The organism is Janthinobacterium sp. GW822-FHT07A03, from assembly GCF_058798815.1.
In genome coordinates this window covers 1256483-1314153 of the sequence record NZ_JBXAKW010000001.1, presented here as the reverse complement: position 1 = coordinate 1314153, position 57671 = coordinate 1256483, and the positions used below count along the sequence as shown (strand labels likewise).

Here is a 57671-nt window from a genome sequence, read left to right as displayed (position 1 = left end):
GTGGTGGCGTCGTACGCCAGCACATTTGCCGACGCGCTCTGTCCCACATGGATAAAACCGATGTCCGACGGTTTCACGCGCACGGAGATCAGCATTTCCGAATCTGCCGGCACGATTTCCAGGATAGGTTTACCCGGCTGCGCCACGCCGCCGACGGTTGCCACCAGCACGCGGTTGACGACGCCGTCGACGGGCGCCGTCACGTCGCGCCGGCTCACCTGGTCCTGCTGGCCTTTCACGGTGCTGGCCAGGGCGCCGGCCTTGGTTTCATATTCGCTGCGCTGCGCGCCCCACTGGCCGCGCATGCGCGCTTCCACTTCGCCCGCCTGCGCCTGGGCCTCGGCCAGGGTGGCCGTCAGGCGCGGCACGGAGGTGCGCAGGCTGTCGAGTTCCGTGCGCTGCTGCTGCACGCGCTGCTGTGCATTCAGGTAGTCGCCGCGCGAACCGGCGCCCTCTTTGAAGAGCCTCTCCTCGATGGACAGGCTTTCCAGGGCGATCTTCAAGCCCGTGTCCAGCTGGGCGATGCGGCTGTGCGCTTCGGCCAGCTCGCCGCGGCGGCGCGTCACGCCTTCGCGCGCGGCCGCCGTGGCCGACGCGAATTCGCGCTGTCCGTCGCGCCACAGCTGCATTTCCTTGGCGATCAGCTCGGGCGCCTCTTTCTGCCATTCCGGCGCAAACTGGGGCGTGCCGCCGGACAGCAGCGCGTCCAGGCGCGCCCTGCCCGCCAGCGCGGCCAGGCGATTCTGCACGCTGGCGCCCAGGTTGGCTTCGTACTGGGCCGTGTCCAGGCGCAGCAGCAAGTCGCCGCGGCGCACGCGCTGGCCCGGTTTCACCAGCATTTCACGCACGATGCCCCCTTCCAGGCTTTGCACTTCCTGCAGGTGCGATGGCGGCGTGATGGCGCCCCGGCCATTCACGGACACGTCGAGCTGGGCGAACATGGCCCAGGCCAGCACCAGCACCAGCAGCACGGACGTCAAGGCCAGCATGCGGATGACGATGCGCTGCGGTTCGCGTTCCGGGTCCGGGTGGGCCGCCGGCAGCGGGCGGGCATTCAGGGCGCTCATGCCGCCACTCCCTGTTCCGCCACGGGCTTGGCCGCCTGGCTGTTCAAGACGCGCATGACGTCGTCGCGCGGGCCGTCGGCCACGATGCGCCCCTTGTCGAAGACGATCAGGCGGTCCACCAGCGCCAGCATGGCCATGCGGTGCGTCACCAGCACGATGGTCGTCTCTTTTAATGTACGCAGCCGGCCGATCAGCCGCTGCTCGGTGGCCGGGTCGAACATGCTGCTCGGCTCATCGAGCAGCAGCATCGGCGGTTTCGCCAGCAAGGCGCGGGCCATGGCCACGGCTTGCCGCTGGCCGCCGGACAGGCGTTCGCCCCGCTCGCCCACTTCCGTCGCCACGCCGTTGGGCAGCTGGGTGATGATGTCGTCGAGGCAGGCCAGGCGGATGGCGTCGAGCAGGCTCTCGTCGCCGGGCTGGCTGCGTCCCAGTTCGATGTTTTCGCGCAGGGTGCCGTGGAACAGGGTCACGTCCTGCGGCACGTAGCCGATCTGGCGGCGCAGGCTCAAGGGGGCCAGCTGGGTGCTGGCCAGGTCGTCGAACAGCACGCTGCCGCTTTGCGGGCCATACTGGTTCAGCAGCAATCGCAGCAAGGTGCTCTTGCCGGAACCGAGCTTGCCGATCACGCCGACCCGTTCGCCGGGGCGGATGTGCAGGTTGAGCTTATCGAGCAGGGGCGGCGAATTCGGGTAGGCAAAGCCCACGTCGCGAAATTCGATGCGCCCGGACAGGGGCGGCGCCTGCAGGCTGGCCGCGTCGTCGTCGGTGGGCGCTTCCATGATTTTATTCAGTGCATGGTAGGACAATTTGGTCTGTTCCCAGCGTATGATCAGGCCCGCGATCTGGCTCACGGGCGCTAGGGCGCGGCCCGTCAGCATGCTCACGGCGATGATCTGGCCCAGGGTCAGCAGATGCTCGCCCATCAGCAAGGCGCCCGTGGCCACCACGGCCACGCCGGACAGCGCCAGCACGGCCGTGTTGATGTAGTTGACCCGGCTGACGATTTCGCGCGTCTCGACGCTGTTGGCGGCGATGGCCACCGTCAGGCTTTCCCATTTGCGCCGGCTCCACGCCTCCGCGCCCAGCGCCTTGATGGTGTCGAGGCCATTCATGGTTTCAAACAGGTGCGCCGTGCGCTGCGCGCTTTCCTGCATCGAGGCGGCCACGTGGCGCGCCAGGGCCGCGCGCGAGGCAAAGGCCACCAGCAGCAGGATCGGGATGACGGCCAGGGGCACGAGCACGAGCCAGCCGCCGACCAGGGCGATCACCAGCAGGAACAGCAGCAGGAACGGCAAGTCGCCCAGGGTCGTCAGGGTCGTGGAGGCAAAGAATTCGCGCACGGATTCGAAATCGCGCACGGTATTGGCCAGGGTGCCCCCGGAAGCGGGCCGGCTGGCCGCGCGCAGGCGCAAGCACTGGGCAAAGATGTTCGACGACAGCGCCACGTCCATGCGGCGCGACGCCGTTTCCACCAGCTCGCCGCGCAGCAGGCGCAGGGCCAGCTCGAAGCCCGTCAGCACCACGACGGCAATCGTCAGCACCCACAGGCTGGACGTGGCATTGTTCGGGATCACGCGGTCATACACGGCCATCGCATAGAACGGCACCAGCGCGCCGATGATATTGAGCACCAGGGTGCCCAGCAAGGCCCAGCGGAAGATCCAGCGGTTACGGTTGAAGACATCCCAGAACCAGCGTCCCGCCGCCGGCATGCTGTAGAGCAAGCTGCGCTGGTCGAAAAACAGTACGGGCCGCACGGCCACCCAGCGGCCATCGGGCACTTCCCGCGCCAGCGCGGCCGCATCAAGCCAGGCGCTGCCGGCGATGCCAGGCACGTGGCATTCATATTTACCATCGGCAATGGCCAGCACCACCAGCGCCTGCCCTTCCCCGTTGAGCAGCAAGGCCGGCATTTCCGTGGCGCGGCGCGGCTTGTCTATCGGCAACGCGGTGCCGGCCAGGGTGGCCTGCGCCAGCGCCTGTTCGAGAAAGCCGGCGGCGGCCGGGCCGGCCTGGGCAGCCACGCTGGCGCGCAGGCGCTCGGCCTGTACGGTCACGCCAAAAAAACGTGCGAGGAAGACGATGGCGTCGGCGATCGCATCGCGGGACATGCCGGCAGAAGCGGTGGAAGTGTCGGAAGGTGGCGTCATGATGGATTCACAATAAAGCGCTGCGCTGCACCGGTCGGGCGCGCCGCAGCGGGAACGCTATCGCTTGCGCGATGAGCGATGATCAATGAGTAATAATTAAGTCAGCGCGGAAGCGCCCGTGCATGAAGCCCGGCATGATGCTGGCCTGGCTGACGACGGCATTGCTGAGGTTTTTGAAGCGCAGGTCGCCCGCCAGCAGGTTCGTGTTGTCGTTATTCCATTCCCACAGGGCCAGCGGGAAGGCGGCGGCGCTGTTGGCGCCGGCCGACACAGCGTTGTAGTTGGCAGCCCGGTCGCCGGGACGCACGTACACGGTGTCCATATCGAGCATGCCGAACAACGGCGTGTTGACGGCGGACTTCGTATCATCGGGCAACAGCACGGTGAAATTCTTGATGTTCAGTTCGCCTTGCACCGAGTAGCCGGCCTGGATCAGCAGGCCGCGGATATCGACATTCCTGCTGGTGTCGTCGCAGACGTGGAGCGTGGGCGACAGGTTGCAGGTAGTCATGTGGCCTCCTGGCGGACGGCAGCAGCGATGGCGGGAACGGCAACGCGTGTGACCTGGCCGCGATCAGCCTGGCCACGCAGAGTGGCAAATGTATACATGGTATGGGCTTCCAAGAAAGAGAACTTGTTTATAAAAACTTGAAGCCGGCAGCATCTTGTATACAGTTTCGAGGGACACAAAAGCCAAACGACACAACCATACGGAAGGGTGTGGTTGTTTTTACAGCATCTTGATTATATTTCAAGCGTTTCTAAAAGAGAATTTATTTTTCGTGAATATATAACATTTATTGCAACTTTGTTGTATTTTTATATATTCAGGCATGCGCTGGATACATCGCATCCGCGCCAGCACGCTTCGGCGGCATGGACAAGCCTGCGCTGCGGCGGCGGCTTTCATCCGGCAAGCACCTGTTCAGCTTTCTCCCCCCTTTCAGCTGCGCGCAACGAAGTGCCTGCGCTTGACTGGCGGGGCGTGGCACAGGTTCCCGAAACATGGCCATTCCGTCAATCACCAGTTCAATTGCCAGCAGATTTTGTCGGCGGCAAGAGGAAGATGGCCGCACTGTTTGCGCCGGGGCGTGGGGCGCTGGCTGCCCCCGGGAATGCACGCGGCAGTGACCGGCAGCGGCGAGCGGGAACCGCGCCGGGAGTGAGCATGCAATCCACCGCGGCACGGCAGGAAAAAACACGGGTTGTAACGCAATATTTCCTGTTTTTACATAAGCTTGCAATGACAGCAAAAAAATATGCGCCGTAACAACAACTTCAACTAGTTACATGCGCTACGGAAATTACGTCCATATAATTGTTTATCAACGGCACTAGTTCCAATGCCAGATCCACCAGCGTTTGCCGTGTCTACCCAGCGACAGCGATCGCTGCACCCGCCATGCACACGCTCTTTCAATACAACACTTGACTACTCGATAGGATACCTATGACATTCGCGCGCTCAGGCGTCTTGGCGACGCTCATCGCGGCCGCCTCCGCCATGCCGGCCCTTGCACACGCTGCCGACGGCACCATCACCTTCACGGGCCAGGTCACGGCCCAGACCTGCACCATCAATGGCGGCGCCGGCAAGGATTTCACCGTCGCGCTGCCCCCGGTCTCGGCCTCGTCGCTCTCGATTGACGGCGCGACGGCGGGCCGCACGCCGTTCAAGATCGTGCTGACGGCCTGCACGTCGGCCACGGGCAATGTGTCAGCCTATTTCGAAGCGGGCACGACCATCGATACGGCGACGGGCCGGCTGAAAAATGCGGCGGGTACGGCGACCAAGGTACAAATCGGCCTGCTCAACTCCGACGCCACCACCGCGATCACGCTGGGCGCGGCACAGGCGGCGCAGAACTCGCAGAGCGTGGCGATCGCCAGCAACACGGCCACCCTCAATTACTTCGCCCAGTACGTGGCGACCGGCGGCGCGGCCGGTGTCGGCACGGTCAGTACCTCCGTCATGTACACGATGTCCTACCAATAAGTATCAGGCATTGACGCGGCGTTAGGCGGTGCCCCGAAAATGCACCGGTTGGCGAAGAGACAAACAAAACACGAATTCAGCATGTAATCACCATAGCAAGATAGCAAAATGACAGTGCGTAACAAATTATCAAAAATAATCGCGGCTTTCGCCTTGTCATGCATGGTGGCGGGCGCGCATGCGTCTGTCGTGATCGGCGGGACGCGCGTGATCTATCGCGCCAGCGACCGCGAAGTCACCATCAAGCTTTCCAACGAGGGCAATGCGCCGGGACTGGTGCAGGCATGGCTCGATACGGGCAATCCGAACGCCCTGCCGGATGAATCGAAAGTGCCGTTCACCCTGCTGCCGCCCCTGTTCCGCCTGGATCCGAAGAAAGGCCAAAGCCTGCGCCTGATCTACACGCAGGAACCGTTGCCGCAAGACAAGGAATCCTTGTTCTGGCTCAATGTGCTCGAAGTGCCGCCGCGCGCCGGCGCCGCCGCGAGCGCGGACAGTCCGAATTTCCTGCAGCTGGCGTTCCGCACGCGCATCAAGCTGTTCTTCCGTCCCACGGGACTGCCGGGCAAGGCGGACGATGCCGCCGCCCTCGTGCACTGGCGCTTCAAGCGCCTGGAGAATGGCCGTTACGTGCTGGAGGGCAATAATCCCACGCCGTACCACGTGACGTTCAGCAAGCTCACCGCGGCGGACGGCGTGGCGAACTGGAGCAACGATACGGGCGGCATGCTGGCCCCCGGCGCCAGCGCGGACTTCGACCTCGGCAACGCCGCGCCGCGCGCCGCCGTGCCCACGCAGGTCGACTACACCTACATCAACGATTATGGCGCCGGCGTGAGCGGCAAGACCCTGCGCAAGGGCACGAACGAGTAAGCCATGCGTACCCGGGAACAGTCTGCGCGGCCGCGTGCCGGAGCGTGGCTTGCGCTCAGGCGCGGCCACGCCGTGCTGCTGGGCGCGCTCGCCGCATGGGGTGCCCAGCCCGCCTGCGCCGCGTCGCCCGAGGCGGCCGATGTGGCAGAGGTGCAATTCAACAGCGATTTCCTGATGAAGCCGCAGGGCCAGAGCGTCGACGTGGCGCGTTTCGCGCGCGGCAATCCGGTGCCGCCCGGCGCCTACACGGTCGACCTGTATGTGAACGGCCGTTGGGTGGGCCACGATGCGCTGCGCTTCGTCGCGCATGCGGGCGCCGCCAGCGCCACGCCGTGCCTGGACAGGAGCATGACCGCGCGCCTGGGCCTCGACCCGGAGAAGCTGTCCGCCCCGGCGCGCGCCGCACTGGCGGCCCCCCGGGCGGACGCTTGCCCGAATCTCGCCGACCTGGTCGACGACGCCACGCAAGCGTTCGACCTGTCCGAGCTGCGGCTCGACCTGACCATTCCGCAAGCCTCGCTGCTGCGCCAGCCGCAAGGCTACGTGAGCCCGGAATTCTGGGACGAAGGCGTCGCGTCGGCCACGCTCGGCTACAGCCTGAATACCTTTCGCGTGGCCGGCGCCGGCGCGGCGGGCACGCAGACCTACCTGGGCCTGAACGGCGGCGTCAATCTCGGCAGCTGGCACCTGCGGCAAAATACCGCGCTGACGTGGCAGGCGGGCGGGCAGCGCACCCATCAGAACATCGCCACCTACCTGCAGCACGAACTGCCCTCCCTGCGCAGCCAGTTGACGCTCGGCGATGCCTTCACCGACGGCGCCGTGTTCGACAGCATCGGCATACGCGGCGTGGCGCTCGCCAGCGACGACCGCATGCTGCCCGGCTCGCTGCGCGGCTATGCGCCGCTGATACGCGGCGTGGCCTTGAGCAATGCCCGCGTCAGCGTGACGCAGAACGGCAACAAGCTGTACGAGGCCACCGTCGCGCCCGGCCCCTTTGAAATCAACGACCTGTACGCCACCGGCTACGGCGGCGACCTGCTCGTCACGGTGACGGAAGCCGACGGCAGCGTGCACAGTTTTCCCGTGCCGTATGCGTCGGTGGCGCAATTGTTGCGCCCAGGAACCACGCGCTTCCACGTCGCCGCCGGCCAGTTGCGCGATACGCAGTCGAACGGGCGCCCCCATCTGCTGCAGGGCACGGTGCAGCACGGCTTCAACAATTTTCTCACCGCGTATGCGGGCATGATCGTTGCCGATGGCTACCTGGCCGGCTTGCTGGGCACGGCGTTCAACACGCCCGCAGGCGCCGTCGCCATCGACGTGACGGGCGCGCGCGCGCAGATTCGCGGCCTGGACGACACCACGGGCCAGAGCGTGCGGCTCGGCTACAGCAAACTGCTGCCCGCCACCGGCACCAACTTTGCGCTGGCCGCCTACCGCTATTCGTCGAGCGGCTTCTGGGCCTTGCGCGATGCCATGCTGGCGCGCAGCGAAGCGGCCGCGGGACGCGACCCGGGCGCCGTCGGCCGCCGGCGCAACCAGCTGCAACTGACCATGAACCAGAGCCTGGCGGACGGCTGGGGCAATGCCTATGTGCTGGCATCGACGCAGGATTACTGGAACCGGGACGGCGCCACCGTGCAATTCCAGCTGGGCTACAACAATACGCGGCGCGCGCTCGGCACCAGCCTCAGCTACAACGTGTCGCTGTCGCGCCAGCGCAACGGCCTGACGGGACAAATGCAGAGCCAGGCCTTCGCCAGCGTGTCGCTGCCGCTCGGCACGGACGAGCATGCGCCGACCTTGTCGATGTTTCTCACGCACAACAATACGAACGGCTCGTCCGCGCAGGCGATGCTGAACGGCTCGGCCGGCGCGGACAACGCCTACACGTACGGCGTCATGGCGAATCGGGCGCCGGGTTCCAGCACGGTTGGCGCGAATGGCCAGTATCGCAGCCCGTACGCGACCTTCTCCGCCAGCGCCAGCGGCGGCGCGGCGTATTCGCAGCTGTCGGCGGGGGTGACGGGCGCCATCGTCGCGCACCCGGGCGGCGTGACCCTGGCCAACAACCTGGGCGACACGATAGCCGTGGTCGAGGCGAAAGGCGCGACTGGCGCCCGCGTCGGCAATGCGGCCGGCGTGCGCATCGACCGCTTCGGCTACGCGGTGATTCCGTATTTATCGCCGTACAGCCTGAACACGGTCGACATCGATCCGAACGGGATGCCGCTCGACGTCGAATTCAAGTCCACCAGCCAGCAGGTGGCGCCGCGCGCGAACGCGGTGGTGATGCTGCGCTTCGACACGCTGACGGGCCGGGCGGCGGTGATCGCGGCCCGCTTGCCGGACGGCGCGGCGCTGCCCTTCGGCGCGGCGGTGTACGACGCGCAGGGGCAAGGCGTGGGCGCGATCGGCCAGAACAGCCGCATCTTCGTGCGCGGCGTGGCCGACGAGGGCACGCTGACGGCGAAATGGGGCGACGCCGCGGACGAGCAATGCGCCTTCGCGTATCGCCTGCCGCCCAAGGGCGAAGACCGGGGCGCGTATGCGCATATCGACGCCGTGTGCGCTGCGAAGGGCGTCATGGCAAGCCCGGCAATGGCGCGGCTGTCCAGCGGAGGAAAAATACGATGAACAGCTTGCTTTCATGGCACTTTATCAAGAAATTATCCGGTGTGCCGCTCGTGTGGGCCGCCAGCTGTGCCGGCCTGATCTTGAGCGCGCCGGCGCAGGCGAAGAATTGCACGATCACCCCCGCTGCCACGACGATCACCTTCGGCACGGTGACGGTGCCGCGCAATGCGCCGGTGGGCACGCAGATCGGTGCGACGCAGACTTCGTCGGGAACGTGGACGTGCCCGGCGAATCCTTCGACAAACCCCGACTTCCCCAACATACATGGCTACAACGTGGGCATTACCCCGTCGCGGGCCGCCATCAGCTTGCCCGCCACGTGGGTATGGGATACCGGCATCGCGGGGATCGGCATCGAAGTGATGGACACGACCTACCTTGGTCCCGACAACTATAACGGCCTTATCTCCAGGCTGGGCTACACGGGCGGAATTAACTATTATGTGCCCTTCGTCGAGCCCGCCCTGACGTACACCAGCACATTGGCGAGCGGCTCCTTCGGGTTCAGGTATCGGCTGGTCACCACCGCCGCGCCGGTGACCGTGGGCGGCCCGATTCCCACGATTGAGCTGGCTTCCCTGGGCAGCAACGACCGCACCGGTGGCGGTTCGACGACTATGACGACCGACGTCAAGATTTATCTGGGCAGCACGACGATCGTCGCGAACGGCGCCACTTGCACGGTGAGCGCGCCAGCGAGCGTGGTCTTGCCGACCGTCATGGCAAGCGCATTGAATCCGGCCGGCACGGCGGCGGGCGACACCGCCTTCAGCATCGCACTCTCGTCCTGCCCGGCCGGCGTGAACGTCTACATCACCTTGACCGACACGAATGGCGCCGACACCACCACCAGCAACCTGAACCTCACGGCCGATTCCAGCGCGCAAGGCGTGAAGCTGCGCGTGTCGAACAGCGGCGGCCCGGTGAAATATGGACCGGCCTTGCCGGACGCGGGCAATACGAACCAGTGGCTGGTCGGCGCGTCGGCCAGCACCATGGCGGTCCCGTTGAAGGTGCAATACATTTCAACGGGACCGGTGACGGCCGGCACGGTGAAGGGGCAAATGCAGTTCACGATGAGCTACCAGTGAACGGGCCCCGCCCCGCCGGGAGCATGGGCAAGCCGGCGTTACGACGGCTGGTTCAGCTCTGGCCAGCCTTGCGGCGGCGCGCCATGAAGCCCAGCAGGCCCAGGCCCGCGACCAGCATGGCCCACGTCTGCGCTTCCGGCACCGGCGATACGCTGAGCAAGGTTTGCGAAGCGGGGTTGACGCTCGTCAAGCTCGTGTAGTTGTACAGGTTCTGGATGGCGCCATTGCCCGTCGCCACGCCCAGCATGGTGTTGGCCTGGCTGACGACGGCATTGCTGAGGTTTTTGAAGCGCAGGTCGCCCGTCAGCAGGTTCGTGTTGTCGTTATTCAACTCCCACAGGGCCAGCTGGAAGGCGGCGGCGCTGTTGGCGCTGGTCGATACAGTCGCGATGGACGAAGCGTAATACCCCTCGTACAGGCGCTTGACGGCATCGCTGGCGGCGAAGGCGCCGCTGCTGTAGCTGTTCGAGCTGTTGCTCAGTGCGACATGGGGATCGAGGCAAAACGCCAGGAACGTGTTGCTGTCGTACTTGACTTCCCACAAGGTCGGCGAGATGGCGCTGCCCGAGCCGAAGGCGCCGCCAGGAACCGTGAACAGGCTGACGCTGTGCGAATCGACGACTTGCAGGTTGGAGGCGGCCAGGGCGCTGCCGCTGGCGAGGGCGAACGTGGCTGCGGCGATGGCGCCGCGAACGATCAGGTGCATGGATTGTTTCATCGTGGTTTCCCTATTTCTATTATCAAGTGTGCAAAAAAGCGTGGAAAGCGCCGGCGCCCCGTGACGGGCGCGCCGGTGCGGCATTGCCGGGCAGGCTCATGGCCCGGCAAGGGACATCAGGCAGCCATTTCCTGGGGCTGGGTATTCACGTGGGCCATGGCGCGGCGCAAGAGATCGGCCATTTCGCACTGGGCCTGGGCTTCCGCGGCAGGCGCTGCTGCGGCGGCGGCCGGCGCGGCGGCCACGGTGGTCACCGTGCCATCCTGGCCCAGCACCACGTCGAGCGTGCTGTCGTCGCGCAGCAGGTCGGCCATGCTGGGCAGATTTACGCCGGCGTGGGCCGCGTCCTTGGCGTCGACGTTGAAATACACGTCCGTCATGTCGACCGTCTTGCCGTCGGCCAGGGTGGCGCTGCTGCGTTCCAGGTGCAGATTGCTGTTGGCGTCAAGGAACGGCAGTTCCGTGTAGCTCACGGCCAGGCTGGCCACGCCGGCGTCGTGCAGGGACATCAGCTCGCCATCGTCCGTGACGCCATTGCTGTTGGCGTCGCGCCAGATGCGCAGCTCGGCAAATTTATCGTCGTGCGCATCGACCACGCCGTCGTGGTTCGAGTCATAGCTGGACAGCTTGGCGAAGCCCGTGCCCTTCTCATTGCCACCGAACAACTCGGAGATGTTGTCGATCTTGCCATTGCCATTGCTGTCGATGGCCAGCAAGCCGTCATGGGCCGAGACCCAGCCCGTCTGGATGGCGCTGCCCGTGCCCAGCAGGTCGAAGCTGCCGTGGAAGTCGGCGCGGGCGATGGTGTGCACGCCGTCGCCGTTGAGGTCGATGACGATGGGCGTGATGGCCGCATCCCAGCTCATGTCGTTCTGGCCCGACGCCAGTTTCAATATGTCCGTGTAGACCACGTTGGCCGTCGTGCCATTGCTGTTGACATCCGAATCGATGTTGTCGTTCGTGCCAATGTTCTTCGCGCCCCAGCGCCACGTATCCATGGCGTAGCCGGCGTGATACACGCCCGACTTGTCGAACTTGAGCGAATAGCTGCCCGGATCGAGGTTGCTGAACAGATAGTTGCCGTTGGCATTCGTGTAGGTGGTGGCCAGCAGCACGCCGCTGCCCGAGTACAGCTGCACCTTGATGTTGGCGATGCCCGCCTCGTTGTAGTCCTGCACGCCGTCATGGTCGGCGTCGCGCCACACCTTGTCGCCCAGGCTGGCCTTGCGGTAGATGCCCGCATCCCAGCTCATGTCGTTCTGGCCGGCGGCCAGGTTGATCAGGGACGAGCGCCCCGTGCTGACATCGACGTCGGAATCGGCCGTATCGCTGCCCAGATTGGCCTTGGTGTAATAAAAGCCTGATGGACGGATGACTTCGACCTTGTAGCTGCCGGCCGCCAGTTCGCTGAACAGGTAGTTGCCGCTGGCATTCGTCGTCGTCGAGGCGATGACCACGTTGCTGGCGTTGAGCAGGTTGACTTTCACGCCTGCAACGCCCAGTTCGCCCGCATCCTGCACGCCGTTGTAGTTGTTGTCTTCCCACACGCGGTCGCCGATGGAGGCCGTGTTGAGTTTGACCAGGCCCGCATCCCAGTCCAGCTGCACGTCGCCCGATTTCAGCACCGCCATGGCGGTAGTGAGACCGGTGGCAGGATTGACGTCCGAATCGGTGGCATAGCCGCCGATATCGGCCTTGGTGAAGCCATAGCCGGCCGGTGGCACGAAGCCCAGGTAGTAGCTGCCTGGCACCAGGTTGCTGAACAGATAATTGCCGTTCGCATCCGTGGTGGCGCTGGCCACGACGGCGCCATTAGCGTTGTACAGGTTGACTTTCACGCCGCCCATGCCCGCCTCGCCCGCATCCTGCGTGCCGTTGCCATTCGCATCGAACCACACGCGGTCGCCGATGGACGCGGTCTTGTACAGGCCGGCATCGAGGTCCTTGTAGTTCTGGTCGGCAACCACCGTTACCTGGCCGCTGTTGCCCAGCGTATTGATGTCGCTGTCGAGCGCGTCGTTCCCGCCTGCATCCTTGACGGTGGTCAAATAACCGGCTGGCGCGACGACGGCGATCGAATACGTGCCCGGATCGACATTGAAATTGTAGTAACCGGTGGCATCCGTGACGGTCGAGCCGATCACGCTGCCAGCCACGTTCTTCAGCTGCACGGTGACGCCGCCGATGCCCGCTTCGCCCGCATCCTGGATGCCGTTGGCGTTGCTGTCATGCCACACGCGGTCGCCCAGGGTGGCCGGCAAGGCCACGATGCCGGCATCCACGCTGTGGTTGCTGTCGCCCGAGGCCAGCAGCACTTGCGCCGTGCGGCCATCGGCATTCGCGTCCGAGTCGCGCTGGTCGTCGCCGCCCTGGTCCTGGCCCGTGAAGGCGTAGCCGGCTGGCAAGGTGGTCTTATCGAATTGCACGCTGTAGGCGCCCGGTTTCAAATTCGTGAACAGGTAGTTGCCGTTCGCATCCGTCACCAAAGGACTGCCGACGGCGTTGCCCGATGCATCGAGCAAGGTCACTTTCACGCCAGCAGCACCCGCTTCGCCCGCATCCTGCACGCCATTCTTGTTCGTATCGAACCAGACCCGGTCGCCCAGCTCGGCCGTGCGGTACAGGCCAGCGTCCAGGGTCAGGTTGGTTTCGCCCGGCGCCAGGGTCACGGGCGCCATCTTGCCGGCCGCATCGATATTGCTGTCCTTGCCCGCGTCGCCGCCCTGGTTCGCTGCCGTCGGCACATAGCCGGCTGGCGCCACCACGGTCACGGAATAGGTGCCCGGATTGACGTCGAAGTGGTAGCCGCCGCTGGCGTCCGTCGTGGTGGAGGCGACCACATTGCCGGCCGTATCCTTCAATTGCACGACCACATTGGCGATGCCCGCCTCGCCCGCGTCCTGCACGCCGTTGGCATTCTTGTCTTCCCAGACGAAGTCGCCCAGGTGGGCCATCGGCACCTTGAAGGTCAGGTAATGAGGCGCCAGGCTCAGGTCTTGCGCATTGCAGCCGGCCGTGCCGCCGTCATCGCGCACCTTGAAACCGAGGTCGAAGTCGCCGGCCACGGTCTGGCTCGGCACGAAGACCAGGTGGCCCGCGCGGATGTCGTCGATCGACACTTCCGTGCCCACCGCCACGGCTACGCCATTCAACAGGACCTGGCCCGCCGTGGTGGTATTCGTGATGACGATGGACTTGAAGCCGTTATGTTCAACGTCGTCGTGGAAACCGAAATCGCCTTCGCTGAGCACCACGCTGTTGCCATTGAGCAATGTAAACGTCTTATCGGCCGCGTCGGGCGCGTCATTGACGGGGTCGATGATGACTTGCAGGCTCAGCTGGACGATATCGCCATTGCCCTTGTCGATCGTCACCTCGATGGTCGAGAAGCTGCCGTTGTAGTTGGCGGCCCAGTCGCCGGGACGCACGTACACGGTGTCCGTGTCGAGCATGCCGAACAGCGGCGTGTTAACGGTGGACTCCGTATCATCGGGCAAGAGCACGGTGAAATTCTTGATGTTCAGTTCGCCTTGCACCGAGTAACCGGCCTGGATCAGCAGGTCGCGGATATCGAAATTCTTGTTGATGTCTTCGCAGACGTGGACCGTGGTCGACAGGTTGTAGGTAGTCATGCGGCCTCCTGACGGCATGCCACGGCGGCAGCAGGAGCGGAAGTACGGGGGGCCAGGGCGCGATCAGCCTGGCCGCGCAAAGCGGCGAATGTATACATAGGTGGGCTTCCAAGAAGAGACTTGTTTAAAAAATGAAGCCGGCAGATCTTGTATACAAATTCGAGGGACACAGGAGCCAGACGACGCAACCACGCAGCAGGGGGTGATTGTCTTTCTGATATTTAAGTTAGCGCAATTATATCCACTATCTTTTCAAAAGAGAATCATTTTCCGTCGATAAAAATAAAATTTCAATAATTAAAATGCTTTAATGACACTTCCCATCTGGAAATCGACTCTCTTGCCCGTGCCAATCTGTGGCAACGATCGGGGCGAAAACGCATGCGCCCTTCTCGCGCGCCGCCGCTATCGCCTACAATCTCGGGATGAATCAACTTACCCTCGTCCTGCCCTTCGCCTTGCCCATTGCAGAACTGGCTGCCGACCTGCTCAAGGTCTTGCAGGCGCCCGCGCTGGCAGCGCTGCTGTCGCGCACCTCCACTTGCGATTTAGAAACTTTTGACAACGCCAACCGCCTGCTGCCGCATGAAGCGTGGCTGGCGCACGCCCTGGAACTGTCGCCCGCGCCCAACGGCGAGGCGGCGCAGGCGGCCTTTGCGGCCCGGGCCATGCGCGGCTACGGCCTCGTGCCGGAACCGGGCGGGCGCTATTTCCTGCTGCATCCGGCCCACCTGGCCATTGCCCGCAGCCATATCAGCCTGGAAGACTTGCGCCAGCTCAAGCTGAGCGAGACCGATGGCCGCGCCCTGTTCGACATTGCTGCCCCGTATTTCGACGAGATCGGCCAGCCGCTGGCGTATGGCGACGCGGGCACCTGGTTCATGCGCGCCGATGGCTGGAGCGACTTGCAGTGCGCCACGCCGGACGCCGCCACCACGCAAGACCTGTCCGTCTGGATGCCGGAAGGCGAGCACGCGCGCGCCGCGCGCCGCCTGCAAAATGAAGTGCAGATGCTGTGGCATGAACACCCCGTCAACGCCGCGCGCGAGGAACGGGGCTTGAAAGCCATCAATGCGTTCTGGCTCTGGAGCGGGAGCGTGGCCACGAGCGAACCTGCACGCTGCGCGGCCAGCCTGCATACGCAGAACGCGCCCGGCTGGCTGGCCGCGCTGGCGGAACCGGCACGGCGCGATGCCAGTCCAAACAGTGTGCTGGCGGACCAGTCCGACACGATCGTCGTGCTGGGCGGCCTGATCGAGGCGGCGCAGGCCCAGGAATGGGGCATGTGGCTGCAGCAGTTGCAAGCGCTGGAAACGGACTGGTGCGCGCCCCTGCTGGCGGCCTTGAAAGATGGCCGCCTGGGCCAGCTGCGCCTGGTACTGAGCCACCGCGACGCCTGGCTGGACGTCACTACCAGCAAGCATGCGCAGCGCAAATTCTGGCGCGCGATTACCCTGAACAAGTTGAAAGCATCATGACCCGTACCCGCATCGCCACCCGTCCCTGCCCTTACCGCGAATCCGAACTGCTGCGCCAGGGCGGCATCCATCCCGTGCTGGCCCGCCTGTACGCCTCGCGCGGCCTGTCCGACGCAGCAGAACTGTCGAGCGAACTGGCGGCCCTGATGCCGCCGTCCGGCTTGCTGCACATCGGCGCGGCCGGCGTCTTCCTGGCCGACGCGATTGCCGCCAAGAAACGCATGGTCATCGTGGCCGACTACGATTGCGATGGCGCCACCGCCTGCGCCGTGGCCATCCGCGGCTTGCGCGCCATGGGCGCCGACGTCGATTTCATCGTGCCCAACCGCTTCGAGTACGGCTACGGCCTGACGCCGGAAATCGTCGAACTCACGGCGCGCGAAAAGTCGCCCGACATCATCATCACCGTCGACAACGGCATCGCCAGCATCGACGGCGTGGCCGAAGCCAACCGGCGCGGCATCCAGGTCGTCGTCACCGACCACCATTTGCCGGCCGACACCCTGCCCGACGCGGCCGTCATCGTCAATCCGAACCAGCCCGCCTGCGGTTTCCCCAGTAAACACCTGGCGGGCGTGGGCGTGGTGTTCTACGTCTTGCTGGCCCTGCGCGCCGAGCTGCGCCGGCGCGGCATCTTTGATGCGCACACACAACCCAAGCTCGACAACCTGCTCGACCTGGTGGCGCTGGGCACGGTGGCCGACGTGGTGCGCCTCGATACCAACAACCGCATCCTCGTCGCGCAAGGCCTCAAACGCATGCGCAAGGGCAATATGCACGCGGGCGTGGCCGCCCTGTTCCGCGTGGCGGGCCGCGAAGCGCGCAGCGCCACGCCGTTCGACCTGGGCTTTGCCCTGGGGCCGCGCCTGAATGCGGCCGGCCGCCTGCAAGACATGTCGCTGGGTATCGAATGCCTGATCACGGACGATGAAGGCCGCGCCTGGGCGCTGGCCCAGCAACTCAACGACATCAACCTGAAACGCCGCGAAATCGAAGCGGAAATGCAGGATACGGCCCTGCTGCACCTCGACGATTTCGAGCCGGCCAACAGCAGCACCATCAGCGTCTTCGATGCATCCTGGCACCAGGGCGTGATCGGCATCGTCGCTTCGCGCCTGAAGGAAAAATTCTACCGCCCGACGATTACCTTTGCGCCGGGCGCCGACGGCTGGATCAAGGGTTCGGGCCGCTCGATTCCCGGCTTCCACCTGCGCGACGCGCTCGACCTCGTGTCGAAACGGGCGCCTAGCCTGATCGACAAGTTCGGCGGCCACGCCATGGCGGCGGGCCTGACCATCCGTGCCGACGCCTTCGACGCGTTTTCCCAGGCCTTCGAAGCCGTGGGCCAGGCCTGGCTCAGCCAGCAACAGCTGGAACGGGTGGTGGAAACGGACGGCCCGCTGGAAGACGCGTATTACACGACGGCCTTCATCGAGCTGATGGATGGGCAGGTGTGGGGCCAGGGCTTCGCCCCGCCCGTCTTTTGCGACGAATTCCGCGTCGTCAGCCAGCGCATCTTAAAAGAGCGCCATTTGAAACTGTTGCTGGAAAAGAACGGCGTGCGCTTCGACGCCATCTGGTTCGGCCATACGGATGCCCTGGGCGAACGCACGCGGGTCGCCTTCCGGCTTGATGCGAATGAATACAATGGCACGACCAAGGTGCAGCTCATGGTGGAGCACGCCGAGCCTGCCTGATGGCACCGGCCCAAACCTACTGCGCGTCGCGCTTTGCGGCTGGCGATGCTCACCGTGCCCTGGCACGGTTGCGCTTCTCGGCCGCAAATCACTGCCGCTCGCTACGGTTTGGTCAGGTGCCGTGAGCTTTATGACCTTGCTGCTGTATCTCAAACTCCTGTGGAACAAAGTCATATCAAATCATGACAATGACGGATACAGGCCTCCCCCACCTGAAAGTTATCCAGCACCATGTTGACCGGCCTGAACCACCTCACCCTGTCCGTACGCGACCTTGATCGCAGCGTCGTCTTTTACCGCGATATGCTGGGCCTGCGCCTGCATGCGCGCTGGGAGCGGGGCGCCTATCTGTCGGCCGGGGATTTGTGGCTGTGCCTGTCGCTGGATGCGGGCGCGGCGATCAGCGCGGGCGGCTACACGCACTATGCGTTTTCCATCTCGCAGGAAGACTTTCCCGCCTTTGCCGCCCGCCTGCGCACGGCTGGCGTGCCCGAATGGCAGCAAAACAGCAGCGCCGGCGATTCCCTGTATTTCCTCGACCCGGACGGCCACCAGCTGGAAGCCCATGCGGGCAGCCTGGCGCAGCGGCTGGCGGCCTGCCGCGCAGCGCCGTATCAGGGCATGGCGTTCGAGGATTGATGTTTTAAAAATGAAATATTTGATAAATTCATCAAATTTGTTTCCGCACCAGAAAAACCAGGCGACGTCACCATGAAAAAACACCGTCACCCATCGATACCCCCCTGATAATCTTGCCTTTAATACTTAACCAGACTGGCAAGATTACATGGGAAAATGGGCAAATTCGCCACATTGTATGGCAAAAATAAAAATGTTGATTGAAAATAGTTAACACTTATTTGGCAAATTCGCTAGAATCGATAACGCATCAGGTAATTTCTCATGATGCTTGATCAGTTCTGAGGGCAAACCCGTCGAAAGGCGGGGACGCAAAGCCACCGGCCTACCGCGCGCAAGCGCCACGGCAGCGGGGCTGCCAATGCAGGGCCGGGGCCGCCAGCGCGCGGCGCCAGCCTGGATGCATTGTCGAGATGTGGCCCTCGCCCAACTCGGAGAGTTTCGCCATGAAAAAATTCATCCCCCTGCATCCCCGTCACGGGCGCCTGTTACTGGGCGCCACGGCCGCCATCCTGCTGGGCGCCTGCGGCCCCGGCCAGGAGACATCGGCACCGCCCGCCGCCATCGCCACGGCCGCGACACAGTTCAGCGTCGAGGTACCCGTCATCCCCGCCGCCGTCGGCGCGCTGGTGGCGCAACCGATGTTCCATGCGGCCCCGGCCCTGCTCGATGCGCCTGACGGGCGCGACAACGCCAACAGCAGCGGCTCGGCCCACTGGCGCCCGCACATGCAGCGCGTGCCCCGCGCCATGGCGGAGATGTCCACGCGGCGCCTGACGGCGCAAAAGATCGCTGCCGCGCAGCAGGCGGAGCAAGACAGTGCGCCGCTGCTGTCCGGCGGTGCGGCGGACACCGTCGCACCGATGGCCGGCAGCAGCGTCGTGGCCACCTACTCTCCCGCGCAAATCCGCGCCGCCTACGACCTGCCTGCCCTGCCGGCGGCGGGCACGGCGCTGACGCCGGCCCAGGCGGCCCAGCTGGGCGCGGGACAGACGATCTACATCGTCGACGCCATGCATAACCCGAACGCGGCCGCCGAACTGGCCATCTTCAACCAGAAATTCGGCTTGCCCGGCTGCACCACCAAGGCCATCGCCACGAATGCCAGCCTGCCCCTGCCGCCCGCCCCGGCCAGCGGCTGCGAATTTTCCGTCGTGTACAACACGCCATCGAGCACCATGACGGCCACCGCGCCCGCCTATAACTCGGGCTGGGCCATGGAAATCGCACTCGACGTGCAGTGGGCGCACGCCACGGCGCCGCTGGCGCGCATCGTGCTGATCGAGGCGCCCGACGCTTCCATCAACAGCCTGCTGGGCGCCGTGCGCCTGGCCAACCTGATGGGGCCTGGCGTCGTCTCGATGAGCTTTGGCGCCGCCGAAGGCAGCTGGACGGCCTCCGTCGACAGCGCCTTCACGGGCAAGAACATGAGCTACCTGGCCGCCACGGGCGACTCGGGCAGCGGCGTGTCATGGCCCTCCGTGTCACCCAACGTGCTGGCCGTGGGCGGCACCACGCTCAGCTACAGCGGCAGCGGCGTGCGCAGCGAAGCGGCCTGGTCCGGCACAGGCGGCGGCATCAGCGCCTACACGGCCCTGCCCAGCTACCAGACGGCCAGCGTGCCCGGCCTGACCAACCTGCTGCGCCGCAACGTGGCCGACGTGGCTTTCAATGCCGACCCCGCCACGGGCCAGTACACGGCCGTGATGGCGCAGGGCAGCAGCACCGCCAGCTGGCTCAGCATCGGCGGCACCAGCCTGTCCACGCCGCAATGGGCCGGCCTGGTCGCCATCGCCAACGCCAGCCGCGCGCTGCAGGCGAAGACGGCGCTCGGCTTGCCGCACAGCATGCTGTACGGCCAGATCGCCAGCGTGCCCGGCACCTTCGCCAGCAGCTTTGCCGACATCACGCGGGGCAGCAACGGCACCTGCAGCGTGTGCACGGCCAGGGTCGGCTATGACCCGCTGGGCGGCCTGGGCACGCCGAACGTGAAAAGCCTGCTGGCCAGCCTGTCGGGCACGCAGATCGCCCCGGCAGCTCCCGTGGTGGCGCCGGCCAGCATCAGCGGCGCGGCCGGCAAGCCGCTGTCGTTCACCGTCTCGGCCAGCGCAGCCAATCCCCTCAGCTACGCCATGCTGGGCGCGCCGGCCGGCATGAGCATCGCCGCCACGGGCGTGGTCAGCTGGGCCGCCCCCATTGCGGGCACGTATGCCGTGACCATGGTGGCCAAGGATACCGTCACTGGCCTCAGCGGCCAGGGCGTGTACGGCATCGTCATCGCCCCCGTCGCGCCGCCCGTCGTCGCGGCCGGCGCCATCACGGGCAAGGTGGGCACGGCGCTGGCGTTCAATGTCAGCGTCACGGCCGCCAATCCCGTCAGCTACGCGCTCGCCGGCGCGCCGGCCGGCATGGCCATCAGCAGCGCCGGCCTCGTGAGCTGGGCCGCGCCCGTGGCCGGCACCTACGCCGTCACCGTGACGGCCACGGACAGCAAGACTGGCCTGAGCGGCAAGGGGCTGTACACGGTGGCCATCGCCGCCCCGCTGCCGCCCGTGGTGACGGTCGCCAGCGTCAGCGGCAAGCCCGGCGTGGCCCTGTCGTTCGCCGCCACGACGGTGGCGCCCAACCCCGTCACCTACAGCCTGTCGGGCGCGCCGGCCGGCATGACCGTCAACGCCGCCGGCGTCGTCAGCTGGGCCAGCCCCGTACTGGGCAGCTACAGCGTGACCGTCATCGCCAAGGATACGAAAACGGGCTTGACGGGCCAGGCCGTGGCCACGGTGAAAATCGCCGCCGCCGGCCCCACGATCAGCGCCGCCGCCATGACGGGCGTGGCGGGCAAGGCCATGAGCGGCAGCATCGTGCTGACGGCGCCCGGCGCCAACGCGCTGTGGATCTCGATCATCGGCGCACCGCTGGGCATGCAGTTCTCCATGAGCGGCATGACCATCACGGCCTCCTGGCCGCAACCGGTGGCCGGCAGCTATACGCTGAAGGTCGTGGCGCTGGACAGTAACGGCCTGACGGCGCAGCTGAACGTGCCGGTGACCGTCACGGCAAGATAAGCTGGCGCAGCCGGCCACCCTGCGGGGCGCAGCGGGACACACGTCCTGCCGCGCCCCGTTTTTCATGCGCGCGGCCGTTGCAATGAATCCAAAAAAGGAGTATAAATAATCCATAAACGGAGTTTATTAAAGGACATGCCATGAATCTCGCCTACGCCTACCCCAAGAGCCGCTTCGAGCCGGCCGTGCTCGTCGACCTGAATGCCAAGGCCGAGCGCGAGCGATTGTCGCAAGCGGCCCTGAAAGGCTTCTTCAAGCTGGCCGCCGCGTGGAAACTGCGCGACGACGATGCGCGCGAACTGCTGGGCGGTTTGTCCAGCAGCGCCTGGTACGAGTGGAAGAAGCACCCGGACCGCGTGCTGGAAGTGGACCGCATCACGCGCATTTCCTATTTGCTGGGCATCTACAAGGCCCTGCACATCCTGTACGGCGACAAGCTGGCCGACGAATGGGTGAGCTTGCCCAACAAGAATCCCGTCTTCGGCGGCCGCACGCCCCTGTCGCAGATGCTGGCCGGCGGCTTGCTGGCCATGCAGACCGTGCGCAAGCTGCTCGACGCACGCCGCGGAGGACTGTGATCGTGCCGGCCGCCGCGAATTCGACCCTGCCGCCGCTGGCCGCCTTGCGCCAGATCGACACCTGCCGCCTGATCCCGTCGCGCTTCGCCGACATGGAGGATTCCGTGCTGGCGCCGCTGGCCGAGGACGACGGCCACCTGCGCGAGCTGTTCGAACTCGATAACGCGACGAATGCGCGCCTGGTGGCCGAGTACGGCGGCGCGCCAGGAATTGGCGTGGACGAGCTGGTTTTTGGCGTGCCGCACTTTCGCATCATCAACGCCGCCTACACGTATGCCCGCCCGGAAGGGGCGCGTTTCAACGATGGCGAACGGGGCGCCTGGTATTGCGCCTTCGACATGAAAACGGCGCTGGCCGAAATCGTCTTCCACAAGACCGTGGAATACCAGGAAATCGATTACTTTGACGACAGCGTCAGCTACCAGTCGCTGCTGGCCGATTTCTCCGCCAGCTTCCACGACCTGCGCGGCCAGGAGCGCTACCAGGCTTGCCTGGACCCGGCCAGCTACATCGCCTCGCAAGACCTGGCCGCCATCCTGCTCGAGGCCGGTTCCATGGGCGTGATCTTCCCCAGCGTCCGGCACGCCAGCGGCACCAACCTGGCCTGCTTCCGCCCCGCCCTGGTGGGCAATGTTCGCAAAGGCGCCGCCTATCGGTTAACATGGCAGGGTACGCCGACGCCGCAGGTGGAAGCCTTGCCTGGCAAATAAACCGCGCGCAACGGCACCCGACTCACCGAACATTGATATTTCGCATGCAAACCAATCCTGAAAAAGACACCGAACTGCGCCTCAAAGTAAACAGCGAAACGGCCCGCCTGGCCTGGAGCGAACTGGAAAAGCACTTCGCCCAGGGCAATGTCGTCTGGGTCGCCAATGAACTGGACCTGGTCGAAGTGGCCGTGCGCATCTCGCACGACGACAAGGCCACCATCACGCAATGGATGGTCGATGGCAAGGTCGCCAAGGTGTCGGACCAGCAGGCGCTGGACTGGCAGGCGGCCGATGCGTCCCTGTGGGCCGTCGTCGTCAGCCCGTTCATCCTGGTGCAGCAGGAAAAACCCACCAAACACTGATGCCTACAGGCTGCGCTCGAACATCAGGCGCAGCGACGCGCTGCCGTCCAGGCGCGTCACGCTGTCGCTGCGGCCCGCCTCATCCACGTACGATTGCCCTTGCAGCTGCTGCTGGCGCAGCAGATTGGCCGCCGACAGCCGTACGCGCGTTGTCGCGTCCGGCTGCCACAGCGCATATGCGTCGAGTGCGCGGCGCACGCCCGCATGGCTGCCCGCGTGCGCATCGAGCCGCGCCAGGCCGCCCGTCTGCACGTGCAGATTGCCGCCCATGCTCATCCCCGGCGAGAGCCGGCAGTCGAGTCCCAGGTTGAGCGTGGCAGGCACCTGGCTGGCCAGCCGGTTGTTTGGTCCCGGCACGGCGGCGACGCTGGACCAGTTGCGCCCCGCGTTGGCGCGCATGTCGAGATCGGGCGCCTGCGCCCACCAGGTGCGCAGGGGGAGCTTCACATCCATCTCGATGCCGCGCACCGTGACCGTGCCGTTGTTGAACGGGCTGGCCGTCCAGATGCCATCGCGCTGGAACAGGCGCTGCACGGTGACGTCGCCGATGCGCCGCGCGTAGCCCGACAGGCTGGCCACGCCGCTCTTGCCGAAATAGCTTTCCCAGGCCGCGTCCAGCCCCCACGCCAGTTCCGGGCGCAGTTCGGGATTGCCCTGAAAATCGGGATTGTTGGCGCTGTTGCCATTATTGATGGTGTAACGGCGCGGCACCAGGTTGCGCGTGGCGGGCGCCTTGTAGGTGCGCGCCAGCGCCAGCCGCAATTGGTCGCGTTCCTGCTGCGGCAGCTTCCACAGCAGCTGTGCCACGGGGCTCCAGACACTGGCCCGCGTGCGCACTTCGCTCAGGGTGCGGCCTTCGGTGGCCGTCTGCAAGCCTTCCCAGCGCACGCCCGCATACATTTGCAGGCGCGGCGTCACGTCCCATTCATCCTGCGCATACAGGGCCAGGCGCCGCACGTCGGCCGTGTAGTCTTCATCGAGCGCATACGGCGCGCCACCGGCAAGATAGGTGTCGCGCTGGCGGCGCGACTCGCTGCGGCGTATCAGGCTGCCGTCCCAGCCCAGGCTCAGGGCGTGGCCGCCGCCCAGCCGGGCCAGGTATTTGCCGCTGCTGCTGACGCTGTCGTCGACGGCGTCGGAGACCACGCCGCGCAGCAGCAGGGGCGCGCCATAGGCCGCCGCGCCATGAAACGCGTAATCCGTGTCGCGCCGGTTGTGATTGACGCCCAGTTTGGCCGTCAGCTTGCCCGCCGCCCCCAGCGCGTGCGTCCAGCTCACGTCGCTGCGCGCGGAAAACACGCTCGCTTGCGAGGTGGCGCCATTGCGCGGATACGCCGTGGGCATGCCCAGCAAGGCCGTCTCGCTGGCCACGCCGTCAAACCCCGTGCGGTACCAGTCCAGCAGGCTTTGCCAGGTGATGGCGTCGCCATTGTCCAGGGTCCAGTGCAGGCGCGGCGTCAGACTGGCCTTGTTGACGGAGGAAGCGTTGCGCGTGCGCGTATCGCGCAGCGCCAGCAGCATGCCGGCCGGATCGGACGTTGTTTCAGTCATGCTGCCCGCCACGTCATCGGCCGTGCGTTCGACCGCCCCCGTCAGCGAATAGGCAAAACCGGGCAGCTTGTCCGCCACGCGCAAGGATGCGGCAGGCTGCCAGCGGCCATCCTGCCGGCCCGCGCCCAGCTTCCATTCGCGCTCGGCGCCGCTGGCGCCCTTGCGCAAGATCACGTTGATGCTGCCGGCAACGGCTTGCATGCTGTATTCGGCCGTCGCGCTGCGTAAAATCTCGATACGCTCGATCATCTCAGGCGCGATCGATTCGATGGAAAAACCGGGCGGCGCGGGGTCGCCGTTGATCAGCATTTGCGTATAGCCGGCGCCCAGGCCCCGCATGCGCACCTCGCCGCCGACGACGGAGACGCCGGGCTGGCGCTTCAGGGCAGCGGCCAGGCTGCTGTCGCCATATTGAACCAGGTCGTCGCGGCTGACGATGATCTTCGCGGCCGTGTCGTCGCGACGCTGCTGCAGGCCGCTGGCGGCGGTAACCTCAACTTTCTGCAGCGGCGCCTCCTCGGCGCAGGCAAGCACTGGCAAGAGCAGCAAAAAAAGCGGAGGGAAAACCAGGGAAATCGGGCTGGCGCTGCGCATGAGGCCTTTTCTACACTGCGAAAAATGAAGAGCGCAGTGTAGAGGATTTGACAATACGCAGCAAGCGCCTTGTCAGGCCAGCATCAGTGCCCTCCGCCCAGATACGCCGCAATCACCTTCGGATCGGTTTTCAGGCTTTCGGCCGGCCCGTGCACGGAAATGCTGCCGTTTTCCAGCACGTAGCCGTAATCGGCCACGTTCAGGGCGGCGGCGGCGAATTGCTCGACCAGCAGCATGGTCACGCCTTCGGCCTTCAGGCGCGTGATGATGCGGAAGACTTCTTCCACCAGGATCGGCGCCAGGCCCATCGACGGTTCGTCCAGCAGGATCACTTCGGGGTTCAGCATCACGGCGCGGGCCATGGCCAGCATCTGCTGCTCGCCGCCCGACAAGGTGCCGGCCAGCTGGTCGCGCCGCTCCTTCAGGCGGGGAAACAGCTCCAGGGCCTTGTCCAGGTCGCCCTTGATGTCGCCTTTCGGGCGCGCCCGCGTAAAGCGGGGGAAAGCGCCCAGCAGCAGGTTGTCCGTCACCGACATCGAGGCAAAGACCCTGCGCCCTTCTGGCGAATGGGCCAGGCCGGCGCGCGCGATGCGGTGCGAGTCGAGGCCCGTGACATCCTTGCCGCCCAGGGTGACGGTACCCGATTTCGGTTTGAGCATGCCGGAAATGGCGCGCATGGTGGTGGTCTTGCCGGCCCCGTTCGAGCCGATCAGGGTCACCAGTTTGCCCTTCGGGACTTCCAGCGAAATGCCGTGCAGGACTTCGACTTTGCCGTAGGCGGCGTGCAGATTGTTAATGGTCAGCATGGTCTTCCTCTCAGTGCGCCGCAGGGCTCAGGGTATCGGCGCTGCCGCCCAAATAGGCTTCGATCACTTTCGGATCGCTCTGGACCAGCGCGGGCGCGCCTTCGGCGATCTTCTGGCCGAAGTCCAGCACCGTCACCACGTCCGACAGGGCCATCACCACGTCCATGTGGTGCTCGATCAGGATGATGGTGATGCCGTGCTCGCGGATCTTGCGGATGATGGCCATCAGTTCCTTGATGTCGGGCGCCGTCAGGCCCGCCGCCGGCTCGTCGAGCAGCAGCAGGCGCGGGTTGAGGCCCAGCGCGCGGCCGATTTCCAGCAGCCGTTGCTTGCCATACGGCAAATTACGCGCCTCCTCGTTGGCCAGGTCCGCCAGGCCCACGAATTCGAGGATGCTGGCGGCCCGCTCGCGCGCGGCCTTCTCTTCGCGCTTGTAACGGGGCGTGTGCAGCATCACGTCCAGCACATTCGACCTGAAAGTGTTGTGCAGGCCCACCAGCACGTTCTCGGTGGCCGTCATCTCGCCGAACAGCTGCACGTTCTGGAAGGTGCGCGCCACGCCGCCCAGGGCGATTTCGGACGGCGTGCGGCCGGAAATGACGGCGCCGGCAAATTCCACCTTGCCCGCCGTCGGTTTGTAGATCCCCGTCAGCACGTTCATCATCGTGCTCTTGCCCGAGCCGTTCGGCCCGATCAAGCCATGCACGGAGCCTTGCGTGACGTTCAGGTCCACCTGGTTCAGCGCTTTCAGCCCGCCGAACTGCATCAGCGCCTGGTCCACGCGCAGCAGGGTCGCGCCCTGCTGCCCGCCCTGGGCGTGGTCGAACGGCGCCACGCCATGCGAAGCGACGGCCTGCACATGGCCCCGGCCCTTGCCGATAAAGCTCATCAAGAAGCCCACGATGCCGTCCTGCAGGTAATACACGACAAACAAGGTCATCAGGCCGAAGATGGTCAAACGCCAGTCGACCATGTTTTCCAGCTTGTAGGAAAACGCGGCCAGGCCGATGGTGGCCACCAGGGGCACGAGCACGCCGCGCACGGTGGAGCGTTTTTTCGCCAGCATGAAGGCAGAACCGATCACGCCCAGCACGGCGGCGGACACGGCGATCTTGCGGAACAATTCGATGTCCGACAGCAGGCTGGGCAGCATGACAACGATCAAGGCGCCGATCAGCGCGCCCGAACGCGTCTTGCGTCCGCCCATGATGACGGCCAGCAGGAACAGGATCGTCAGCTCGAAGTTGTAGGTATTCGGCGAGATATACTCTTCCGAATACGCGTACAGGCTGCCGGCCAGGCCCGCGAAACCGGCGCTGATGACGAAGGCGTAGACCTTGTAGCGGTAGACGGACACGCCCATGCAGTCCGAAGCGATGGGGCTGTCGCGCAGCGCTTCGAACGCGCGTCCCAGGTTCGATTTCAGGATGCGGTGCACCACCACCAGCGAGATCACCAGCAGCGCGGCGACCATGTAGTAGTACTCCACTTCCGTCAATTTGTGGCCGAACAGGACGGGCTTGTGGATCTTGATGCCCATCGGGCCTTCCGTCAGGAAGCTCATTTCATTGATCAGGATTTGCACGATGGTGCCGAAGGCCAGGGTCACCATGGCCAGGTAGGGTCCCGTCACGCGCAGGGCCGGCAAGGCCAGGATGGCGCCGAACAGGGCCGCGCCCGCGATACTGGCGGGGATGGCCAGCCAGAACGGCGCGCCCAGCTTGAACACCAGCACGCCCGTGGCGTATGAGCCGATGCCGAACAGGCCCGCGTGACCGAGCGACACCTGCCCCGTGTAGCCGACGACGATATCGAGGCCGAACAGCAGGATGGCGTAGATCAAGATGGTCTCGGCCAGGTGGATGTAATATGGGTTCGGAATGACGACGGGGAACAGCACGAGTGCGGCCAGGCCCGCCGCGCTCAGCGCCAGCATGGTGATTTTCTTGTTCATGTGGTCCTCAGACTTTCTTGATCGCGGCTTTGCCGAACAGGCCGGACGGTTTCACGGCCAGCACCAGCAGCAAGAGCAGCAGGCCGGGCACTTCCTTGTAGCCGGTGGAAATGTAGTAGCCGGTGGTCGTTTCCGCGATACCCAGGATCAGGCCGCCGACGATGGCGCCCACGCCCGACGTCAGGCCGCCGATGATGGCCACGGCGAACGCTTTCAGGCCCAGCGAGGCGCCCATGGTGGCCCCCGTCAAGGTCAGCGGCGCCACCAGCACGCCCGCAAAGGCGGCCGTGGCCGACGACAGCGCGTAGGAAAAGGTGATGACCATGCCCGTGTTGATGCCCATCAAACCGGCCGCGTCGCGGTCGTTCGCCGTCGCCACGACGGCCTTGCCGTAGATCGATTTGCGGTTGAATACTTCGACGGCCAGCATGATGGCCAGCGCGCCGACGATGACGGCCACCTGCATCTGCTGCACGTTCGCGCCAAACACCTGGAACGGCGCGGCCGACAGGGGCGACGGGAACATCAGGTCATCCTTGCCCCAGATGTTTTCCGCCACGTTCTTGAAAATGATGGCCAGCGCGATGGTCGACATGATCCAGCCGAATTCGGACTTGATCTTGATGGCGGGCCGCACGCCTATCCATTCGACGAACACGCCCTGCAAGGCGCCGAAGACGATGACGATGGGGATCATCAGCAGGTAGCTCATGTACGGCCCGCCGTGGATGGTGCCCACCAGGGACAGGCCCACGAGCGCGCCCAGCATCAGGGATTCGCCCTGGCCGAAATTGAGGGTGCCGGACGTGGCAAAGGTCAGCTGGTAGCCGAAGGCGATGACGGCATAGATCATGCCCAGCGCGATGCCGCTGAAGACGAGCTGCAGGAAGATTTCCATGGTATTCCCCGAAGGATGGGAGATAAAAAAATGGCCAGTCCTGATTCCTCAAGGCTGGCCACTGCGCGGCGAATGTCTGCCAGGCTTATTTCGCGAGGACGACTTTGCCGTCCTTGACTTCACCGAAGACCGTCAGGTCTGCCGTGATCGCTTCATGGTTGGTCTTGCTGAACGGCTTGTTGTAGGTGGTGACGGCGCCTTCCACCTTCTCATTCAGGTTTTCCAGCGCGGCGCGCACTTTCGGGCCATCCGTGCCGCCCGCCTGCGTGATGGCCGCGGCCAGCAGGTAGATGGAATCGTAGCCTTGCGCGGCCGAGACGGCCGACGGCATGCGTCCGCCCGACGGCTTGTAGGCGGCCACATAGGCGTCGATGAAAGCCTTGCGCTTCGGCGTGCTGGCGTCCTGGATGAAGGTTTGCGGCATGCGCGTGCCATTGCCGTTCTTGCCCGCGTTGTCGATGAAGTTACCCATGGCCAGGGTCCAGCTGCCGATCAGCGGCACTTTCCAGCCCAGTTTTTCCATGCCGTTGGCGATCTGCGCCAGTTCCGGGCCGATGCCGTAGGTCAGCACGACTTCCGCGCCCGCCTGCTTGGCTTTCAGCAGCTGGGCCGTCATGTCGACGTCCTTGATGTTGTATTTTTCAACGACAACGGGCTTGATGCCCTTCTTGTCGAGCGCCTTTTCCAGGTCTTCGCGGCCCAGCTGGCCATAATTGGTGGAGTCGGCCAGGATCGCCACTTTCTTGAATTTGCGGTTCTCGATCGCTTCATGCACGATCATGCCGGACTGGATGGTGTCATTGGCCGCATTGCGGAAGATGTAGTTTTCCGGCTGGTCGGCGAACTGTTTGGTGACGATGGAACCCGTCGCCACATTGTTCATCACGGGAATTTTCGCTTCCTGGTAGAAGCGCTGCGAAGCCAGGGCCACGCCCGTGTTGATGTAGCCGACGGTGGCAGCGACCTTTTCCTTGTTGATGAGTTCCTGGGCGATCTGCACGCCGCGTTCGTTCTTCGCTTCGTCATCGCGCTCGATCAGCAGCAAGGAACGGCCCAGCACGCCGCCCTTGGCATTGATTTCCGCGACGGCCAGCTTGACGCCGTCGCGCATCGACACGCCCATCGGCGCGGAACCGCCCGTAAACGGTCCGGACACGCCGATCTTGATGGGGTCGGCTGCGACTGCCGCCTGCGAGAAACCCAAAACCAAACTTGCCACGAGCAATTTCTGTTTCAAATTCATTGTCATCTCCTCTGCTACAACGTTTTAAATGCCACTTATTTTTATAGTCGTACGCTGGATAACCGCCCCATCGATAAATCATTGTAGGTGAGTAAACATGCCCCAGCAACAACTACATATGACGCGTCGCAGCATGCGAAAAAGACTACATTACCCGTCCGATGTCAGTCTTTTGTAAGGAAAATATGAGGCAAATTGGAACACACTGCACCATTTGGCAACAGTGCTGCCACCGATGCGGGGCCGCCGGACGACTTCACGGCGGGCTGATCTGACGCAATACTGCCATTGTTCAGCATGCTAACGTCGGCCATGCCAGCGCGTGCGCGCCGGCCCCGTCAGCCACTGCTACCGCATGGAGGCCATATGCAGCGCCCGTCGAACCCGTCCATTCCCCACCTGCTACTTGCCGCCAGCGCCAGTCTGCTGCTGGGCGGCTGCGCCACCAACCTGGCGCCCGTGCGCAGCTTCGCCGACCAGACGCAAAAGATGTCGGTCCACTTCGAACCCATGCTGGCCGGCGGCGTCCACAGCTGCATGGACAAGGCCATGCGCAAGCGTCTGATCCTGGCCGAGCGTTTCGATGCGCAAGCGAGCGAACAGGCGGCGCGCGCCGATTGCGCCGCCATCGCGCAGGCCAGCGCGTCGATCGCCAGCCTGAACGACGTCCTGTTGCGCTATGCCCAGACCATGGCGGCGCTGGCCGACGACAAGCTGCCCGTCTACAAGGAAGAGTTTTCCGGCCTGGGCGATGCGCTGGGCGGCCTGGCGCAGCCGGGCGCCGGCGCGCCCCTGCTCGATGCGGACAAGCTGGCCAAGGTCGTCAAGCTGAGCGAGCACCTGAGCCGCCTGGCCACGCAGCGCCGGCAGAAATCGGCCCTGCGCGACTTGCTCGAGGAGCAGGACGCCGTCGATATCGTCAGCAATGCGCTCAAGGAGTATGCGCAGCGCAGCTACCGGGCCGGCTTGCAGGACGAATTGCGCGACCTGGACCTGCTGCGCGGCGCCGTCGACAAGGCCGCGCCGCGCGAACCGCTGGCCGCCAACTACGTCCGCACGCGCTTGCACCTGGAAGGCCGGCAACTGCAGGAGAGGGAAAAGATCGTCGCCGCGTATGTCGCCGCCGTCGATGCGCTGCAAGCGAGCGTGGCCGCGCTGCGGGCCAATTTCGACCGCCTGCAGGCGCCCGAACTGGAACGGCAGTTGGCGCAGTTTTCACGCGACGTCGACACGCTGCAGCGGCAGGCGGCGTTCTATGCGCCCGCCCGCTGGTAAACGACAGGCCCACCGGAGAATCCCATGGCCCCACTGACCGAACTGACGAAAGAGCAAAGCTACGCCATCGCCGACAGCCTGGCGCAAGCGTCAAGCCTGGTGCTGGAATTGCGCATCCGCGAACGGGAAGCGCTGGCGCCGGACGAGCACGCGCTGCTGGAGCAATATGAAAATCACCTGGACCAGATGGTGGCCCTGTTCCGCGCCTACGGCATTTACCTGACGGCCGAAGGCGCCGAGCAGGCGCGCGGCGACATCGAGGGCGCCATCGCCAAGGGCAAGGCGCAGCTCAAGCGCATCGCCGACGTCAAGGCCGCCATCGTTGCGGCGGCCAGGCTGGTCGACCTGGGCGCCGCCATCCTGTCGCGCGACCCGTTCGCCATCGGCGAGGCGGCGGCCAGCCTGCGGGCCAGGCCGAAGGCATCCGCGTAGATCACGGCTCGGCGGCGCGGTGCCCCATCGCATGCGTGGCCATCTTCAGGTACAGGAAGGACTGCTCCTCGCTATGCGCATAGCCCATCTGCCCTTCGGCCAGGGCGACGGATTTCTGCTGCAGCGCTTCCGGGTAGTCCAGGTCGCAGGCGGCGTCGAGCCAGAAACGCGCCCTGGCCTCGTCGCTTTCGAGCAGCATGTTCGCCGCGATGAACATGGCGGGCGCCACGCCCCGTTGTGCGGCCAGTCCCAGCCAGCGCAGCGCGGCGGCGCCGTCCTGCGGCCCGCCCATGCCGTTCTTGAGCATCAAGCCCAGGTAATACGCGGCGGGACCGCTGCCCTGCCCCGCCGCCTGTTCGAACAGGACGCGCGCCTGCGGCTGGGTCGCTGCTCCCGCGCGCATCAAGACCTTGGCCCGGGCCGTGAGGTCCGGTGCCGCCGATGCCAGCGGCGATACGGCCAGGGCGATAGCAAACAACCATGCCTTCACTTCGACAGGTCCACTTGATACAGCGCAAAGCCCTTGCCCGCGCCATCATCAAGCTTCAGCTGCGTCACGTTGTCAATGCCGGCCGCTTTGGCCAGGTCGATCACGCCCGGCGCCGAGTGGAACACTACCGGACCTTTGGTGGCGGCCCTGGCGAAGCGCCAGCTGCGCGCCGAGCCGTTTTTCGCGCGCGTCAGGTTTTTCTGCTGCGTGACGTACGCGATCAAGAGTTCGCGGTTGTTGTCGGGCGAGGCCACCACCGTCTTGCTGCCGTCGAGGCCAGGGAAATTGCCGCCGCCGCTGGCGCGGTAGTTATTCGTCGCGATGAGGAACTCCTGGCTGGAATCCACGGGCTTGCCCTTGTACGTCAGCGCCTGGATGCGCCGGCCCGGCGGCTGCGTGACGTCGATCTGGTAGCGCACGTCGGCGCTCGTGATCGTATCGAAGTTGTAGCTCGGGTGGGCCGTGTTGACCAGCTCCTGCGCTTCCAGCTTGTTGGGGTCGATGGTGTTGAAGCGCTGCGCCGACTGTTCCAGCCAGGCTTTCAGCTCCGCGCCATTCATCTTCACGCCGTACAGCGCGTTCGGATACAAATACAGGTCGGCCGCATTATTCAGCGCCACGTTGCCCGCCTTGACGTCCGTGTAGTCGGACACGCCCGCCGAGCCGCTCTTGAACGGCGACGACATCGACAGCACGGGGAGGTGCGCGTACTGCGGCAGGTTCGCCTTCACGTAGGCGGCAAGATAATTCGATTGCGCCTGGTTCACCACTTCGATGGCGCTGACGTCGCCCACGTCGGCGAAATACGTCGACATGCGGAAATCCGTGGCGCCGACCGGTGTCTGCACGTAGGCAATCGTCGCCGCGTGCTCCTCGGCTACCAGTGTGGCGATGGCGGCATCGGGAGTGACATAACTCTTGTCCGCGTTCTGGATGCCGCGCGCTTCCACCGTGGTGGCGCTCTTGTCGATGACCCACTGCTTGCCGTCGTGGCGCAGGCGCAAGCCGATCACGCCCAGGTGCTTGCCCCACAAATTGGCCATCACGGTGGGCACGCCGTTGACCAATCCTTTGACCTTGTCGACGCCGGGCAAATTAAACTGCGGCACCGTGCTGGCGGCGTTCGGGAACAGCTGGTGCGAGTGGCCGATCAGCATGGCGTCCACGCCCGGCACTTGCGACAGGTAGTAATTACCGTTTTCCATGGTGGGCGAGTACGGGCTGTCATCGAGGCCGCCGTGCGAGATCGCCACCACCAGTTCGGCGCCCTTCGCGCGCATCTCGGGAATGAATTTTTCCGCCGTCTCGCGCACGCCCTGCGTGTAGACGCGCCCTTCCAGCCAGCGCTTGTCCCAGGCCATGATGGTGGGCGGCGCGAAGCTGATGATGCCCACCTTCACGCTGCTGGTCACCGGTTTTCCATCGGGACCGGTGGCCGTGATCTGCTTGTCGATGATGTGATATGGCGCAAACAGGGGCTTGCCCGTCTTGACGCTGTAGACGTTGGCCAGCACTTGCGGAAACGCGGGACCGGCGCAGCGCGGCTTGCCGGCGTCGACGCTGTCGACGTCAAAGCGGTTGCCTGTCACCTGGCTCAAAAACGCCAGGCCGTAGTTGAATTCATGGTTGCCGATGCCGCCGCCGTCCACTTTCAGCAAATTCATCGCCTTGTAGATGGCCAGGGTCTGGTCGCAGGCCAGCGGTTTGACCAATGCCTGGTAGTCGGCCAGCGCCGTGCCCTGGATGGTGTCGCCGTTGTCGAGCAGCAGATTGTTCGGGAATTGCGCGCGCGCCTGGGCGATCAGGGCCGCCGTGCGTTCCAGGCCGATCGACGGTTCCTCCTGCAGCTTGTAGTAATCATAACTGAGCACATTCGCGTGCAAGTCCGTCGTCTCCAGCAGGGCCAGGGTGGCGCTGCTGCCGGCCGGCGCGGCCGATGGCGCCGGCGCGGGTCCGTGGGTGGCGGGCGGCAAGGCGCCGCAGCCGGCCAGCAGCAGCGGTAACAGGGCGAGACGGGGAAGTTGAAGCATGATGTATTCCTGTGGAAAGACAATATCGCCAGCATCATACGCAGCACGATAGCCATCATCAAGGCAAAAATATTGTCGCAAATACAGCAAAATCGCCATTTTATTGCCCCGTGCGGCGGCAATTGCGCCGCGGCGGCAGTGGAAACGCGCCGCGCTCGCGTATAATTCAAGGTTTGATTTCACCATAGAAGACCAGAACATTATGGAAGCCGAACGCATCAATATCATCTCCGCCCTGCTCAACGACCTGACGGTCCGCGAAGCCGAACTTCGGAGGTATCTTTGACTTCACTGTCAAGTCGGAGAAACTAGAGCAAGTCAACGAAGAGCTGGAAGATCCGACCGTCTGGAACGATCCCAAGCGCGCCCAGGACCTCGGTAAAGAGAAGAAGGCGCTGGAAGCGATCGTCTTCACCCTGGCCAAGGCCGATGCCGACCTGCGCGACACCCGCGACCTGTTCGACATGGCCCGCGAAGAAGGCGACGACGAGACCCTGGAAGCGATCGAGCAGGACGTGCAGGAAATCCGCAAGGTCATCGAAAGCATGGAATTCCGCCGGATGTTCAACAATCCGATGGACCCGAACAACTGCTTCATCGACATCCAGGCCGGCGCCGGCGGCACGGAAGCCCAGGACTGGGCCTCGATGCTGCTGCGCCAGTACCTGCGCTATTGCGAACGCAAGGGCTTCAAGGTCGAAATCCTCGAGCAATCCGACGGCGAGGTCGCCGGCATCAAGACGGCCACTTTGAAGGTCGAGGGCGATCACGCCTACGGCTTCCTGCGCACGGAAACGGGCGTGCACCGCCTGGTGCGCAAGTCGCCGTTCGACTCGGCCAACGGCCGCCATACCTCGTTTACGTCGCTGTTCGTGTATCCGGAAGTCGACGATTCGATCGAAATCGACGTCAACCCGGCCGATATCCGCGTCGATACCTACCGCGCGTCGGGCGCCGGCGGTCAGCACATCAACAAGACCGACTCCGCCGTCCGCATGACCCATGCGCCGACCGGCATCGTGGTGCAGTGCCAGAACGACCGTTCGCAGCACCGCAACCGCGCCGAAGCGATGGAAATGCTGAAAGCGAAACTGTACGAGCATGAACTGCGCAAGCGCATGAGCGAACAGCAAAAGCTGGAAGACTCGAAGACGGACGTGGGCTGGGGTCACCAGATCCGCTCCTACGTGCTGGACCAGTCCCGCATCAAGGACTTGCGCACCGGTTTCGAGACGGGCAATACCAAGGGCGTGCTCGATGGCGACATCGACGAGTTCATCTCCGCCTCGCTCAAGCAAGGCGTGTAAGGATGAACGCATCCGCTCCGGCGCCGACGCAGCGCGCCTTCCTGTTCGACATGGATGGCACGATCGTCGACAACATGGCCTTCCACACGACATCGTGGCTGGCGTTCTTTGAACGCCACGGTCATGCGCTGGACGCGGACGCCTTTTTCCGCGACACGGCGGGACGGCAGGGCCGCGAAATCATCGCCAAGTACCTGGGCGAGGATGCCGACCACGTCACCCTGCTGGCGGAAAAGGAAGTCGTCTATCGCGAGCTGTATGGCCCGCATCTGGCGACAGTCGCCGGTTTCGACCGGCTGATCGCCAGCGCGCGCCAACACGGCATCGGGCTGGTGGTCGGCACGGCCGCGCCAAACGAGAATATCGCGTTCACGCTCGACGGTCTGGACCTGCGCCACCGCTTCGACGCCATCGTCGGCGCCGCCGACGTGGAACGGGGCAAGCCGCACCCGGACGTCTTCCTGAAAGGCGCGCAGCTGGCCGGCGCGCTGCCGCACAACTGCATCGTCTTCGAAGACGCGCCCCTGGGCGTGGAAGCGGCGCGCCGCGCCGGCATGCGCGTCGTGGTACTCACCACCACCCTGCCGGCCGAGGCGTTTGCCGCATTCGACAACATCATTGCCATCGTGCCGGATTTCTCCGCACTCGACGTCGACGCACTGTTTGCCAGCGTGGCGCCAGCGCTGGCACCACATCATCAATAATCACCAACGAAGAACACCATGACTACGGATATCCAAGAACAAGCCGCCGCCCCCGATGAAAACAAGATCATCGCCGAGCGCCGCGTCAAGCTGGCAGCACTGCGCGAACAAGGCGTCGCCTTCCCGAACGATTTCCGCCCTGAGCACAAGGCGGCCGATCTGCACGCGCAATACGGCGGCAAGACGCGCGAAGAGCTGGAAGAAAACCCCGTACACGTGGTGCTGGCCGGCCGCATGATGCTCAAGCGCGAAGCGGGCAAAAAAGCCGCCTTCGCCACCCTGCAGGACGCTTCCGGCCCGAAAGCCGACGGCCGCATCCAGATCTACGCCACCCTCGACCTCACCGGCGAAGCGGCCATGGCCGCCCTGCACCACTATGACCTGGGCGACATCCTGGGCGTGCAAGGCACGCTGTTCAAGACCAAGACGGACGAACTGACCATCAAGGTCACCGAACTGCGCCTGATCACCAAGTCGCTGCGCCCGCTGCCGGACAAGTTCCACGGCCTGGCCGACCAGGAAACGAAGTACCGCCAGCGCTACGTCGACCTGATCATGAACGAAGAGACGCGCCGCACCTTCAAGGCCCGCACCGCCGCCATCTCGTCGATCCGCCGCTTCATGGAAAAGAACGAGTTCATGGAAGTGGAAACGCCGATGCTGCACACGATTCCGGGCGGCGCCGCAGCCAAGCCGTTCATCACGCACCACAATGCGCTCGACATGCAGATGTTCCTGCGCATCGCGCCCGAGCTGTACCTGAAGCGCTTGGTCGTGGGCGGCTTCGACCGCGTGTTCGAAATCAACCGCAACTTCCGCAATGAAGGCGTGTCGATCCGTCACAACCCGGAATTCACGATGATGGAATTCTACGCGGCCTACACCGACTACAAATGGCTGATGGATTTCACGGAAGCCGTCATCCGCCAGGCCGCCATCGACGCGCACGGCACCGCCACCCTGACCTACGGCGGCCGCGAGCTGGACCTGGCAAAGCCGTTCCACCGCCTGACCATCGTCGAAGCGATCAACAAGTACGCTCCAGGCTACACCGCCGGGCAGTTGAACGATGCCGAATTCATCAAGGAAGAGCTGAAAAAATTCGGCGTCAAGCCGTTCGCCACGGCCGGCCTGGGCGCGCTGCAACTGGCGCTGTTCGAAGAGACGGCTGAAGCGCAGCTGTGGGAACCGACCTACATCATCGACTATCCGGTCGAAGTGTCGCCGCTGGCGCGCGCTTCCGACACGGTGGCCGGCATCACGGAACGCTTCGAGCTGTTCATGGTGGGCCGCGAAATCGCCAACGGCTTCTCCGAGTTGAACGATGCGGAAGACCAGTCGGCCCGCTTCCTGGCGCAAGTGGCCGCCAAGGACGCCGGCGATGAAGAGGCGATGTTCTACGACGCCGACTACATCCGCGCGCTGGAATACGGCATGCCGCCAGCCGGCGGCTGCGGCATCGGCATCGACCGCCTGATGATGATCATCACGGATTCGCCGAACATCCGCGACGTCCTGCTGTTCCCGCACTTGCGCCGCGAAGAATAATCACGGACGCCAGCCGATAAAAAGCCGCCTGATTTTGCGATCAGGCGGCTTTTTTACGTCTGCCGCAGGCCGTCAATCGGCCAGGGTCACGCGCTGGTGGCTGCGGCTCGCCTGCTGCGCCGCCAGCGCCGTCGCCAGCGCGCGCATGCCGTCGTCGCCCGTGGCTGCCGGCTGCCCTTCGCCACGCATGGCGCGCTGGAAGGCACGCACCGAGCGCACGTACAGGTTTTCGTGCTCGACGGGGATGTCGATGCTGCCGCCGTCGCGCGTCAGGCTGATGGTGCCGACGGGGCGCTGCGTCATCACGCCGGTGGCGAAGATGGTGCCCTTGCTGCCGATGATTTCCACGCCGGACAGCGAATACGGCGCGTTGAACGCGTCGTGCACCTGTACCAAAGTCCCGTTGTCGAACTCGATGACGGCCATCAGGCCCTCTTCCAGCCCTGCCACCGTCATGCCCCCGCTGGTGGCGCAGGCGGTGACGTGGCGCGGTTCCGAGTCCAGCAAGAAGCGCAGGGTGTCGACGTCGTGCACGAACATGTCGAGCGTGACGCCGCCCGATTCCGGCGCATCCAGGCGCCAGCCGCGCAGGTGCTGCGGCAGGTTGTTCGCGTGCAGCACGCGGCAATACAGGGGCTGGCCGATCTCGCCCGCGCGTATCAGCTCGCGCACCTTGCCGTGGCTGGCGGCGTTGCGCAGGTGGTGGTTAATCCCCAGCACCACGCCCGCCTCGGCGCAGCCGTCGACCATGCGGCGGGCGTCCTCCAGGTTCAGCGCCAGCGGCTTCTCGCACAGCACGTGCTTGCCCGCGCGCGCCGCCTGCAAGGTCTGCGCCATGTGCCATTCGTTGGTGGTGCTGATGTACACGGCATCCGCGCCCGGATGCGCCAGCGCCGCATCGAGGTCGGTATAGCTGGCGGCGATGCCGAACTGCTCCGCAAAGGCGGCGCCGCGCGCGGCGTCGCGGCTGACCACGGCCAGCACTTCCGCATCGCCCTGCTGGCGGATCGCGTCGACCATCCATTCGCGCGCCACGGTGCTGGCGCCGACCAAAATCCATCCGGTTTTCTTCATTCGATTCTCCAGTTAAAAAGTGTGGCGCAGGCCCAGGTTCCAGGCCTGGTTGCCGGTGCCGTTGTCGGTGGCGTTGCCCACCAGGTAGGCGGCGCCGTTGCGGTTGTCGATGTGCGCGTAGGCCGCGTACAAGGTGCTGCGCTTCGACAGCGCGTACGTGTAACCGATGCCAATTTGAGAAGCGTCGCCGTTGGCGGCGCGCCGGTCGTCGCGCCGCACGTACGAGAACAGGATGCGGTGCGGGCCCACGGGTACGGTGGCGCCCAGCATCAGGTCCGCGCTGTCGACCGTGGTGGCGGCGCCGGCCGTGCTCTTGCTGACGGCGACGGCGCCGTGCGCCTTAACCACGCCGAAGTCCCAGGTGGCGCCCAGCACCGTGTTGCGCGCCCGGCCCGCCACCAGCGCGCTTGACAGGGTGTTGGCATCCTGGTGCGCCAGGCGCACATACAGCGGCCCGCTGGCATAGGTGGCCGCCGCGCCCATGTAGCGCCTGGCCGAAGCGTCGCCCGGCACTTCGCCGAAGCCGTACGCCAGTTCGCCGGACAGTCCCCCGCGCACGGGCGAGCTGTAGCTGATGCTGTTGTCGACCCGGCTGATGTAGCCGGCCGTGAAGACGTTGCTCATCCTGCCCGCAAAACCCAGGTAGAACGGGTCCAGCACGCCCAGGCTGCTATCGATGAAGGTGTACTGGCGGCCCAGCCGCAAGGTGCCCGCCGCACCGGCGAGGCCGACGAAGGCCTGACGCCCGAACAGCAGGCCGCCCTAGGCCGAAGCGCCCGTGTCGGCCAGGATGCCCGCATCCATCGTAAAGATCGCCGTCATGCCGCCGCCCAGGTCTTCGCTGCCCTTGAAACCCAGGCGCGAACCGTTGGCGATGCCGCTGGTCAGCTTGAGCACCCTGCCCCCGGGACCGCCGCTCTCGGACACCACGCCCAGGTCCGCGATGCCGTACATGGCCACGTTCGACTGCGCCGAGCACAGGCCGCCGCAGGCGCCCGCGCCGATGATCATTGCCCTTGCTACCTTGTTCTTCATCTCTTGCCCTGTCTATTCTTTTATAAATACTGTTCTTAGCTGGCCAGGTGGCGCGGCCGCTCGCCGCGCAGGCCGGCCAGCAGGTTATCTACAGCTTGCTGCGCCATGGCGTAGCGCGTTTCGTGCGTAGCCGAGCCGATGTGCGGCAGCGCCACCACGTTGGCCATGCGCGGCAGCGGATTGTCCGGCGCCAGCGGTTCGCGCTCGAACACGTCCAGGCCGGCGCCGTGGATGGTGCCCTGCTGCAGCGCCTCGATCAGCGCCGCCTCGTCGACGATGCGCCCGCGCGAGCCGTTGATGAAGATGGCGCCGGGGCGCATCAGCGCGAACTCGCGCCGGCCCACCATGCGTTCCGTCTGCGCCGTCAGCGGCAGCACGACGCAAACGAAATCGGAGCCGGCCAGCAGCTCGTCGAGCGCCACCTGGCGCGCGCCCAGCGCCGCTTCCACCTCGGGCACGGCTTCGCCGTTCACGTACAGCACCTGCATGCCGAAGCCCAGCGCGGCGCGGCGGGCGACGGCGCGGCCGATGCGGCCCATGCCCAGCATGCCGATGGTCTTGCCATGCACGTTGACGCCGTACTGGCTTTCGCCCACGCTGCGCGTCCAGCGCCCGGCCTTGACGAACTCGGCCAGCTCGACGACCCTCCGCGCGCTGGCGAGTATCAACGCGAAGATCGTGTCGGCCGTCGTTTCCGTCAGCACGTCCGGCGTATTGACCAGCAGGATGCCCCGTTCGCGCAGGTAGTCGACGTCGAACTGGTCGACGCCCACCGAAATGGTGGAAATGATGCGCAGGTCCAAGGCCGGGTCCAGCAGTTCGCGGTCCAGGCGCACGCTGGCGCCCAGCAATCCATGCGCGCCGCGGATGGCGGCGGCGAACGCGGCGCGGTTGCCCGCGTCGATCGCCTCGAAATACGTCACCTCGCATTCGGCGCGCAAGCGCGCCAGCAGCGGTTCGGCCAGCTTTTTATACACAACCACATGTTTTTTCACGAGTTTTCTCCTGTTCGGTTCAAGATTGGCCCAGCGCGTCGAGCTGGGCGCGGGTCGGCAAGCCTTCCATGTCGCCGGCCACCTGGATGGCGAAGGCGCCGACCCGATTGCCGCGCCGTACCGCCTGCGCCAGCGGCAAGCCTTCCAGCAAGGCGCTGACCAGACCGGCCGCGAAGCCGTCGCCGGCACCCACCGTGTCGACCACCTTGTCCACGCGCTCGCCCGGCACCATGCCGCTGTCGCCGTCGGCCGTGCGGTAATAGGCGCCCTCGGCGCCCAGCTTGATGACCACCAGGCGCGCGCCCTGCTGCAGATAAAAGCCGGCGACGTCGTGCGGCAAGTCATGGCCGGTGAGGATTTTTCCCTCCCCCAGGCCGGGCAGCACCCAGTCCGCCCGGGCGGCAAGGCGGTTGATCTGTTCGACCATGACGGCTTGCGACGGCCACAGCGAGGGCCGCAGGTTCGGGTCGAACGACACGGTCCGGCCATGCTCGCGCATGAAGTCGATGGCCTGGCTGGCGAACGCCAGGCTCGTGGCGGACAGCGCGGCGGCCACGCCCGTGGCGTGCAGGTGGCGCGCGGACAGGAAATAGGCGGGATCGAAGTGCTCAGACGCCAGCCGGCTGGCGGCGGAACCCTTGCGGAAGTACTCGACCAGCGGATCGGCGCCGTTCTCGGCCTTCTCCTTGAGCAGGAAGCCGCTGGACTGGCCGGCGACGGCGGCGACCCGGCTGCAATCGACGCCCTCGGCCTGCACGCTGGCGCGGATGAAGCGGCCGAACGAGTCATCGCCCACGCGGCTGAGCCAGCCGACTTTCAAACCCAGGCGCGCCAGGCCGATGGCGACATTCGTCTCGGCGCCGGCCAGGCGGCGCGTGAAATGCGCCACGGCCGCCAGGTCGCCCGTTTCCTCGGCAACGAACATCGCCATCGCTTCGCCGTAAGTGACGACGTCGAGCGCGTGCACCCCTTGAATTTCCTTTTGGCGCAGTTCTTGTTCCATCATGCGGCCTCCAGCATCTGGATGTAGCGGCCCGTTTCGGCCACTAGGTCGGCACCCTCGAGCGGAAATTCGATGGCCCGCTGCACGCCCGGCGCAAAGTGCGCGAAGACAGCGCGCCAGGCCGGATCGGCGTCGGAAACGGCGCAGGCGGACAGCCGGCCCCCATCCTCCAGCACGGCCTTGCAATGCACATAGCGCACGTACGGTGCCAGCAGGCGCGCCGCCTGCTGCGCATCCTCGCCCACCCAGCGCCAGTTGCCGATGTCGAAGGTCAGGCCCACGGGCAGCCCGATGTCGCGCGCCGCCGCCAGGAAACGCACCATCGGCGCCAGCGCGCCGCCATGCGCCGTCTGGTCGTTCTCCACCAGCAGCGCCACGGGCGCATCCGCCAGCTGGGCTTTCAATGCTTGCAGGTCCGGCGCGGCCGGGTAATGGCCCAGCGACACCTTCAGGTAGCGCGCCCCCAGGCGCGCCGCCTCGTCCAGCATCTGCTGCAGCAGTTCCTGCCGCAGCAGCCCGTCCGCGTCCCACAATTCGATGGGCGTGGAATACACCGAGTACAAGCCGCGCGCGGCCACCGCCGCTCCCATGCGCGCCAGGTCCGGCAAGTCGGAAGTAAACAGTTCGCGGCGGATCTCGATGCCGGCGCCGCCCGCATCGGCCACCACGTCGATGAAATGGCTCTGTCCCAGCTGCCTTACCCTGCTTGCGCCATAGGCCGACGCCGCCACCAGCACGGGGCTCATTTGATCGCTCCCGCGCCGACGAACTGGCGCGCTTCGGGTGTCTGCGGGTTGCTGAAAAACGCTTCCGACGGCCCGCTTTCCCACACCAATCCCTGGTGCATGAAGACGGTGACGTCGGCCATGCGCCGCGCGAACTCCATCTCGTGCGTCACCAAGAGCATCGTCATGCCCGCCTGCGCCAGCTCTTCCATCACCTTCAGCACTTCCTGCGTCAGTTCCGGGTCGAGCGCCGACGTCACTTCGTCGAACAGCATCACCTGCGGCTCCATCGCCAGCGAACGGGCAATCGCCACGCGCTGCTGCTGGCCGCCCGACAGCTGCTCGGGATAGGCTTCGCGCTTGTAGTCCAGGCCCACCTGCTTGAGCACGCGCAGCGCCGTGGCGCGGCCCTGGGCGTCGGGCACCTTCTTGACGATGCGCGGCGCCAGCATGACGTTTTCTTCCACGGTCAGGTGGGGGAACAGGTTGTAGCTCTGGAAGACCATGCCGACATCCTTGCGCAAGTCCAGCAAATGCTCCTGGCGCGCCGTCAGCGTATGGCCGGCCACGACGATGCTGCCGCTATCGATGGTTTCCAGGCCGTTGATACAGCGCAACATGGTGCTCTTGCCGGAGCCGCTGCGGCCGATCACGGCGATCACCTGGCCCCGCTCGACGGCGAACGAGACGCCCTTGAGCACGTGGTTGGCGCCGAAGCTCTTGCTGATATTGTCGATTTCAACGATGGGCATGGAATTTCCTTTCCAGTGAATGGCTGTAGCGCGACAGCGGATAGCACATCGCGAAGTAGATCAGGGCGACGACGGGGAAGACGATGAAGGGCAGGAAGGTCGCATTGCTGACCAGTTGCCCTGCCCGCGTCAGTTCCACCACGCCGATGATCGAGGTGATCGAGGTGTTCTTGATGATCTGCACCATGAAGCCCACCGTCGGCGGCAGCGAATGGCGCAGCGCCTGCGGCAGGATGACGTAGCGCAGCTGCTGGTAGCGGTTCAGCGCCAGCGCGGCCGACGCTTCCCACTGCTGCCGCTGCACGCCTTCGATGCAGCCGCGCCAGATCTCGCCCAGGTAGGCGCTGGCAAAGATCGTCATCGCCGCGCCGGCCGCGATGATCGGCGACAGCTTGTAGCCGAACAGGGCCAGGCCGTAATACGTCAGGAACAGCACGATCAGCACGGGCGTGCCCTGGACCAGCTGGATGTACAGGGCGCTGATGCAGCGCAGGACCGGGCTGCGCGCCGTGCGCAGCAGCGCCACGGCGAAGCCGGCGATGCCGCCCGTGATGAAGACGATCAGCGACAGGCCGATGGTCCAGCGCGTGGCCTCGAGCAGGAATTGCAGGTTATCCCAGGAAAAGTCACTGATCATGTCAAGCTCCCATGCGCGCCGCGCCAAGACGGCGGCGGCGTTTGAAGACGATCTGGCCCAGCACCCAGAAGCTGAAGCGGAACAGCAGGGCCAGCAGGATGTACAGCACCATCACGACGATGTAGATCTCGAAGCTGCGGAAGGTTTCCGCGTCGAGCAGGTGGGCGGCGGCGGTCAGTTCTTCGGCGGAAATGGCCGACACGACGCTCGAGGCCAGCATCATCAGCGTGAACTGGCTGGCCAGCGCCGGATAGACTTTTTCCAGCGCCGGCAGCAGCACCACGTGGCGCATCACCTGCCAGCGCGTCATGCCCAGCGCCTGCGCCGCCTCGAGCTGCGACGGATGCACGGCGCCGATACCGGCGCGCACGATCTCCGCCGCATAGGCGCCCAGGTTGACCGTCATGGCGACGAGCGCCGCGCCGTTGGCGTCGAGCTGCAGGCCCAGCGACGGCAAGCCGAAGTAAATGATGAACAGCTGCACCAGGAACGGCGTGCTGCGGATGATCTCGACATACGCGCGCACCACGGCGCGGGCATAGGCGGGACCGTTCTTCAGGATGACGGCGGCGCAGACGCCCACCGCCAGCCCCAGCACCATCGCCAGGGCGCTCAGGCGTATCGTCAGCGCCGCGCCCCACAACAGGCGGTCCAGCGATTGCATGACGAGTTCGAAATGAAATTCATACGGCATACTCAACTCCTTGTCTGCGTGTGCATCCCCGGCCGCGCCACCATGGCGGCGCGCCGTGCGGACGGGCACTTTCCTATGCGGCTGGCGGTATCAGAAGGTCGGCAGCGCCGGCAGCGGCGCGCCGCTCCACTTGCGCGCGATGGCGTCGAGCTCGCCGTTCAGCTTGACGTAATAGATGAAGTTGTTGAGCCACTGGTGCAGCTCGAAGTCGCCGCGGCGCACCGCCATCGAGTTCGGCTGCAGCGAATAGGTGAAGCGGACCTCGATCTTGCCCGCGCCGCGCGTCTTGATGATGTCGAGCGCCATCGTGCTGGGAATCGAGACGGCGTCGACCTGCTTGCTGAGCAAGGCCTGGGTGACGGTGGCGTCATCCTCGAAACGCACGATATTGGTGCCGGCCGGCGCCAGGCGGCTCAAGGCCGTATCGTTGGTGGTGCCGCGCGTCACGCCCACTTTCTTGCCCTTCAACTCGGCCAGGGCCTTGAATTTGCCGCCGACCGGCGCGACGATAGCCAGTTCGAACGCGCTGTAGGGCATGGTGAACATCAGGGTCTTGGCCCGTTCCGGCGTGGGCGCCAGGGTCGCCACGAGGAAATCGACCTTGCCCGACTCCAGCGACGGCACGCGCGACGGCGCCGTCAGCGGCACCACTTCCACGGGCAGGTTCATGTATTTGCCGATCAGGTTGGCGACGTCGACGTCATAGCCGACGGGCGCGCCCTTGGCGTCGATGCTGCCGAACGGCGGCGTGCCGCTGACCACGCCGATGGTCAGCTTGCCTTTCTTGATCAGGTCGCCAAGCGTCTGGGCGCCGGCATCGGCCGCCGCACCCAGGGCAAATGTCGCTGCGAGCGCGCAAGCCACGATCTTCGAATACAACAGTGTAGTCATCTTCATGCTTCAGTCTCCTGTGATCCCGGTACCGGCCTCGTCGAGGCACTTCCGGGAATATTGTCAAATGGACGATTCAGATCGTCTCTTGCCATGTCATTTCAACTTCATGCCAACCAATACCCTGTCTGACTATCCACGCTCCTTTCCAAGGTGAATACCATCTATGAAACCGGTTCCATAACTGTCTCAAAAAAAAGGGCAACGCCCTCTTCCCCTCCTCAAGCGTCGCCGCCCTGGGTGGAATTGCGCACAATCAACTTGCCGGGCAACAGCACCTCGCGCGGCGGGCATTGATCTCCCTGCAGGCGCGACATCATGCACGTCATCGCCGTAAAGCCGATTTCATAGGTCTGCTGCTCGATCGTGCTCAGGCCCGCCAGCGGCGACCACGGCAATTCGTCAAAGCCCAGCAAGCCCACGTCCTGCGGCATGCGCAAGGCAAGGCGCTGCAGCATCAGCGCCAGTTCCAGCGCCACCATGCCGTTCGAGGCCAGCAGCGCCACGCGGCGGCCGCGCCACTGCGCCAGGCATTGCCGCACCTGGACGTCGATGGAAGGCCGGTCGTCCAGGTCCACGGCCAGCACTTCGCCCACGCAGCCCGGATGCTCGGCCATCACGGCCTGGAAACCGTCGGCGCGCATCAGCCGCGAACTGACGCCCGTCAATGGCGGCGCGACGAAGGCGATGGCGTCGAAACCCTGTTCGATCAGATGCGCGGTGGCCAGGCGCCCCGCCTGCACATTGTCCAGCCCCACCAGGTCGAAGTCGGCGCCTTCGATGCGGCGGTCGACCAGCACGATGGGCATGTCCGCCTGCTGAAGGTCGGACGACTCGATATTGCGCCCCTGCGTGTTGACGATCAGCCCTTCCACGCTGTACGAGCGCAGCGCGGCCAGCGACTGGCGTTCGCGCTGTTCGTCATTGCCGGTATTACACAGAATCAAGGTATAGCCATGCTGCTGGCAAGCCGCCTCCACGCCTTGCAGCACGGCCACGGTGTAGGGATTGAGCATGTCGGCCACGACCATGCCGATCAGGCGCGTGCGTCCCCGCTTGAGACCGCGCGCCATCTGGTTCGGCTGGTAGCCGAGGCGCGCGATGGTGCTGGCGATCTGCTGGCGGATGTTCTCGGACAGGGCATCGAGTTCGCCGCCGAGAAAGCGCGACACGCTGGTCTTCGACACGCCCGCCTCGCGCGCCACCTGGGCGATGGTCACGGGCCGTGCCGGTTCGCCGGTGACTGTTTTCTTGCTGCCGCGTACTGAATCCAAGGGTGCTCTCCACTACCTGTTGATCTGCATGTTTTTATTTTGGAACCGGTTCCAAAGATAGCACCCACGCATCGATGACGCAAGCGATTTGATTGCCTGTGGCGGCGAAGGAACACGATGGGGGCATGATGAAAAGGCGCCGCCCGCCCCTTGCAAACGCAGGAGGCGGGCGGCGCTGGCTGGAAAACGGCTTACTGGACCACGGTATAGCACGGCACATAGGCCGTACCCGCCAGCTTCATGCGGTGCTGCGCCACGAACGAGGCCAGCAGCGCATCCATGGGGCCGGCGATGGATTTGTCGCCATGGATCTCGAAGTTGCCGTGCTCTTCGATCGAGCGGATGCCGTCGTCCTTGACGTTGCCCGCCACCACGCCCGAGAACGCGCGGCGCAGCTGGGCCGCCAGCAAGTGCGTGGGCTGGTTCTTGTGCAGGCTCAGGTTGCGCATGTTTTCATGCGTGGGCTGGAACGGCTTCTGGAACTCGTGGTCGATCTTCAGCAGCCAATTGAAGTAATACGCATCGCTGTGCGCCTTGCGGAATTCGCGCACCTGGCGGATGCCTTCGAGCATTTCGCGCGCCACCAGTTCCGGGTCGTCGATGATGATCTTGTAGCGCTGCTGCGCTTCCGGACCAAGCGTGTCGCTGATGAACTGGTTGATCTGCACGAAATACTCGCGCGACGTTTCCGGGCCAGTGAAGATCAGCGGAAACGGAATCTCGGCATTGTCCGGGTGCAACAAGATGCCGAGGATATACAGAATCTCTTCGGCCGTGCCCGCGCCGCCGGGGAAGACGACGATGCCGTGGCCCGCGCGCACGAACGCTTCCAGGCGTTTTTCGATGTCCGGCATGATGACCAGGTCATTGACGATGGGGTTCGGCGATTCGGCCGCGATGATGCCCGGTTCCGTGATGCCCAGGTAGCGGCCATTGTGCAGGCGCTGCTTGGCGTGGCCGATGGTGGCACCCTTCATGGGGCCCTTCATGGCGCCCGGGCCGCAGCCGGTGCAGATGTCGAGGCCGCGCAAGCCCAGCTGATAGCCCACTTCCTTCGAATAATTGTATTCGGCGCGGTTGATCGAGTGGCCGCCCCAGCAGACGACCAGGTTCGGGTTGAGCTGGGTTTGCAGCACATTGGCGTTGCGCAGGATGTGGAAGACGGCGTCCGTCACGCCTTCCGTGCTCTGCAAGTCGAATTTCGGGTTGCCCGTGACTTCATCGCTGACGAAGATGATGTCGCGCAACACGGCAAACAGGTGCTCGTGGATGCCCTTGATCATCTTGCCGTCGACGAAGGCGATGGCTGGCGCGCCCTTGATGTCGAGCTTGATGCCGCGCTCGCGCTGGATGATGGAGATTTCAAACGACTGGTAGCGCTCCAGCAGGGCGCGGCCATCGTCGATGGTGCTGCCGCAATTCAAGACCGCCAGCGCGCAGCGGCGGAAAGTGTTGTACAGGCCGCCCTGGCTGGTGTCGAGCAGTTTGTTGACTTCAGTCTTGGAGAGCACGTCCAGGCGGCCTTCCGGTGAAACCAGAGTATCGATAACGTCGTGTTCCATAATGCGAAAAATCCCTTTAAAAATCGATGCTCGAAGGTATTGCAGCCTCAATATACGACAAGTCAGGCAAGTTGTGCTGTGCCGCCGCAAAATCGCCGGGGCCATCCTTGCCTGCAAACCGGTTTGACCAATATGAAACAGTCATTCTTGCTAATGCGAATGGAAACCTTCGCTCAGCGCAATTTGTAGATTAGAATGCCAGCCTATTGGAATTCCCGTGCGTGAGGTTCTTCATGAGAGTCCCCGCCGCCCGCAGGCTTCCATAAGTTCGTTGTATCGATTGACTATAATAATTTTTCAGGAGGAACCGCATGAGCGGTGCGACTACGCCCAACAAGGAAGCCGTTATTCCCGAGTTCAAGCAGATTATGGGCCATCCAAGCCCATTGTGGATGTTGTTCATGACTGAATTCTGGGAACGCTTCGCGTTCTACGGAGTTCGCTGGGCGCTGGTACTGTACATCGTGGCCCAGTTCCACGGCGGCGACGGTTCGGGACAGGCAGCGGCCAACCTGACCTACGGTTCCTTCCTCGCGCTGGTGTACGCCGGCGCCCTGTTCGGCGGCTACATCGCCGACCGGGTCATCGGTTACCAGCGTTCCATCCTGCTGGGCGCCATCTTCATGGCTGCCGGCCTGTTCTGCATCTCCGTGCCGAACCAGGACATCTTCAACCTGGGCCTGGCCACGATGATCGTCGGTAACGGCATGTTCAAGCCGAACATCTCGACCATGGTCGGCAAGCTGTACACGACCGCCGACCCGCGCCGCGACAGTGGCTTCACGATCTTCTACATGGGCATCAACATGGGCGCCATGGTCGCGCCTGTCTTCACGCAATGGCTGGCCGAATCGATCTTCGGCACCAGCGCCATGCCGTCGTACAAGATGGTTTTCATGGCCTCCGGTTTCGGCATGCTGATCAGCCTGGTATGGTTCTTCATCGGCCGCCGTGCCCTGAAGGGCATCGGCGCACCGGAAGCCGGTTCCGGCAACCCGATGCGCGTCGTCTGGGTGGCCGTCGGCTCCCTGTGCGTGATCCCGCTGATGTATTTCCTGCTGACCGTCGGCGCTGAAAAGCTGCAAATCGTCCTGACCGTGCTGTTCGTCGGCCTGGCCGTCATGCTGATGATCGAAGGCATCCGCAACGGCAAAGTGGCGCGCGACCGCGTCATCGCCATGCTGCTGATCTTTGTCTTCAACATCCTGTTCTGGATGTTCTTCGAACAGGCTGGCAGCTCGTTTACTTTCCTGGCTGACAAGATCGTCAACCGCGACCTGGGCTTCTGGATCTTCCCGACCGCCTACTTCCAGACCGTCAATTCGGTCGCCATCATCGTCTTCGCGCCGATCATCGCCGCCGTCTGGGTCTTCCTGGCGCGCCACAACGTCAACCCTTCGATCCCGCGCAAATTCGGCCTGGGCTTGCTGGGCAATGCGCTGGCCTTCGGCCTGCTGATCTTCGCTCTGTCGAGCCTGGTTGGCGCCGATAACAAGATCCCGTTCTGGACCCTGACCACCGTCTACGTGCTGCAATCGATCGGCGAACTGTGCCTGTCGCCTATCGGCCTGTCGATGGTGACCAAGCTGGCGCCAGTGCGCCTGGTGGGCCTGGGCATGGGCGGCTGGTTCCTGTCGACCGGTATCGGCAACAACCTGTCGGGCATCTTCGCCAGCCACGTCAGCGGCACGAGCGGCATGTCGGTGCAATCGGCCCTGTCCGGCTACACCTTCGGCTTCTGGTCCCTGCTGGGCGCCGGCGTCGTGCTGTTCCTGATCGCACCGCTGATCAACAAACTGATGCACGGCGTGAAGTAAGCGTCTTGTTGTAGATCAGAACGGCGGCCCGCGGGCCGCCGTTTTTCATTCCGGCGCCGGTTATTGTCTTGGCGGGCGGTACAATACCGCCAGGGCCACCGGCCACTCCCCCCCACTCAGCAAAGAATATTATGTCCAGCATCTCCACCACCTCGCCCCTCTCCGACGACGAATACGCCGAACTCGACACCCTGCTGGCCGCGCCCGCGCTGGAAGGCCGCGCCATGGACGTGTCGATGCTCGAAGGTTTTCTCACGGCCGTCGCCCTGAGCCCGAAACAGATCGCGCCGGAACAGTGGCTGCCATGGGTCTGGGACAAGGCGGCCGGCAGCGCCGCGCCGGCACAGGGCGCGGCCAGCGAACGGGCGGCCAGCCTGGCCCGGCGCCACCACGCCTACATGGTCGAATGGCTGGCAAAAGACCCGGACAGCTTCGAGCCGATCTATGTATGTGGCCCCGAATGGAGCGTGCCCGCCTGGTGCGCCGGCTTTATCCTGGGCACCAGCCTGGACAAGCCCCAGTGGGCGGCCCTGGCCGTCAGCCACCCGCACTACCTGGCGCCGTTCCAGTATCTGGCCACGGCCAGCGAACTCGATGACGATGCGGCCGAAACGGCCATGGATGGCGTGATTCCCGCCGTCATCGCCATCAACGCCGCCTGGGCGCGCCAGCGCCACCTGAAAAGTCAGGCGCAAAGCCAGCCCGGCGCCACCGTGCTGCGCGAAGTGCCGAAAACGGGGCGCAACGACCCGTGCCACTGCGGCAGCGGCAAGAAATACAAGAAATGCTGCGCCGACACCGATAGCGCGGCCGGCTAAGGCGATTACTCCTTGCGCCAGCTGCTGACGGCCATCCTGCGCTTCCTGCTGCGCCACGCGCTGCAGTTCGCCCTGTTCATCGTCATCCTGCTGGCAGGACGATTGCTGCTGGCCGAATGGCGCAGCTACAGCGCCGGCAGCGAGGCTGTCGCCGCGCTCAGGCTGGCCGCCGATGACGCCGATAGCCATGGCGCCAGCCTGGCCGAGGCGGCCACGCTGCGCGTCAACGCCTTGCAAAAGACCTCACAAACGGCCATCGCCGCCCGCCAGAAGGAAGTGCAGGCGCAATTGGCAGCCTTGCGCGCGCGGCAACAACCGTCGCTATTTACTATTCCCCTGCCCGACACGAGCACCCTGGCCCTGCACGCGCAGGAGGAAGCCACGCGCCGCGTGGAAATCGAAGTGCTGGCGCAGGAAGCCCGTTACCTGACCGCCCTGCAGGCGGCGATCAGCGGCGAAGATGCGCGGCACACCCTGGCACGCCTGCACGCAGAACACGTCAGCGCATATGCCGCACTGCAACACAACCTGCGCCAGCGCCGGGAACTGGAAGCGCAGCACCCGCTGGCCGCGCGCCTGCCCGGCAGCGACGCTTACGCGCAGCTGTCGCATCTCGAAGCGGAGGGCCAGCGCTTGCGCGAGATCAATCTGCAAGCGTATCAGGCCTGGCTGGCGCAGCGCGCGCGCACCAGCGATGCTGCCCGCCCCGCCCCATTCGCCATCAACGGCGCGGCGCTGGCCGGCGCGCTGGCGCCCGTACAAAAGGCGATTGCGGCCGGAGAAACCCAATTGGCGCGCAACTGGATCGCCCGCTGGCGCGCGCCCGTGCTCGACGTGGCGCCCACGGCCGCCCTGCTGGTGCTGTCGGCCATCCTGCTGCCCGTCGCCATCAAGGCCTTCTTTTACTTCGTGCTGGCGCCCATCGCTTCCCGTTTGCCGCCGCTGTCCATCGCGCGCGAACTGCAGGTGACGGGCAGCTCCCTGCCTCTGCCTCCGCTTGGCGAGTCGCGCATTTCCGCCGTCTCGCAGGCATTGCAGCTCAAACCCGGCCAGCGCATGCTGATCCATCCAGAATACCTGCAATCGTCGCCCGTCGGCACGCATAAACGCACGCAGTGGCTGCTGGACTGGCGCTTTCCCTTCACCAGCCTGGCCGCCGGCATGGCGGCGCTGACGCGGCTGGAAAGCAGCGAGCCTGCATCCGTGACGATTTCCGCCAGCGACGACCCGCTGCTGGAAGTGGCCGTCGTCCACCTGCCAGCCGGCAGCGCGCTCGTGTTCCAGCCACGGGGCCTGGTGGGCCTGGTCTGCGACGCTGGCCAGCCGCTGGCGATATCGAGCCACTGGCGCCTGGGCAGCCTGCACGCCTGGCTCACATTGCAGCTGCGCTTCATCGTCTTTCGCGGCCCCGTCACCCTGATCGTGCGCGGCTGCCGCGGCGTGCGCCTGGAACGGGCGGGCCAGGGCCGCTCCATCAGCCAGTCCGCCACCCTGGGCTTTACTACCGACGTGCTGTACTCGACGATGCGCAGCGAAACCTTCCTGCCCTACCTGCGCGGCCAGCAGGCGCTGCTCAACGACCGCTTCGACGGCGGCAACGGCGTCTACCTGTACGAAGAAACCCCGCGCCACGGCAAGCAGCCGGGCAAGGTGGGCAGCTGGTTCGAGGGTTTTACGGACGCGATCTTGAAAGTGTTCGGCATCTAGCCGAAGAGACCATATGAACGACTTCCTGTTTGCCGATTTTCTCGAAGACCAGGCCGCGTATGCGGCGGCTGAGGCCTACTGGCAGGCCCGTCTGGCCTTCCTCGACGGCCAATGCGCGCCGTATCTGCGCACCGCATTTGCCAATGGCCAGCCATTTTATGACGGCAATCCCATCGCCAACCTGGCGGACCGCAACGCCGGCAAGGCGGCGCGCATCGTGCAGCAATGCCCGCAGGAGTTCGGCGCCTGCTACACGAGCTTCGGGCAAGCCATCGAGCTGGCCGGCAGCGATGGGCAGCATCGTCCGGCGCAGGAACTGGTCATCGTGCTGACCTTGACGCAGGCGACGGCGCAGCGGGCCGAAGATGAACTGCGGGCCTGGTTCATGCCGGGCTAAGGGCGGCGCCATCCGGCACAAAATCGGGCTGCAGCAAGCCGTAGACGTGCAGGTCGACAAATACGCCATTCAAGCATTCCGCCTGCCGCAACACGCCTTCATGCATAAATCCCAGCCGTTCGGCCAGCGCCCTGCTGGCGTGATTGGCGGCCGCGCACTGCAATTCGATGCGGTGCAATTGCAGCGCGCCAAACGCGTGCGCGAGGACGGCGCGCACTGCCGCGCCGGCGATGCCCCGGCCCTGGAACTTCTGCCCCAGGTAATAGCCGATACGGGCATTGCGGTCCGCCGTGTCGATGTCTTTCAGACGGATGCTGCCGCACAAGGCCGTGCCGGAGAAAACATGCCATTCCAGTACCTCGCCGCTGGCCGCGCGGGCGACGGCGGCCTGCAGATAGGCCTGCGCCTCGCCGAACGAGTCCAGCGGCACCACGGCGGGCAGGTATGTTTGCAGGTGCTCGCGGTTGTTCGCCACCAAGGTGGCGAGGGCTTCGGCGTGTTCAGGCAAGGTTGGAACAATAGAAATATCAGGAAATACTGAAAGAGTCAGATGCATATGTCCTTGGCGAGCCGGTCAAGTTGAGGTGGAAACACGCGGCAGTATCGCTACGCCGCAATCGAATGCGACACCGTCAGCCACTCGCCCGGCTGCAGATTCGCCGCCGCCTCGCGCGTGGCCAGCACGCTGTCCGGGTCCAGGTCGGACCGGTTCAGCTTGTAGGAATAGGCGAAATCGTCGGCATCGAATGCCTGCCCCGCCTTCACGTAATACTTGAAGCCGACAAACGAGTCGGGATTGGTGACGACCGAATACTCAAGCGTGACAGTGTTCATGGCGGGCCTCGTCGACGTTGGCAGAGCATCCATTATGCGTCAATTCCCGCGGCAGCGACGCGACGGCCAATCCTTGCGGCAGGTCAATAGCCCTGCCGGCTGCCGGCGCTACAGTAACCTGAGCCAACCACCGGATGGAATGCCATGCGCGCCTTGCTCGCGAAGATCAGGAATACTCTGGCGCCGCAGGCGGGCCTGCCGGCGGCGGCGCGCATGGAGCGGCTGTCGGACCGGCGCGGCCTGCCCGCCTTTGACCCCGGCCCGCAAGCCGTCGTCGAGGCCTGCACGGCCTGGCTATGCGCGGCGCAAGACCATTCCAGCTCCAACGACGGCGGCGTCGCGCGCGACTACAGCCTGCTGACGGGCTGGGCTAGCTCCTACCCGGAGACCACCGGCTATATCATCCCCACCATGATCGCCGTGGCGCAGCGCACGGGCGACGAGGGTGGGGATGATGCGCTGCACGAACGGGCGCGCCGCATGCTCGATTGGTGCGTGGCCATCCAGTTCCCCGCAGGCGGTTTTCAGGGCGGGAAGATCGATTCGACGCCGCGCGTGCCCGTCACCTTCAACACGGGCCAGATCCTGCTTGGCCTGGCGGCCGGCGTGGCAGCGTACGGCGATCAATACCGGGATGCCATGCACCGCGCGGCACGCTGGCTGCGCGACAGCCAGGATGCCGACGGCTGCTGGCGCCGCCATCCGACGCCGTTCGCCAGCACCGGCGACAAGGCCTATGAAACGCACGTGGCGTGGGGCCTGTTCGAAGCGGACCGCATCGCGCCGGGCCAAGGCTATGGCGCGGCCGGCCTGCGCCAGGTCGACTGGGCGCTGAGCAAGCAGCGTCCCAATGGCTGGTTCGCCTCGAACTGCCTGGACAACCCGCTGCTGCCCCTGACCCATACCATCGGCTACGCCTTGCGCGGCGTGCTCGAAGCGCACCGCTTTTCGGCGCGCACCGACCTGCTGGAGGCCGCCGCGCGCACCGGCACGAGCGTCGCCAGGGTCGTGGCGGCCGACGGCCATCTGGCCGGCCGCCTCGGTCCGGACTTCCAGCCGGGGGCCGGCTACGCCTGCCTCACGGGTTCCGCGCAAAATGCGCATTGCCTGTTCCTGCTGTACCAGCTCACGGGCGAACGGCACTACCTCGACGCGGCGCGCCGCCTGAATAGTTACGTGCGGCGCTCGGTCAGCATCGACGGCCCCGCGCACGCGCGCGGCGGCGTCAAGGGTTCGTTCCCGGTCGATGGCGACTACGGCACCTGGGCCTACCTGAACTGGGCCGCCAAGTTCTGCATCGATGCCAACCTGCTGGAAATGCAAATTGGCGATGCTTGAGCAGGCCAAACACGCCGCCAGGGCCGCGCTGGAAGCGTGGCGCCGCGCCGCCAGCGCCCGGCAAGTGCGCCACGGCGCGCGCCACGTGACGCGCGCCGCGCTGGCCGCCGGTCTGGCGCGGCTGGGCATCGCGCACGGAGACACGCTGTTCGTGCACTCATCGCTGAAAAGCCTGGGCTATGTGGAAGGCGGTGCGGCGGCCGTGATAGGCGCCCTGCAGGACGCCGTCGGCCCGCACGGCACCTTGCTGCTGCCCACCTACTATCTGCCCGGCGGCACCGTGCGCGCCACCTGCGACATGAAAGACTATGTATTCGACCCGCGCCGCCATGGCACGCACATGGGGCGCCTGCCGGAAGCGTTCCTCGCCAGCGCCGGTGTCCGGCGCAGCATCCACCCCACCCACTCCGTGTCCGCGTGGGGCCGCCATGCCGCCGCGCTCACCGAGGCGCACCACCGCGCGCCCTCGATCTTCGGCGTGGACTCGCCCTGGCAGCACTTCATCGGCTGCGAGCAGGCCAAGGTCCTGGGCCTGGGCATTTCCATGGGGCCGGTGACGTTCTATCACGCGCTGGAAGACGCCATGGGCGACACCTTTCCCGTGCCCGTGTGGGAAGGCGAGACAAAACTGCTGGCCTGCCTGGACCACGCCGGCCGGCGCTGGGACGTGCCCGTGCGCCCCTTCGATACGGCCATCGCGCAGCGCCGCATCGACCATCCCGGCCGCGGCGACCTGCGCGATTATTTTGCGCGCGAATTCGACGCCGCCGGCCTGCGCGTCAACGGACAGGTCGGCGATGCGGCATCGTGGGCCATCCCGGCGCAGGCGTTTTATGACCACCTGGGCCAAATGGCGTCCGAACACGTGACGATCTACGCCAGCGCGGCAGAACTGGCGGCGCGGCCCGTCGCAAATGACGCTTTACGGCACGGCCGGTGAGCCTGGCAACTCCCCCGCTCGCGCCGTGCCCGTCTCGTTGCGCTGCAAATCGTACAGTCCGCCGCCGCTGGCGACGAAATACAGGGTGCCGGCTTCGGCGTTGACTTCATCCTCGATGGGGCCGGCCGTACCGCGCTTGCGGACAGTCCAGCTTCCCGCCTGCAAATCCGTCACCAGCACCTGCATGGACGCGCTTTGCGTCGGCAGCTCGACAGTGATGGTCCCGCCCAGCGGCATGCCGCTCCTGGAAAACAACACCACGCGGTCCTTGATCTGCACGCCGGCCAGCAGCGGCGAAGCGATGGCCGTCGTCGGCAGCGCAGGCAGCGAGCTGCCGGCATCCATCACCTGCATGATATTCAGGAACAAATCCGTTTCGTTGCCCGTCGGCGGAGAGACTTCCAGCCGCCAGGCGCCCGCTTCCTCGGTCGAATAGTCCGCCTCGGGCTGGATGGGATAGTTGATGCCGCTGACGCTGAATTCATTGCCGCTGCCGCCCACCTTGGCCAGCACGGCATTCGCCGGCAGCAAGGTGCGGTTGATCAGCTTGCCGTTGTACTGGTAGGTATGGTTGTAGTCCCATTCCGTGCGCCGGACCACCACGGTGTCACCGGCAATCTCGGGTTCAGACTGGCTGTGCAGCAGCCAGGTCTTCCGGAACCCCGCATCGCTGGCGCTGACCCTGTCAAACACGACCAGGGCGGCCGGGTGATCCGTATTCTTGAGGTTGAAGAACACGAACGAGCGCTGGAACTGGCGCACCTTGCTGCTGTAGGCCGCCGTCAGGTCGCCCTTGATGTAGCTGAAGTCCGGCGCCTGCGCCTGAGGGCCGGACTGGTGCCTGAGGACAGAGGCCACCTTGTAGCCGTTGGCCAGTTCCGCCAGGGTTCCCGGCTCCTCGCCCGGGAAGCGCTGCCCGCCGTCATTGGCATAGCCGTCAAAATTCTCGTTCGGGTCATACACCAGCATCGTGTTATGCGCGATGGTGCGCTTGTGATAGTTCATGTCGTGCGCGCTGCCGTATTCCAGCGGGATGGCGGGATCGGCGACATCCCTGCCGCTGTAAATGCCCGAATCGATGGCCAGGCCGCCCTTGTAATAAAGCTGGAAATGCCCGGCGTCATAGTGCTCATGATTGCCGAACCAGTCGCCGCCCAGCTTCAGCGTGGCAATCACGTTACCTGACTCTACCTGCATGCCATCGGTCCAGCCCGTGCGGGCGATCATCAGGCCGGCGGGATCGGGGAAATACTTGGTCAAGGGCAAGGTGGCCGGACTGGGCGTGCTGCTCATGGCCGTATTGCCCAGCAGCACAGGCCACAGGCTGTCCTTGGGATGGATAAAGCTGGCCGACTGCTGCGACGACTGCTTCAGGTACTCATGCTTCAAGGTCGGATTGTTGTAATAGGTCGCCGGCAGCATGACGGCCAGCGGTTCGCTCCAGTATTGCGTACTGTTGGTGTACGCGGAATGGTAGACGTCGCCATCGCGCATCCATTGGCCGTCGGGGCGGCGCGCATACAGCCAGTGATACGGCGTCATCTGCTGTACGGGATCGAATACGGGGGCAGCGCCCATGCGCCGGAACAGCCAGGCGGCGTACATGTCCGACAGGAAACGCACGGTACCGTAGGACGCGCCCTGTTG

Annotated in this window: 48 protein-coding genes, 1 pseudogene and 1 riboswitch (2 of these 50 running past the window's edge); of the genes and pseudogenes, 23 read left to right on the top strand and 26 right to left on the bottom strand. The window is 65.0% G+C overall.

From position 1 onward, the window contains the following. The 3 genes from AC1RJW_RS05905 to AC1RJW_RS05895 form a co-directional block, all read right to left on the bottom strand. Nucleotides 1-1067 carry the 5' portion of an HlyD family type I secretion periplasmic adaptor subunit gene (locus tag AC1RJW_RS05905; protein WP_493044172.1) on the bottom strand. 247 nt of this gene lie to the left of the window's left edge, so 1067 of the gene's 1314 nt are visible here — the first part of the coding sequence; it begins with the start codon at nucleotides 1065-1067; its stop codon lies beyond the left edge, outside the window. Continuing rightward, complete coding sequence (locus tag AC1RJW_RS05900) at nucleotides 1064-3217, bottom strand: type I secretion system permease/ATPase (protein WP_493044171.1); 2154 nt, start codon at nucleotides 3215-3217, stop codon at nucleotides 1064-1066. The genes AC1RJW_RS05905 and AC1RJW_RS05900 overlap by 4 nt, the downstream gene beginning before the upstream one ends. An 82-nt stretch (nucleotides 3218-3299) precedes the next feature. Continuing rightward, nucleotides 3300-3728: a hypothetical protein gene (locus AC1RJW_RS05895; RefSeq protein ID WP_493044170.1), complete on the bottom strand. Its 429-nt coding sequence runs from the start codon at nucleotides 3726-3728 to the stop codon at nucleotides 3300-3302. 213 nt (nucleotides 3729-3941) lie between these two features. On the opposite strand from AC1RJW_RS05895, the gene AC1RJW_RS05890 reads away from it, so the two are divergent. The 5 genes from AC1RJW_RS05890 (at nucleotide 3942) to AC1RJW_RS05870 (ending at nucleotide 9817) form a co-directional block, all read left to right on the top strand. Next, the gene (locus tag AC1RJW_RS05890) at nucleotides 3942-4487 is read left to right on the top strand and encodes a hypothetical protein (RefSeq protein ID WP_493044169.1); all 546 of its coding nucleotides are present in this window, start codon (nucleotides 3942-3944) and stop codon (nucleotides 4485-4487) included. Nucleotides 4488-4667: 180 nt separating this feature from the next. Further along, a complete protein-coding gene (locus tag AC1RJW_RS05885; protein ID WP_493044168.1) occupies nucleotides 4668-5213 on the top strand; it encodes a fimbrial protein in 546 nt (181 codons plus the stop codon). A 108-nt stretch (nucleotides 5214-5321) separates the two neighbouring features. Beyond that, the gene (locus tag AC1RJW_RS05880; protein WP_493044167.1) at nucleotides 5322-6086 is read left to right on the top strand and encodes a fimbrial biogenesis chaperone; all 765 of its coding nucleotides are present in this window, start codon (nucleotides 5322-5324) and stop codon (nucleotides 6084-6086) included. A 3-nt stretch (nucleotides 6087-6089) separates the two neighbouring features. Continuing rightward, nucleotides 6090-8726 carry a fimbria/pilus outer membrane usher protein gene (locus tag AC1RJW_RS05875; protein ID WP_493044166.1) on the top strand — a complete coding sequence of 879 codons (2637 nt, stop codon included), beginning with the start codon at nucleotides 6090-6092 and terminating at the stop codon, nucleotides 8724-8726. After that, on the top strand, nucleotides 8723-9817 hold the full coding sequence (locus AC1RJW_RS05870; protein ID WP_493044165.1) for a fimbrial protein: 1095 nt from the start codon (nucleotides 8723-8725) through the stop codon (nucleotides 9815-9817). The genes AC1RJW_RS05875 and AC1RJW_RS05870 overlap by 4 nt, the downstream gene beginning before the upstream one ends. Before the next feature lie 52 nt (nucleotides 9818-9869). Here the strand turns inward: AC1RJW_RS05870 and AC1RJW_RS05865 are convergent, their stop codons facing one another. After that, the gene (locus AC1RJW_RS05865) at nucleotides 9870-10535 is read right to left on the bottom strand and encodes a PEP-CTERM sorting domain-containing protein (protein ID WP_493044164.1); all 666 of its coding nucleotides are present in this window, start codon (nucleotides 10533-10535) and stop codon (nucleotides 9870-9872) included. Between the two features lie 116 nt (nucleotides 10536-10651). After that, entirely contained in the window at nucleotides 10652-14167 is a 3516-nt protein-coding gene (locus AC1RJW_RS05860; RefSeq protein WP_493044163.1) for an SdrD B-like domain-containing protein, read from the bottom strand. A 425-nt stretch (nucleotides 14168-14592) separates the two neighbouring features. Between AC1RJW_RS05860 and AC1RJW_RS05855 the strand changes: the two genes are divergently transcribed. The 7 genes from AC1RJW_RS05855 (at nucleotide 14593) to AC1RJW_RS05825 (ending at nucleotide 22699) form a co-directional block, all read left to right on the top strand. Continuing rightward, nucleotides 14593-15645 (top strand): hypothetical protein, encoded by a 1053-nt coding sequence (locus AC1RJW_RS05855; protein WP_493044162.1) that lies wholly within the window; start codon nucleotides 14593-14595, stop codon nucleotides 15643-15645. After that, nucleotides 15642-17342: a single-stranded-DNA-specific exonuclease RecJ gene (recJ, locus tag AC1RJW_RS05850; RefSeq protein ID WP_493044161.1), complete on the top strand. Its 1701-nt coding sequence runs from the start codon at nucleotides 15642-15644 to the stop codon at nucleotides 17340-17342. The genes AC1RJW_RS05855 and recJ overlap by 4 nt, the downstream gene beginning before the upstream one ends. A 231-nt stretch (nucleotides 17343-17573) precedes the next feature. Beyond that, the gene (fos, locus tag AC1RJW_RS05845) at nucleotides 17574-17981 is read left to right on the top strand and encodes a fosfomycin resistance glutathione transferase (protein ID WP_493044160.1); all 408 of its coding nucleotides are present in this window, start codon (nucleotides 17574-17576) and stop codon (nucleotides 17979-17981) included. Between the two features lie 276 nt (nucleotides 17982-18257). Continuing rightward, nucleotides 18258-18344: riboswitch (cyclic di-GMP riboswitch) on the top strand. Between the two features lie 83 nt (nucleotides 18345-18427). Further along, nucleotides 18428-21046: a S53 family peptidase gene (locus tag AC1RJW_RS05840; protein ID WP_493044159.1), complete on the top strand. Its 2619-nt coding sequence runs from the start codon at nucleotides 18428-18430 to the stop codon at nucleotides 21044-21046. A gap of 140 nt (nucleotides 21047-21186) precedes the next feature. Further along, nucleotides 21187-21624: an MbcA/ParS/Xre antitoxin family protein gene (locus AC1RJW_RS05835; protein WP_070254193.1), complete on the top strand. Its 438-nt coding sequence runs from the start codon at nucleotides 21187-21189 to the stop codon at nucleotides 21622-21624. Nucleotides 21625-21626: 2 nt separating this feature from the next. Continuing rightward, complete coding sequence (locus AC1RJW_RS05830; RefSeq protein ID WP_493044158.1) at nucleotides 21627-22334, top strand: RES family NAD+ phosphorylase; 708 nt, start codon at nucleotides 21627-21629, stop codon at nucleotides 22332-22334. Between the two features lie 44 nt (nucleotides 22335-22378). After that, nucleotides 22379-22699 (top strand): DUF2288 domain-containing protein, encoded by a 321-nt coding sequence (locus AC1RJW_RS05825; RefSeq protein ID WP_326456020.1) that lies wholly within the window; start codon nucleotides 22379-22381, stop codon nucleotides 22697-22699. Between the two features lie 3 nt (nucleotides 22700-22702). On the opposite strand, the gene AC1RJW_RS05820 is transcribed toward AC1RJW_RS05825, so the two are convergent. The 5 genes from AC1RJW_RS05820 to AC1RJW_RS05800 all read right to left on the bottom strand — a co-directional run bounded on the left by AC1RJW_RS05820 (nucleotide 22703) and on the right by AC1RJW_RS05800 (nucleotide 29745). Beyond that, complete coding sequence (locus tag AC1RJW_RS05820; RefSeq protein ID WP_493044157.1) at nucleotides 22703-24844, bottom strand: TonB-dependent receptor plug domain-containing protein; 2142 nt, start codon at nucleotides 24842-24844, stop codon at nucleotides 22703-22705. Between the two features lie 83 nt (nucleotides 24845-24927). Beyond that, on the bottom strand, nucleotides 24928-25650 hold the full coding sequence (locus tag AC1RJW_RS05815) for an ABC transporter ATP-binding protein (RefSeq protein ID WP_099410178.1): 723 nt from the start codon (nucleotides 25648-25650) through the stop codon (nucleotides 24928-24930). A 10-nt stretch (nucleotides 25651-25660) separates the two neighbouring features. Beyond that, nucleotides 25661-27604 (bottom strand): branched-chain amino acid ABC transporter ATP-binding protein/permease, encoded by a 1944-nt coding sequence (locus AC1RJW_RS05810; RefSeq protein WP_493044156.1) that lies wholly within the window; start codon nucleotides 27602-27604, stop codon nucleotides 25661-25663. 7 nt (nucleotides 27605-27611) lie between these two features. Next, complete coding sequence (locus AC1RJW_RS05805; RefSeq protein ID WP_010398938.1) at nucleotides 27612-28502, bottom strand: branched-chain amino acid ABC transporter permease; 891 nt, start codon at nucleotides 28500-28502, stop codon at nucleotides 27612-27614. A gap of 85 nt (nucleotides 28503-28587) precedes the next feature. Then, nucleotides 28588-29745: an ABC transporter substrate-binding protein gene (locus tag AC1RJW_RS05800; RefSeq protein ID WP_046682990.1), complete on the bottom strand. Its 1158-nt coding sequence runs from the start codon at nucleotides 29743-29745 to the stop codon at nucleotides 28588-28590. Between the two features lie 366 nt (nucleotides 29746-30111). Between AC1RJW_RS05800 and AC1RJW_RS05795 the strand changes: the two genes are divergently transcribed. After that, nucleotides 30112-31020, top strand: a complete 909-nt coding sequence (locus tag AC1RJW_RS05795) for a hypothetical protein (RefSeq protein WP_493044155.1) — start codon at nucleotides 30112-30114, stop codon at nucleotides 31018-31020. 24 nt (nucleotides 31021-31044) lie between these two features. Further along, on the top strand, nucleotides 31045-31452 hold the full coding sequence (locus AC1RJW_RS05790; RefSeq protein WP_493044154.1) for a hypothetical protein: 408 nt from the start codon (nucleotides 31045-31047) through the stop codon (nucleotides 31450-31452). Between the two features lies 1 nt (nucleotide 31453). Here the strand turns inward: AC1RJW_RS05790 and AC1RJW_RS05785 are convergent, their stop codons facing one another. Further along, complete coding sequence (locus tag AC1RJW_RS05785) at nucleotides 31454-31930, bottom strand: tetratricopeptide repeat protein (protein ID WP_493044153.1); 477 nt, start codon at nucleotides 31928-31930, stop codon at nucleotides 31454-31456. 8 nt (nucleotides 31931-31938) lie between these two features. After that, nucleotides 31939-33972: a bifunctional 2',3'-cyclic-nucleotide 2'-phosphodiesterase/3'-nucleotidase gene (locus AC1RJW_RS05780; protein ID WP_493044152.1), complete on the bottom strand. Its 2034-nt coding sequence runs from the start codon at nucleotides 33970-33972 to the stop codon at nucleotides 31939-31941. Nucleotides 33973-34174: 202 nt separating this feature from the next. Here AC1RJW_RS05780 and prfB point away from each other — a divergent pair. The 3 genes from prfB (at nucleotide 34175) to lysS (ending at nucleotide 37531) form a co-directional block, all read left to right on the top strand. Further along, a protein-coding gene (gene prfB / locus AC1RJW_RS05775) for a peptide chain release factor 2 (RefSeq protein WP_150130978.1) occupies nucleotides 34175-35279 on the top strand; the annotation gives its coding sequence in 2 pieces (ribosomal slippage) (nucleotides 34175-34255 and nucleotides 34257-35279; 1104 coding nt in all). A 2-nt stretch (nucleotides 35280-35281) separates the two neighbouring features. Continuing rightward, a complete protein-coding gene (locus AC1RJW_RS05770; protein WP_493044151.1) occupies nucleotides 35282-35983 on the top strand; it encodes an HAD family hydrolase in 702 nt (233 codons plus the stop codon). Nucleotides 35984-36001: 18 nt separating this feature from the next. After that, the gene (gene lysS / locus AC1RJW_RS05765) at nucleotides 36002-37531 is read left to right on the top strand and encodes a lysine--tRNA ligase (RefSeq protein ID WP_493044150.1); all 1530 of its coding nucleotides are present in this window, start codon (nucleotides 36002-36004) and stop codon (nucleotides 37529-37531) included. A gap of 72 nt (nucleotides 37532-37603) precedes the next feature. Here lysS and AC1RJW_RS05760 read toward each other — a convergent pair whose 3' ends face one another. The 11 genes and pseudogenes from AC1RJW_RS05760 to ppnN form a co-directional block, all read right to left on the bottom strand. Continuing rightward, complete coding sequence (locus AC1RJW_RS05760) at nucleotides 37604-38605, bottom strand: Gfo/Idh/MocA family protein (protein ID WP_493044149.1); 1002 nt, start codon at nucleotides 38603-38605, stop codon at nucleotides 37604-37606. Nucleotides 38606-38617: 12 nt separating this feature from the next. After that, nucleotides 38618-39616 (bottom strand): annotated as a pseudogene (locus AC1RJW_RS05755) (porin). Between the two features lie 59 nt (nucleotides 39617-39675). Next, on the bottom strand, nucleotides 39676-40635 hold the full coding sequence (locus tag AC1RJW_RS05750; protein ID WP_493044148.1) for a 2-hydroxyacid dehydrogenase: 960 nt from the start codon (nucleotides 40633-40635) through the stop codon (nucleotides 39676-39678). A gap of 19 nt (nucleotides 40636-40654) precedes the next feature. Further along, complete coding sequence (locus AC1RJW_RS05745; protein ID WP_493044147.1) at nucleotides 40655-41641, bottom strand: sugar kinase; 987 nt, start codon at nucleotides 41639-41641, stop codon at nucleotides 40655-40657. After that, nucleotides 41638-42384, bottom strand: coding sequence for a sugar phosphate isomerase/epimerase family protein (locus AC1RJW_RS05740; RefSeq protein ID WP_493044146.1), 747 nt, complete (start codon nucleotides 42382-42384; stop codon nucleotides 41638-41640). Before AC1RJW_RS05740 ends, AC1RJW_RS05745 begins: the two co-directional genes overlap by 4 nt. Next, on the bottom strand, nucleotides 42381-43115 hold the full coding sequence (locus tag AC1RJW_RS05735; RefSeq protein ID WP_493044145.1) for an amino acid ABC transporter ATP-binding protein: 735 nt from the start codon (nucleotides 43113-43115) through the stop codon (nucleotides 42381-42383). The genes AC1RJW_RS05740 and AC1RJW_RS05735 overlap by 4 nt, the downstream gene beginning before the upstream one ends. Next, nucleotides 43102-43752, bottom strand: a complete 651-nt coding sequence (locus tag AC1RJW_RS05730) for an amino acid ABC transporter permease (protein WP_492416190.1) — start codon at nucleotides 43750-43752, stop codon at nucleotides 43102-43104. The genes AC1RJW_RS05735 and AC1RJW_RS05730 overlap by 14 nt, the downstream gene beginning before the upstream one ends. Before the next feature lies 1 nt (nucleotide 43753). After that, nucleotides 43754-44446 carry an amino acid ABC transporter permease gene (locus AC1RJW_RS05725; RefSeq protein ID WP_493044144.1) on the bottom strand — a complete coding sequence of 231 codons (693 nt, stop codon included), beginning with the start codon at nucleotides 44444-44446 and terminating at the stop codon, nucleotides 43754-43756. A 90-nt stretch (nucleotides 44447-44536) separates the two neighbouring features. Continuing rightward, nucleotides 44537-45343: a transporter substrate-binding domain-containing protein gene (locus AC1RJW_RS05720; RefSeq protein ID WP_493044143.1), complete on the bottom strand. Its 807-nt coding sequence runs from the start codon at nucleotides 45341-45343 to the stop codon at nucleotides 44537-44539. Between the two features lie 215 nt (nucleotides 45344-45558). After that, nucleotides 45559-46611, bottom strand: a complete 1053-nt coding sequence (locus AC1RJW_RS05715; protein ID WP_493044142.1) for a LacI family DNA-binding transcriptional regulator — start codon at nucleotides 46609-46611, stop codon at nucleotides 45559-45561. Between the two features lie 191 nt (nucleotides 46612-46802). Then, a complete protein-coding gene (gene ppnN, locus AC1RJW_RS05710; RefSeq protein WP_034782951.1) occupies nucleotides 46803-48173 on the bottom strand; it encodes a nucleotide 5'-monophosphate nucleosidase PpnN in 1371 nt (456 codons plus the stop codon). Nucleotides 48174-48484: 311 nt separating this feature from the next. On the opposite strand from ppnN, the gene AC1RJW_RS05705 reads away from it, so the two are divergent. The 4 genes from AC1RJW_RS05705 to AC1RJW_RS05690 all read left to right on the top strand — a co-directional run bounded on the left by AC1RJW_RS05705 (nucleotide 48485) and on the right by AC1RJW_RS05690 (nucleotide 52912). Next, a complete protein-coding gene (locus AC1RJW_RS05705; RefSeq protein WP_070219941.1) occupies nucleotides 48485-49990 on the top strand; it encodes a peptide MFS transporter in 1506 nt (501 codons plus the stop codon). Between the two features lie 131 nt (nucleotides 49991-50121). After that, entirely contained in the window at nucleotides 50122-50808 is a 687-nt protein-coding gene (locus AC1RJW_RS05700; protein ID WP_493044141.1) for a UPF0149 family protein, read from the top strand. A 12-nt stretch (nucleotides 50809-50820) separates the two neighbouring features. Beyond that, a complete protein-coding gene (locus tag AC1RJW_RS05695; protein WP_493044140.1) occupies nucleotides 50821-52515 on the top strand; it encodes a hypothetical protein in 1695 nt (564 codons plus the stop codon). Nucleotides 52516-52528: 13 nt separating this feature from the next. Continuing rightward, a complete protein-coding gene (locus tag AC1RJW_RS05690; protein WP_493044139.1) occupies nucleotides 52529-52912 on the top strand; it encodes a hypothetical protein in 384 nt (127 codons plus the stop codon). Here AC1RJW_RS05690 and AC1RJW_RS05685 read toward each other — a convergent pair. Next, the gene (locus AC1RJW_RS05685) at nucleotides 52899-53420 is read right to left on the bottom strand and encodes a GNAT family N-acetyltransferase (RefSeq protein ID WP_493044138.1); all 522 of its coding nucleotides are present in this window, start codon (nucleotides 53418-53420) and stop codon (nucleotides 52899-52901) included. The genes AC1RJW_RS05690 and AC1RJW_RS05685 overlap by 14 nt on opposite strands. A gap of 98 nt (nucleotides 53421-53518) precedes the next feature. Further along, entirely contained in the window at nucleotides 53519-53746 is a 228-nt protein-coding gene (locus tag AC1RJW_RS05680) for a hypothetical protein (RefSeq protein WP_070291560.1), read from the bottom strand. Nucleotides 53747-53890: 144 nt separating this feature from the next. Between AC1RJW_RS05680 and AC1RJW_RS05675 the strand changes: the two genes are divergently transcribed. Both AC1RJW_RS05675 and AC1RJW_RS05670 read left to right on the top strand, forming a co-directional pair. Then, on the top strand, nucleotides 53891-55084 hold the full coding sequence (locus tag AC1RJW_RS05675; protein WP_493044137.1) for a prenyltransferase/squalene oxidase repeat-containing protein: 1194 nt from the start codon (nucleotides 53891-53893) through the stop codon (nucleotides 55082-55084). Beyond that, complete coding sequence (locus AC1RJW_RS05670; RefSeq protein ID WP_493044213.1) at nucleotides 55077-56024, top strand: AAC(3) family N-acetyltransferase; 948 nt, start codon at nucleotides 55077-55079, stop codon at nucleotides 56022-56024. Before AC1RJW_RS05675 ends, AC1RJW_RS05670 begins: the two co-directional genes overlap by 8 nt. Here the strand turns inward: AC1RJW_RS05670 and hepB are convergent. Beyond that, nucleotides 56007-57671 carry the 3' portion of a heparin/heparin-sulfate lyase HepB gene (hepB, locus tag AC1RJW_RS05665; protein WP_493044136.1) on the bottom strand. 1221 nt of this gene lie beyond the right edge of the window, so only the last 1665 of its 2886 coding nucleotides appear in the window; the start codon falls outside the window, past its right edge; the stop codon is at nucleotides 56007-56009. The two genes, AC1RJW_RS05670 and hepB, sit on opposite strands and share 18 nt — an antisense overlap.

Excerpts from the sequence above, each read along its gene's own strand:
- AC1RJW_RS05900 (WP_493044171.1), bottom strand. The coding sequence starts at position 3,217 with ATGACGCCACCTTCCGACACTTCCACCGCTTCTGCCGGCATGTCCCGC.
- AC1RJW_RS05895 (WP_493044170.1), bottom strand. The coding sequence starts at position 3,728 with ATGACTACCTGCAACCTGTCGCCCACGCTCCACGTCTGCGACGACACC.
- AC1RJW_RS05885 (WP_493044168.1), top strand. The coding sequence starts at position 4,668 with ATGACATTCGCGCGCTCAGGCGTCTTGGCGACGCTCATCGCGGCCGCC.
- AC1RJW_RS05880 (WP_493044167.1), top strand. The coding sequence starts at position 5,322 with ATGACAGTGCGTAACAAATTATCAAAAATAATCGCGGCTTTCGCCTTG.
- AC1RJW_RS05875 (WP_493044166.1), top strand. The coding sequence starts at position 6,090 with ATGCGTACCCGGGAACAGTCTGCGCGGCCGCGTGCCGGAGCGTGGCTT.
- AC1RJW_RS05870 (WP_493044165.1), top strand. The coding sequence starts at position 8,723 with ATGAACAGCTTGCTTTCATGGCACTTTATCAAGAAATTATCCGGTGTG.
- AC1RJW_RS05865 (WP_493044164.1), bottom strand. The coding sequence starts at position 10,535 with ATGAAACAATCCATGCACCTGATCGTTCGCGGCGCCATCGCCGCAGCC.
- AC1RJW_RS05860 (WP_493044163.1), bottom strand. The coding sequence starts at position 14,167 with ATGACTACCTACAACCTGTCGACCACGGTCCACGTCTGCGAAGACATC.
- AC1RJW_RS05855 (WP_493044162.1), top strand. The coding sequence starts at position 14,593 with ATGAATCAACTTACCCTCGTCCTGCCCTTCGCCTTGCCCATTGCAGAA.
- recJ (WP_493044161.1), top strand. The coding sequence starts at position 15,642 with ATGACCCGTACCCGCATCGCCACCCGTCCCTGCCCTTACCGCGAATCC.
- fos (WP_493044160.1), top strand. The coding sequence starts at position 17,574 with ATGTTGACCGGCCTGAACCACCTCACCCTGTCCGTACGCGACCTTGAT.
- AC1RJW_RS05840 (WP_493044159.1), top strand. The coding sequence starts at position 18,428 with ATGAAAAAATTCATCCCCCTGCATCCCCGTCACGGGCGCCTGTTACTG.
- AC1RJW_RS05835 (WP_070254193.1), top strand. The coding sequence starts at position 21,187 with ATGAATCTCGCCTACGCCTACCCCAAGAGCCGCTTCGAGCCGGCCGTG.
- AC1RJW_RS05825 (WP_326456020.1), top strand. The coding sequence starts at position 22,379 with ATGCAAACCAATCCTGAAAAAGACACCGAACTGCGCCTCAAAGTAAAC.
- AC1RJW_RS05820 (WP_493044157.1), bottom strand. The coding sequence starts at position 24,844 with ATGCGCAGCGCCAGCCCGATTTCCCTGGTTTTCCCTCCGCTTTTTTTG.
- AC1RJW_RS05815 (WP_099410178.1), bottom strand. The coding sequence starts at position 25,650 with ATGCTGACCATTAACAATCTGCACGCCGCCTACGGCAAAGTCGAAGTC.
- AC1RJW_RS05810 (WP_493044156.1), bottom strand. The coding sequence starts at position 27,604 with ATGAACAAGAAAATCACCATGCTGGCGCTGAGCGCGGCGGGCCTGGCC.
- AC1RJW_RS05805 (WP_010398938.1), bottom strand. The coding sequence starts at position 28,502 with ATGGAAATCTTCCTGCAGCTCGTCTTCAGCGGCATCGCGCTGGGCATG.
- AC1RJW_RS05800 (WP_046682990.1), bottom strand. The coding sequence starts at position 29,745 with ATGAATTTGAAACAGAAATTGCTCGTGGCAAGTTTGGTTTTGGGTTTC.
- AC1RJW_RS05795 (WP_493044155.1), top strand. The coding sequence starts at position 30,112 with ATGCAGCGCCCGTCGAACCCGTCCATTCCCCACCTGCTACTTGCCGCC.
- AC1RJW_RS05790 (WP_493044154.1), top strand. The coding sequence starts at position 31,045 with ATGGCCCCACTGACCGAACTGACGAAAGAGCAAAGCTACGCCATCGCC.
- AC1RJW_RS05780 (WP_493044152.1), bottom strand. The coding sequence starts at position 33,972 with ATGCTTCAACTTCCCCGTCTCGCCCTGTTACCGCTGCTGCTGGCCGGC.
- AC1RJW_RS05770 (WP_493044151.1), top strand. The coding sequence starts at position 35,282 with ATGAACGCATCCGCTCCGGCGCCGACGCAGCGCGCCTTCCTGTTCGAC.
- lysS (WP_493044150.1), top strand. The coding sequence starts at position 36,002 with ATGACTACGGATATCCAAGAACAAGCCGCCGCCCCCGATGAAAACAAG.
- AC1RJW_RS05760 (WP_493044149.1), bottom strand. The coding sequence starts at position 38,605 with ATGAAGAAAACCGGATGGATTTTGGTCGGCGCCAGCACCGTGGCGCGC.
- AC1RJW_RS05745 (WP_493044147.1), bottom strand. The coding sequence starts at position 41,641 with ATGATGGAACAAGAACTGCGCCAAAAGGAAATTCAAGGGGTGCACGCG.
- AC1RJW_RS05740 (WP_493044146.1), bottom strand. The coding sequence starts at position 42,384 with ATGAGCCCCGTGCTGGTGGCGGCGTCGGCCTATGGCGCAAGCAGGGTA.
- AC1RJW_RS05735 (WP_493044145.1), bottom strand. The coding sequence starts at position 43,115 with ATGCCCATCGTTGAAATCGACAATATCAGCAAGAGCTTCGGCGCCAAC.
- AC1RJW_RS05730 (WP_492416190.1), bottom strand. The coding sequence starts at position 43,752 with ATGATCAGTGACTTTTCCTGGGATAACCTGCAATTCCTGCTCGAGGCC.
- AC1RJW_RS05725 (WP_493044144.1), bottom strand. The coding sequence starts at position 44,446 with ATGCCGTATGAATTTCATTTCGAACTCGTCATGCAATCGCTGGACCGC.
- AC1RJW_RS05720 (WP_493044143.1), bottom strand. The coding sequence starts at position 45,343 with ATGAAGATGACTACACTGTTGTATTCGAAGATCGTGGCTTGCGCGCTC.
- ppnN (WP_034782951.1), bottom strand. The coding sequence starts at position 48,173 with ATGGAACACGACGTTATCGATACTCTGGTTTCACCGGAAGGCCGCCTG.
- AC1RJW_RS05705 (WP_070219941.1), top strand. The coding sequence starts at position 48,485 with ATGAGCGGTGCGACTACGCCCAACAAGGAAGCCGTTATTCCCGAGTTC.
- AC1RJW_RS05700 (WP_493044141.1), top strand. The coding sequence starts at position 50,122 with ATGTCCAGCATCTCCACCACCTCGCCCCTCTCCGACGACGAATACGCC.
- AC1RJW_RS05690 (WP_493044139.1), top strand. The coding sequence starts at position 52,529 with ATGAACGACTTCCTGTTTGCCGATTTTCTCGAAGACCAGGCCGCGTAT.
- AC1RJW_RS05680 (WP_070291560.1), bottom strand. The coding sequence starts at position 53,746 with ATGAACACTGTCACGCTTGAGTATTCGGTCGTCACCAATCCCGACTCG.
- AC1RJW_RS05675 (WP_493044137.1), top strand. The coding sequence starts at position 53,891 with ATGCGCGCCTTGCTCGCGAAGATCAGGAATACTCTGGCGCCGCAGGCG.
- AC1RJW_RS05670 (WP_493044213.1), top strand. The coding sequence starts at position 55,077 with ATGCTTGAGCAGGCCAAACACGCCGCCAGGGCCGCGCTGGAAGCGTGG.